Here is a 54,793-nt window from a genome sequence, read left to right on the forward strand (position 1 = left end):
CGGCTTGGCGGGCATCCTGTCGCTGTCCCAGTACGGAACCACCGCCATCGCCGGACAGTCGCAGACCAACCTCAATGTCATTGCTGCAGTGGTCATCGGCGGAACCAGCCTCTTCGGCGGTATCGGCACCATGTTCGGTACCGTCGTCGGACTCTTCATCCCGGCCGTGTTGCAGAACGGATTCGTCATCGTCGGAGTCCAGCCGTTCTGGCAGCAGGTCGCTGTCGGCGCAGTACTGATCGCCGCCGTGTACTTCGACCAGCGGCGACGCGACGCTGCCAGCCGAGGCCAATCACCGAACTCCCTCAAGAAACTCTGGTCGCGAAGTCCGTAACGCGGACCGGCCCTGATCTCCCTCTGCTCCAACCACTTACAAGAAAGTCGACCATGATCACATCACGCACCGCCGTCGTTGCACTGAGTGTCGCTTCGGTCTCCGCCATGTTCTTGGCGGGTTGTTCGTCCGACTCGGGAAGCGGTGGAGGCAACGGCAAGATCGCCTTCATCCAAGGCGTGAGCGGCGACGAGTTCTACATCAGCATGCAATGCGGAATCGAGGCCGCAGCCAAGGATGCCGGCGTCACCGTCGACACCCAGGGACCGGTCAAGTTCGACCCGACCCTGCAGAAGCCCATCGTGGATTCGGTTGTGGCATCGCGTCCCTCGGCGATCCTGATCGCGCCCACCGACGTTGCTGCGATGCAGGCACCACTGGCTGCTGCGGCGAAGGCCGGCATTAAGGTCGTGCTCGTCGACACCACTCTCGAAGACCCTTCGATCGCAGTGTCGTCCATCTCGTCCGACAACAAGGGCGGCGGTGCCGAGGCGTTCAACGCGATCGAGAGGCTCAGCCCGGCCGGCGGCAAGGTGCTGGTCATCTCGACCGATCCCGGTGTCTCCACAGCCGACGCCCGCGTTGCCGGATTCGAGGAAGCAGTAGCGGCCAACTCGGCGTTCGACTATCTCGGAGTGCAGTACAGCCACAACGACCCGGCCGAAGCTGCCCGTCTGGTCTCGGCCGCGCTGGCGAAGGACCCCGACATCACCGGCATCTTCGCCGCGAACACCTTCGCAGCCGAGGGCACCGCGACCGGAGTTCGACAGGCGGGCAAGCAGGATCAAGTCAAGATCGTCGGATTCGACGCCGGACCGGCACAGGTCAAGCAGCTCCGTGAGGGAACCGTGCAGGCTCTGATCGCGCAGCAGCCCGACACCATCGGCACCGACGGCGTGGAGCAGGCCATGGCCGCGATCGACAACAAGCCGGTCACCGCCGATATCTCCACCGGCTTCCACGTCATCACCGCCGACAACATCGACGGTGACGGTGCGCAGTATGTCTACAAGTCTTCCTGCTGACCTGTAGGTCCCTTCGAACTGCGGTGGTGCTCCTGGTGGCCGAACATGCCCGGGAGTGCCACCGCTCACCACCTCCGCCCTGCCCGAACCGAGGAACCGTCATGACCGAGCTTTGCCGCGCGACGTTGAAACACATACCTGCGACTGTCGCGAAGCCGGACTACGATCTGGATGAACTGCATTGTGGTGTCGTGCATTTCGGAGTCGGCGCGTTCCATCGCGCACATCAGGCGGTGTACTTCGATCGTCTGCTCGCGGCCGGGCATCTCGATTGGGCTCTGTGCGGGGTGGGAGTGATGCCGGGGGACAAGAAGATCGGGACCGTACTCGACGCCCAGGATTTTCTGTACACCGCCGTGACGGTGGACCCGGACGGTACCCGTGACGCACGGGTGGTCGGCTCGGTTGCAGACTTCGTGTATGCCCCCGATGACCCCATCGGGGTGATCGATCTGCTGAGTTCACCCGCCACCATGATCGTGTCGCTGACCATCACGGAGGCCGGCTACGGCGTCAGCGATGTGACCGGAGCATTCGAGCCCACCGATCCCGCCGTGCTCCGAGATCTTCGGGACCTGTCGGTGCCGTCGAGCGTGTTCGGATTCCTGACCGTTGCCCTCGCTTCACGCCGGTACCACGGGATTCCACCGTTCACCGTGATGTCGTGCGACAACATCGTCCACAACGGGGCGGTGACCCGAACGGCACTGACCGCTTTCGCCCGCCATCACGACGCCGACCTGGCGGAGTGGATCGACGCCACGGTGGCGTTCCCGAGTTCCATGGTCGATCGCATCACCCCCGCCACGACGGCTGCCGTCATCGACGATGTGCGTAAAGACTTCGGAATCGACGATGGCTGGCCGGTGCGGTCGGAATCGTTCTCGCAGTGGGTGGTCGAAGACACTTTCTCTTTCGGGCGACCACCGTTCGACGAAGTCGGAGTTCAACTCGTCGCCGATGTCACGCCCTACGAACACATGAAGCTGCGCCTGCTCAACGGGTCTCATCAGGCAATGAGCTACCTCGGCATCCTCGCTGGATACACCCACGTGCACGAGGTGATGGCGAGCCCTGACCTGCGCGAGTTCGTCGCGTCGTACATGCGGGCCGAGGCTGCCCCCACTCTGTCTCCGGTCCCGGGCATCGACATCGATGACTACATCGATCAACTGCTGCAACGCTTTTCCAGCCTCGCCGTCCGAGATACACTCGAGCGCCAGATCGTCGACGCATCCGCGCGTATCCCGAAATTCGTGCTGCCGGTCATTCGCGATCGGCTCGCCGCGGATCGGTCCGTCGATCACAGTGCGCTGATCCTCGCCGCGTGGTGCGGTGTCCACGAGCGCGGGGACATTCCGATGATCGACACCAGTGCCGAACGCCTGCAGCGTTTGTCCTGGGAGGACCACGACAACCCCGGTGCGTTCTTGGCCAATCCTGGAGTGTTCGGCGATCTGTCGACCAGTCCGCGCCTCCGCGGTGCATACCAAAAGGCCAAACGCTCGCTGCAGGACGGCGGTGCTCGCGGTGCGGTGCGTCGAGTACTCGAGCAATCCGTCGGAGTCGGTCAGGCCTTGTAGTAGACCACCTGGTGGCTCGTTGCCAGCAACATTCCGCCCTCGGTCCACAGTTCGGCTGTCTGATCGAAGTAGCCCTGGTGGAAGCGGCGGGCTCGTGCCGTCCCCAGTACGTAGCCGTCGGAGTGCGTGTCGAGATCCTCGGGCGTCGCGAAGAAGTGGGTAGTCAGCGAGATGGTGCCTGCCGGCACGTACCGACCGAGGCGCTGAAAGATTCTGGGGTAGAACACATCGCTGAGCGACGTCAGCGCCGCGAAGTCCAACGGACGAGACGGAGTGTCACGGATCCAGAGGGTCTCGGTCGAGTCCGATGAGTCCTGGTCGCTGAGAGCGCCTGCGACGAAGCGCATCTCGTAGTTCTGAGCCCAGGCGATAGCGTCGGGAAAACTGCCCAGCTTCGTGTCTGCTGGGGAGGGAACTGCAGGAGCTGTCGCCTCGATGTTGTCCCAGGTTTCACGACGGGTACCGAACACCGCTGTCGCGGTCGTCGCGACGGCACCGTTCTGCGTCAGTTCGAGGTACCAGTGCTGATTGCTTCGGTTGGTACGCACGGCGCGCGCCGCAATCGCGAACTCACCTTCGGCCACCGGGCCTGCGAAGTTGACCGTCAGCGAGACCGGCGATCCGAGGCATTCGGGATTTAGTTCGATCGCCCGGATGAACGTTGCGGCAGTGATGCCGCCGAACGGGCCGACCATGTTGTTGTACGGCGCGGACGTGTGCCCGGTGAAGGTGCCGTCGCCGACGGTCTCGAGCGCGATTGCTGCGTCGAACGGGTGCATTGTTCTCCTGTAGGTCTCGATCGGCGTTCGTGCCGATTCAAACTATCCGGCGTACTCCGCTCGTACGCATGGTGGCTCCCCTCATGGAATGATTCGCTGGCGACGTAGATCGGAGAATATGTCGGCGAACATTCTTTCGGTGTCGACGAAACGGTGAAAGCCCATTCGACGCGCTTTGGAACCATCCGCTACGACGTCGTAGTCCCAGGAGAACACGAAGTCTCCGAACGCCCAGGATGACACGGCTGAATACGGGATCTTCTGCAGCCCGTACTCGGCGACGATCGAATCCCACAGCGGCTCTTTGTCTGCCATGACGTCGGCGAGGGACATCGGGAGCGGGGTTGCCGTATCGAGGTCGAACAGACTCGCGATTCTGGGCCACATGTCGTTCCAGCGGAAGAGGTCCCCGTTGGTGATGTTGAACGCCTGGTTCGCGCAGGTCGGGGTGGTGGCCGCCCACACCGTCGCCTCTGCGAGCAATGACGCGTCCGTCATCTCCAGCAGCGAGTCGAAGGCACCGGGTTTGCCCGGAAACCGCATCGGTACGCCCAGCTTTGTGCACATGGTGGCGTAGACCCCAATCACGGTGGCCAGATTCATCGGGTTCCCCAGCGCGACACCGCACACCACGGATGGTCGGATTGCCGACCACGTCCATTGCTTGCCTGCTTGCCGCGACTCGAGGAACTGTTGCTGATCGACGTTGAACTCGGGCGGCATGTGCGGCGGGTCGGATTCGCGGGCAGGGGTTTTGAAGGGACCCAGGTGTGCGCCGTACACCTTGTATCCCTGCATCAGACTCACGTGTTCGAGGTCCGGTGAACTGTCCTCGATCGCCGTGACCACGTTGACGAGCATCTCCAGGTTGGGGGCCACGAGCTCGGCCCACGTCGGTCGTTCCTGATACGCGGCGTAGAAGATGTGCGTGACGTCCGTCAGATGGGAAAGTCGGCGTCGAGTCTCCTCGCCATCGAGTAGGTCCACCGCAATGTGCCGGACGCGTTCGCTGTCGACCCCTCCTCGGCGCGACAGCCCGATGATGTCCCAAACTCCACTTCGTTGCAGGTTGGCGACGAGATTTCCGCCGATCACTCCGTTGGCCCCTACGACTACTGCTCGCTGCATGCGCTGCTCCCTATTTGAATATCGCGATATTGCGATGTCTGGACCAGTAGACCACACATCGGGATATTGCGATATTGGAGTACGCTTCGATGGTGGCTGACGAACTGGACCCCGCCGAGCTTGCCGCAGTGTTCGGTGCGCTCAGCAACCCCGCGCGATTGGCGATCATGCGGTGGCTCAAAGATCCCAGCGACTTCCCTCCCCAACTCGAGCCCGCCGAGGACGTCGGGGTGTGCCTCAAGCACATTCAATCGAGAGCGGGCGTCTCCCAATCCACTGCCTCGCAGTACATGGCCGTCCTGCAACGCGCGCAACTGGTGACGAGCACCAAAGTTGGTCCCTGGGTGCACTACAAGCGCAATGCCGACTATCTTGCGCGACTGGCCGAGACGATCAAGACCGATCTGTGAAGTCCGTTTGCCCTCGGTCTCGGCGTGACCTACGTGTGTGAGGCGATATCAAGTTGATTATTCCGGACAGTGCGAGGCTGCCGCCTGGATACAGGAGGAGCCCGGGAGAGAAGATGACGGGTTCCGACGCGTCCTTGATCATGTACACGACACCGACCACGGTCAGTGTGAGTCCGAAGACGGTGAAAAGAGCGATCGTTCGGCGGCTCTGCCGGGACAAACGCGCCGAGATCAAGGCTGCAAATCCGGCAAACACGCAGAGGAAGATCGACGTGACGAACAACGGACCCGACTTCACCAGAGTGGCAGCAACGAACATGAATCCGCCGATGAACAGCAGAACCAGTTCCGGAACAGGCTGTCGCTGAGGAGTATCGACAATCACAGTGGTAGTCCCCTCGCAAGACGCACCGCGTGAGTGAGCGATGCTTTGTTGAACACTAGACCGTGCGCAGCCGCAGCATCGGCAGCACGTTCTCGTAGCGCGGCAGGGTCGGTCGCGCGGGCAATGGCCGCGAGATCGATGCGTTGCAAGAGCTTCTTCGTCACGGGCCGTTTGCTGTCCCAGAATGCCAGAGCGGCAATGAGATCGTTGGCTTCGGGCCCGGTCAGTAACGCGTGGGCGACGGCGCATGCGGCTGGGTCCTCGAACGGCAGGAGATAGGTGGCGTCGTCGAACACCGCAGGTTTTCCGTCGTAGGGGCCGACCATCCTGAACTGCGGAGCCTTGTGAAATCCGGAGATCGCGATCTTGTACGGCGCAAACGTGTACGGGCCGACGCCGAAGATGCAGAACCGGGCGCGGTTTCGGTAGATCGAGGACTTGCGTCCATCGAGTGCTGGGCCGTTGTCGGTCAGGTACTTCCACAGCTTCGGCGCGCTGTCCGCCAACTGCGCGGTGTCGTCACCGGTGTGCGATTGCGGCACGATCATCCACCGCGACACCATGCTGAGCTTCTCGCGATAGACATCGGTACATTTGAACAGGGGAAACAGGAAGTCCTTCTCGATGTCCACCGAAGCTCCGAGTTTGGTTCGCGGGCCGTCGTTTTCGGCCAGTTCCATCACTGCCGTCGCGTCGTGCTTGATGCCTTGACGCCACGTCAGTGGACTGGTGCCGTCGAACTGTTTGCTGCGCTCGTAGGCATCGACGTTCGCGACGAGTAACCCGTCGACCACTCCGATTCTGTTGGTGGGATGGAGTGAATCGATGCTCGGGTACATCTGCGCGGTGTGGTCGGTTGTGTCGGTTCCCAGCTCGACCACGAACCAACATGCGTCCACTCCGGCGTCGAACCATTTCTTGGCGTCGATGGGCCGCAGACTCGAACCGGTGATCGGAAGGCTGTGTCGAGCGCAGTGCAACAGGATGTTTCGCGCTACCTGGGTTTTGCAGATCATCGCGATGGTCACCGGTCGATCTGCGAACTCGGTGAGCAACTTGATCCAAATGAACTCTGCGATATCGAAATTGGAGCTTCCGGTGATCGCATCTATTCCGCGTGCGTTCTGTGTGTTCGCGCGAGCCGGTCTGTTGCTCGAACCCAGAACTGAGAGCTGGGAGTTGGTCACCCACGGTGGATTGCCGACGACGAGAGTCGGGCCTGGCGCCGACGTCCACGCGATGTCGCGTGCCAGGTCGAAATCGAAGATCGACGCGGTGATCACCCTGCCGAATATCGCTGCTGCTGCGGCATACTCGGGCTGCACCTCGATACCGACACGTTCTGCTTCAGGGTGCTGCTCGCTGAAAACCGAGAGGAAGTTCCCGACGCCGCAGGTGGGTTCGAGGACGCGGGTCCACTCACGTCGAGGCAAAGTGTCCACCAACGCGCGCGCCAACTCGATCGGAGTCTGAAAATCCCCGAACTCGTTGTTGGGCATCGGTGCCTCCGGCAGTGGTGCGGACAAGTGCCCTCCGTGGCCCAGGAGCATAGCCTGCAGAGCGACCCGGAGGCTCAGCGCCACACCACGGTTTCAGGCACTAAAGTGAACCGGGATGAGGTACTCGCGCGCTGCACTGCTGCTGTCCACTCTCGTGTTCGTCGGTGTTCTGATCTGGGTCGCCGTGACTGCTGGTGACGTTCTACCTGCGCACTTCACAGCCTCCGGACAGGTCGACCGCGTGGAGACCAAGTCCTCGTTCCTGCTCACCACGGGTGGCATCGGGCTTGTACTGATCGGGTTTTTCGCGAGTGTCGGCTGGTGGCTCCCGAGACTTCCGGCCCAGCTGGTGAATTTGCCGAGTCGTCGAATGCATGACTACTGGACTGCGTCTGAGAATAGGCCCGCGCTCAATCGCAAGATGGCCGAAGATCTCGACTGGATGGGTGCGGCAACCGCCCTGCTGCTCGCATGGATCGTCGGGGTGTCCGGTAGGACGGTGGGCCACTCGGTCAGCGCCTGGGTCCTGGCGGTACCGACAGCGCTCTATTTGCTGGCCATTCTGGGCTACACGGTGTTCATCATCAAAGGTGGCCGATACCGCGTTCCGAAGGACTGACTCAGGGGAGTGGTCGCGCCGCGTATCCCGCAGTGTTCACACCATTCGTGTGGAAATTGAGGGAGGGACGGCCCGCTTCATACCAAACCTTAGAGCGGTAAGGTTTAGTAAATCCATCGATGTCGGACGATCAGGATGCGGGAAGTTGGCCCGCGGTCGAATTCGAAAGTCGACCGTGGCAGGTGTCCGATGCCTACATCTCGCGTGCTCAGCGTCGGATGCATCAGGGGGACTTCTCTGCCGCCGTGCCGGCGCGTATCGCGGATGCGAAACTGACGTTGCCTGCGCAGTTGCTCGCGGAATCGGAAGATGCTCTCCGCGAAATTGTTCGTTCGACCAGTACGCCTCACTACAACTCGGCTCATCGGTCGGGCTCGCGTCGATGAGTTCGATTCTGTTGCGAACGGAGAGTGCGGCGTCATCGCGCATCGAAAGCTTGACGGCCGGTGCGCGGGCGCTCGCTCTCGCTGAATTGGTTTCGCCCACAACGAGAAATGCCTCGATCGTGTCGGGCAACGTCCGCGCAATGGAAGCCGCCCTCGAGGTGGGTTCTTCGATCGACGCATCGAGTGTCCTGGCCATGCATCATGCGCTGATGGAGCCCAACGGCGACCCGCAGCCGGGCAGGTGGCGTACCGAGCAGGTATGGATCGGGGGATCCGACATCGGCCCGCACCGCGCGGCTTTCGTACCGCCGCATCACGATCGGTTGCCGGACGCGCTCGACGATCTTTTCGAGTTCGCTGCTCGCTCGGACCTCCCTGTCATCCCTCACGTAGCTATCACCCATGCGCAGTTCGAGACGCTGCACCCGTTCAAGGACGGAAACGGTCGCGTCGGCCGAGCGATGATCCACGGAATGCTCCGTAGGGCCGAGGTGACCGAGCGAGTGACGGTTCCGCTGTCTACCGGATTGCTGACCGACACAGCCGGCTATTTCGAGAGCCTCGACGCCTATCGGAGGGGAGATGTGGACGCAATCGTTCGTAGTCTCACCGCGGCGACCTTTCATGCTGTGACCGGTGGGCGACGGTTGGTCGACGACCTAGCCGCCGCCAGGGCCGACTACGCCGAGCGCGTCGTCGCACGCAGCGACTCGGTCGTGTGGCCACTCCTCGACGCGCTGGTGGCGCAACCGGTGGTCAATAACGCATACGTACGCGGCACATTCGGAGTCAGCGAGATCGCGGCTCAGCGAGCGATCGACAAGCTGACCGAGGCGAGTGTTCTGCACCAGACGTCGAAGGGGAGACGAAACCGGATCTGGCAGGCAGACGACATTCTCGCTGCGCTCGACCACTTCGCCGACGGAATACGACGGGTGCGGTGAGTCGACGCGCAAGAGTCAGTGGGCTTCGACTCGCCTGGACCGCAACTTCTTGACCACGAACCAGCTGATCAATGCCACGACTATGCCGATGACGACGTACTGGAACACCGACGCGTAGTTCTCCACGTAATGCCAGTTCTCGCCGAGGAAGTAGCCGGCGAGGACGAAAATCGAGTTCCAGATCAAGCTGCCGAGGGTGGTGTAGATCAAGAATTGCAGAATGGGCATGCGGGACACACCCGCTGGGATCGAGATGCCCGAGCGGACCACCGGGATCATGCGGCCGAAGAAGACCGCCGACCGGCCGTGGCGAGTGAACCAGTCGTCGGCCTTGGTCAGATCCTCGGTACCGACGAACGGGATCTTTCCCACGATCGCGTACATCCGATCGCGCCCGAGCTTCAGACCGAGCCAGTACAGAACAAAAGCGCCGATGACCGAGCCGGCCGTCGTCCAGAACAGTGCGCTCAGCAGACTCATGCCGCCTTGGGATGCCGTGAACCCGGCGAGCGGCAGAATGATTTCGCTGGGTAGCGGCGGGAAGAAGTTCTCCGCTGCGACGGCGATCCCGGCACCGGGACCGCCGATGGCCTCCATCAAATTCACTGCCCAACCGGCGATCCCTCCGAGGTCGGTGTCGGCCGCGGCGAGGTAGGAGGGGGCACTCATGACGACCACTGTACGAAACCGGTCGCCCGGAAATCTCCTCACCAGGCATTATGTGCGCGAAATGAGACATATGGAACACTCGAACGTGTGAACCGAGTCTCCCGGATAGTGCCTGGTGTAGCCGTCACCACACTGTTGCTGAGTGCCTGCGGGTCCTCGGATTCGGCCGATCCAGCACCGAGCAGCCCGAGCAGTTCCACCGCTTCGGCGTCGACGTCGCAGAGTCCGAGCAACGCAACCGTCTACAACCTGCCGGGTAGCGGCGTGTTTCCCGAAGGCATCACGGTCGCCGACGACACGTTCTACGTGACGTCGACGTCCGACGGCTCGGTGTTCCGTGGAACCGTCGGATCCCCGAATGTCGAAGTGTTTCTCCCCGGCGGCGCAGACGGACGTACCGGTGCCGCGGGCATCGACACTGCGGACGACGACGATTTGATCGACCGTGCCCAGTACCTGGTGATCGCCGGCGGGGCCACCGGCAAGGTGTGGGTGTACGACAGGAACTCCGGTGGCTTGGCTGCCACCTTCACCAACGGCCTCGGTGCCGATGCAACGTTTCTCAACGACGTGGCGATCGCTGACAACGGGGATGCCTACGTCACCGATTCGCGCAGCCCGGTGCTTTACCGGATTCCGTTCGGGCAGATGACGGACGGCGTGCAAGACGGTCCGCTGGAGCCATTCGTGAACTTCGACGGCACCCCGTTCGTGTACGGGGAGGGCTTCAACGCCAACGGCATTGTCGAGAACGACAACGAGTCGGCGCTGATCGTCGTGCAATCCAGCACCGGGAACCTGTACCGCATCGACAAGGCGACCAAGGAAGTCGTTCAGGTCGACATGGGTGGCGCAACGCTGACCAACGGGGACGGGCTCGAAACCGACGACGACACACTGTATGTCGTGCGCAATCGCGACGGCCTCATCGCTGAAGTCGATCTCAACGACGATGGCCGTAGCGGCTCGGTGACCGGAGAGATCACCGACGCATCGTTCGCGTACCCGACAACCGTTGCAGCAGTTGATGATCGACTGCTGGTGGTGAACAGTCAATTCGACAAGCGCGGAGGAGCGCCCGTCGAACCCTTCACCGTCAGCTCCGTTCCCGAGTAGAGCGGCTTCGCCGCACGTGCACGAAAATTCGTAGCAGAGGTCGAAGTTCCGTGCACCACGACCACTTCGCGTACCGCGATCAACCGGCGAGGATGGCGTCTATCTGACCCATTGCCGATGCCATGCCCTCGTCCATACCCATCTCGACGAGTTCTTCGAGCTGCTTCAGGCTGTCGAACTGCGAGCGGATGGTCATACGCGTTGTGCCGCCGATGTCTTCGAGTGTCGCGGTGGCGTGGGTGATCGGCATGGTCGACGACGGATTACCGGAATCGTCTGCGAAACCGTCGTCGAAGGACAGTGTGTTCGGTGCGACGATGTCGGTGAAAAGCCACCAGCCGGCCGCCTTCTCACCGTCCGGTCCGCACATGTAGTATGACGCCTTCCCACCCGGAACGAAATCGTGGGAGACGAATGTCGCAGGCCATGTCGGCGGACCCCACCAACGCTCGAGCTGGCGTGGGTCCTCCCAAATCTGCCACACGCGTTCGATGTTCGCGTCGAACTCCGCGACCATGGTCATGGTCAAGTTCTCTGCATCCTTGTGTGAGCTGATGAATGGCATGATTCAGCCTTTCTCGTCCTCGGACAGAAGGTTGTCGATCCGGTCGACGCGGTGTCGCCAGATCTCCTCGTATGTGTCGAGCAGTGCGCGAGCTCTTGCGATGGTGTCCAGTCGAACTCGCACGATCTGCTCCCGCCCACGCTTCTGTTTGGTGATCACCGCAGCGCGTTCGAGAACTGCGACGTGCTTCTGCACAGCGGCGAAACTCATGGCGTAGTGAGCCGCCAGTTCCGATACCGACTGTTCACCGACAGTGACCTTCGCGACGATGTCGCGTCGCGTGGTGTCGGCGAACGCCTGAAACAGGCGATCGACATCGGAGTCAGTCATCTCATCTACAACCATTTGGTTGTAGGTTATGCCCGGTTGCGATCTTGGTCAAGGGGGCAGGCCGAACTTTCGGGCAACATGGAAAGCAGACGGCGATCGACGTCGTCCGAGAGGGGAGTCCACGTGTCGATTCGACCGGCCATGATCGGCGCACCATCTATCATTCTGGGTGCCCTCGTCGTGCTGGTTCTCGATATCCACACTGCGTGGCAGGCGCCGTCCCATCTGCGCCGAACGATCAGTGAATACGGACTGGGCGCGCAGCAGTGGGTGTTCTCGATCGGCGTCGTTCTGCTCGCGTTCGGATCGGCGCTCACCCTCGCGGCTGCACTCAGGTATCGGCTGACGCGACCGGCATCGGCCGCCTCGATTTTTCTCACACTGTGGACCGTGGGACTGGTTGCCGTTGTTGCTGTGCCGAAGCAAGATTGGTCGAACAATGCCTCGCTGAGCCTCGGCGGGACGATCCATCGACTCGGAGCGGCCGTTGCGTTCGTCAGCATCCCGGTCGCGGTGTTCGCGTTTTCGCGGCCCTGGCTTCATGACATTGTGTGGGCAGTACGAGCTCGTGTGACCACGGGATTGAGCGTGCTGTCGGTCGTGACTCTGACGCCCATCGTGTACGCGCTCGCCGTGGGAGTGACCGGCTCGCGTCCTTGGTATCGCGTCGTCACGCTCGGCTATGTAGAGCGGGTGCTTGTCGTCGCCGAGGTGATTGCGTTGATATCGCTGTCGCTGTGGGTGTTGGCTGCGGAACGGAGGAGCCTCGCCTCCCGGGAGGAACAGCAGTTAGAAGTTTCGCAACCTGCCTAGGGAACCGATCTGGCATACGTAGCGTCCAACCCTTCAGTGACAGTTTCTCGAGAGGTTGGTCGAATGCGGCTGGTGGGTGGGCGTCGACTTGCGACGGCCTGTGGTGTGGCGGTGTTGTTGGCAGGTTGTGCATCGTCGACGTCGGGGAATCCAGTCTCCAATGGAGACACTTCTGTGGAATCGACGACGGTGGTGCCGGACCAGGAGGAACCGTTCGATCCATGCACCATTCCGAAATCTGCAGTGACGGCAAGTGGGTTGGACGTGAGTACAGAGCGACCGGATTTCGCGGGAATCACGACTTATCCCGGTTGGAAGAACTGTGCGTGGGACGGCCCGACCGATACCCCGTGGTACTTCCTTATTGTCCAGTCATCGCTCAGTTCGCTGGATCAGTTTTTACAAAGTCCGCGGAACATAAATCAGGTTCCAGTCCAAGTGGGTCCACGCGCGGCCGTCAGGTACAACCTCTCGGAGGACGGCGAACCACCGGAAGGCTGCAGTATTGCGCTGGACGCAAGCGGCAACCTCATCATTTTTATCCTCCACAAAATCGGCTCGAAGGATTTGCAGGGTGACCCCTGCTCCGAAGTCGGCAAGCATGCAGAGGACTTTCAGTCCTACTTGCCGGGATGAGAGGCACGCTCCAGTGACTGATAAGACCCTAGGGTTGGCTGACAACCTTGCATACTGGCGATCCTTGCGGGATCAGGCGAGTATGGGCGAACTCCACGTTGAAGAAAATGTGGCGGCGGCATGCGATAAAGCTTGTTCGGACTATCTCGCGGAACTGGACAAGATGTTCGAGATGACGGTCGGGCTGTCGTCTCCCGAAGCGTTCGGCAACATGCCTTCAGCCCAGATGCTCGGAGCAAAGTTTCATCGCCTCGCTATTGGCGAACAAGGCTCCGCCCGCTTTGCGATCAAACAGCAGATCGAGATCATCAAGACGATGCGCGAGTTCTTTCAGCATTATTTCGCCAGTGTCGAGGCCACGGACACGGAGACTGCAGCGACTGTCGAAGCACTGACACCACCGGGATAGACGACGAATCCCGGCGACCCAGTTGCTCGGTCGTCGGGACTCGCAGATCGATCTGTGTTGCTAGCGTGCCAATTCCACCTCGTCCTCGTCGACGAACGGATCACCGTTCCGAGCAGCGTTGTATCGCTCGAGATCGAGGATTCCCTCGCGCTTGGCGACGATGGTCGGGACCAAAGCCTGACCGGTCACGTTGACTGCAGTGCGGCCCATATCGACGATCGGCTCCACCGCGAGCAGTAGGCCGACACCGGCGAGCGGCAACCCGAGGGTCGACAGGGTGAGCGTGAGCATCACCGTCGCCCCTGTCGTTCCTGCCGTTGCGGCAGAACCGATCACGGACACCACGACGATCAGCAGGTAGTCGGTGATGGTGAGATCGATGCCGTAGAACTGAGCGACGAAGAGTGCTGCGATCGCGGGATAGATTGCAGCGCAACCATCCATCTTGGTCGTCGCCCCGAGCGGTACTGCGAACGACGCGTACTCGCGCGGCACTCCGAGGTTGCGCTCTGTGACGCGCTCGGTGAGTGGCAGGGTTCCGATCGACGAACGCGACACGAAGCCCAACTGCGTGGCAGGCCACACCCCCGAATAGAAGTTGCGCACCGAAAGGCCATGGGCGCGAACGATCAACGGATACACCACGAAGAACACCACGGCAAGACCGACGTAGATGGATACGGTGAAGACACCGAGCGAACCGATTGCATCCCAGCCGTAGGTCGCCACCGCGTTACCGATGAGTGCGGCTGTACCGATCGGCGCAAGGCGAATGATCCACCACAGCACCTTCTGCACGATGGCCAACAGCGACGCGTTGAACTCGAGGAACGGCTCGGCTTTCTTGCCGACTTTGAGTGCCGCAATACCGATGGCAGCGGCAATGACCAGCAGCTGCAGAATGTTGAAGCTCAGCGAGGTGGTCGCGGCACCGCTCTCGGCAACAGTGGTTTTCGCGCCGAGTGCGAAGAAGTTGCTCGGTACCAGTCCGGTGAGGAACGACCACCACGACCCAACACTGGAAGGATCCTTTGCGGAATCCATCCCAGCACTGGTGCGCGATCCGGGCTGGGCGACCAACCCGATCACGATGCCGATGATGACGGCGATGAAAGCCGTGATGGCGAACCACCACAGCGTCTGAATAGCCAGGCGGGCTGCATTTGCAACTTCGCGCAGGTTGGCTATGGAGCTGACGATCGCCGTGAACACCAGCGGGATCACCGCTACGGTGAGCAGCTTGACGTAGCTCGAACCGATGGTCGAGAGGGTTCCGACCAACCAGTTCGGGTCGCCGCCTTCGGCGTCGGGCATCGAGCGGGCGATGAGTCCGAGGACGACACCGAGGACGAGTCCGGCAACGATCTGTGGACCGAATGCGGTTGCCCAGGTGGGGACACGGCGCGTTCGGATAGCGCTGGGCGCAGACATGAAAATGCCTTTCGAAAAGGAGAGGTGTCGTCAGGGATGGACGACAGAAGTGCTCGTCGGCCGATGGGCCGAGCGGAGGGGTTGCGGTCTAGAGAACCGTCAACAGGTAGCGCTGGCTTGCAGACGCAAGTCGACATAGCGTCGAGAGGTCAGCAGCGGATTCACTGGTCGAACGGTACTCCGCCGTCGAATTGCGCGGCGAGGCAGGGGCGGGCTCTGAGGGTTCACTGTGGAATCGATGTGGGTCCGCTGCGGCGACGCCTGCACGCCACAATGGTCGGCTAGTTTGAGGTTTCTTTCCGCTGACGAAACGAGATCATGAGTACCGAATCGAAGCCCCGAGGACTGATCGGACGGCTTGTTCGTGCCCTGTGCGCGGTGGTGGCCGCCTTGGTCGCCGTCGTTCTGGCATCAGCCGGTTGGGTCGCCTATTCGACGGCGGGGAAGGTGTACGACATCGACGATGCACCGGACGCGCCGGTGGCCATCGTCCTCGGTGCTCAGGTGCGCGACGGCAAACCGATGCGGTTTCTGGCCGGACGTCTCGACGCCGCCATTACGCTGATGGCGGCCGGGAAGATCAAGGCAATTCTGGTGTCCGGTGACGCAGATGGCAACTCCGGCAACGAGATTCAAGCGATGACCGGCTACCTGATAGAACACGGAATAGATCCTGCCGTGATCATCGGAGACGATCACGGCATCGATACCTACGACACCTGCGCCCGAGCCAAGGAGACGTTCGGCGTAGAACGCGGACTGATCATCAGCCAACGCCTGCACGTATCGAGAGCCGTGGCGTTGTGCGAGGACATGGGCCTCGACGTCGACGGAGTCACGGCCGAGTGCATCGACTGCAATACCCTTGCGGTGGTCCGTAACTACGCGCGAGAGTTGTTGGCGCGCCCCAAAGCGGTACTGGATCTGTGGTCCGGACGCGACCCCGTGGTGGTGTCCCCGCCCGTCGATACGCTCGCGAGCATCACCGAACGATGAGTGTGCCCGACGGCGATATCACCGTCCCGACCGTGGTGCGAGAGTTGGCGGGACCCGACGGTATCGAGCCCGTGTGGTCGAATGAACTGGGCGGGTTGACATTTCGCCTCGGCACCGCGCGCTACGTCAAGTGGATGCCGGCCGAAACCTCGGCCGATCCGGAAGACGAGCGGCGGCGTCTGGACTGGGTGATTCAATACAGCCCAGTGCCGAAAGTAATCGACACCGGTTCGGACGCTACTGGTTCCTGGATGGTGACAGAAGCTCTGCCTTGGGAGAACGCCGTATCCGATCGGTGGATGGGAGACCCGGCCAGCGCGGTCAGAGCGGCGGCGACTGGCCTTCGGGCGTTTCATGACACCGTCCCCGTCGAACAGTGCCCGTTCGATTGGTCGGTGGTCACTCGTATCGGCGATCGCGCCTTGCCGATCGATTCTCCTCCGATCGACAGGCTGGTCGTGTGCCATGGCGACGCCTGCATGCCGAACACGTTGATCGACGACAACGGAGCCTGGGCTGCGCACGTCGACATGGGCACGATGGGGGTCGCCGACCGTTGGGCGGACTTGGCACCCGCCATCTGGAGCATCGAGTACAACTACGGCCGCAGTTACTGCGACGAGTTCTTGACCGCATACGGCGTCGAACTCGATCGCGAACGGCTCGACTACTACCTGTGGCTGTGGGAGTCGACCTGAGCAGCGAATCGGATGGAGCTCGAAGCGCGGTTAGAGTGAGCTAGCCCGGTTCGACCACAGCGAGCCCCATTGCGCAGGAGAAGTGAACGCTTGAGCTGGATTCGCTTGAACGACGTTGCCAAGGGATACGACCAGAAGGTGATGTTGCGTGAGGTGTTCTTCCGCCTCGCCGACGGCGATCGCATCGGTCTGATCGGCCGCAACGGAACGGGCAAGACCACCCTGCTGCAGCTTCTTCTCGGACGGGAGACGCCCGATTCGGGAACCGTCGACGTCACCGAAGGCGCACGAATCGGCTACTTCTCCCAGTTCTCGGAACTCGACGGCGATCGCAGCATTCAAGCGGAACTCGAATCTCTCTTCGGCGCAGTCCACGCAATCGAGACCGAATTGGCCGAGGTCGAGGCGGCACTCGGCGGCGATCTCGACGAGAAACAGATGTACAAGCTGGTCGACCGCCAAGCCGAACTGCTCGACGCCATGGAGAACAGCGGCGGCTGGACCTATCACCAACAGATCGACACGGTGCTCTCCATGCTCGGCTTCAACGCTGAGCGGCGCGAACTGCCCGTCGATCGACTGTCCGGTGGCTGGCGCAACCGCGCGGCACTGGCCAAGATTCTCATCGAAGCGCCCGATGTTCTGCTCCTCGACGAGCCGACCAACTTCCTCGACGTTGCCGGTATCGCCTGGCTCGAACGCTGGTTGCGCGACTTCCGGGGTGCGCTACTCGTCGTCTCACATGACCGCGCGTTCCTCGAGCAGGTGGTCACCAGCATCGTCGAGATCGAGAACCATCATCTGCAGACATACGACGGCAGCTACTCCGAATACGTTCAGCAGAAACAGTTTCGGCTGAAGAACCTCGAGCGCGAATTCAGCAACGAACAACAGCTCCTGGCTTACGAGCAGGAGGCGATCAGCGATCGCAAGGAAGCCGTGAAGAACCCCAGCGGAGTGCTCAAGCGGCGACTGGCGAATATCAAGAAGAGCAAGAGCCCGCGTCCGGTCGACACGGTGGTCACCGCAATCTACGGCGGACTGCACGTGCACGACAACCTCGCGGAGATCTCCGGGATCTCCAAAAGCTATGGCGAGCAACGACTCTTCGAGAACATCTCGTTCACCGTGCACCGCGGTGATCGCATCGCCATCACCGGACCGAACGGATGCGGCAAGACGACCCTCGTCGACATCCTCGTCGGTGCCGAGCAGCCGGACAGCGGCAAGATCAAATGGAAGACCAAAGCGCCGTCGTTCATCTACTACAACCAGGTGCTGGCCGATCTCGATCTCGACGACACCGTCTCGCATTCTGTCAACGCGATGCCAGGCAGCCTCGCTTTGACGGCGACGAAGAAGGAGGTCCATCGCTTCCTGACGCTGCTGCAATTCTCCGAGCTGGATCTCAAATCGAAGATCGGTGTGCTGTCCGGTGGCCAGAAGGCACGAGTTGCCTTGGCGCAGTGCCTGTTGTTCGGCGCAGGGGTGATCGTGCTCGACGAGCCCACCAACCATCTCGATCTGCAGAGCACTCAGGTTCTCGAGCGTGCCCTGATGGCGTTCCCGGGCGCGGTGATCCTGGTGAGCCACGACAGATTCTTCGTCGAGAAGGTGGCATTTCGTCAGCTGTCGTTCGACGGCACGGGCGGCGTCACCGAAATTGCCGGTGTGCAGATGGCGTGACCAGAGTGGGCTACCCGTTGATCTTCGACGAGGACGTGCCCCACTCGGCGTCGCGCAACTCCTTCTTCTTGATTTTGCCGGTGGATGTCTTCGGCAACTCGACGATGAATTCGACGGAACGCGGAGCCTTGTAGGAAGCGATGGCAGATTTCACGTGCGCGACGAGGTCTGCCTCCGACGCCTGCGCGCCCGGTGCCAGGACCACGAATGCCTTGGGTCGCTCGCCCCACTTGTCGTCCGGCACACCGATCACCGCGACATCGGCGACGGCAGGGTGGCTGGCGAGGGCCTGCTCCACCTCGATCGTCGAGATGTTCTCACCGCCGGAGATGACGACGTCCTTGGCGCGATCGAGTAGCTGAACGTAGCCGTCGGGATGCATCACGCCGAGATCTCCCGAATGGAACCACCCGCCCGCGAACGCTTTCGTGGTGCCGGCGGTGTCGTTGTAGTACCCCTTCATGACGTTGTTGCCGCGCATGACGATCTCGCCCATTTCCACTCCGTCGGGTTCGACGTCGATCAATGCTCCACCGGGTCCGGCGGTTTCGCGCACCACGCGCAGTCGATCGGCGGTGAGCATGCCGACTCCTTGCCGAGCCAACCGTCGATCCTGTTCGTCGGCGTCCAGGTCGAGCCATTCCTGTTTCGGCTCACATACCGAATAGGGGCCGTAGGTTTCGGTGAGGCCGTAGACGTGGACGAGAGTTGCCCCCAAGGCCCGAATCTTGCCGATGATCGTCGGGCTCGGGGGAGCTCCGGCCGTGACGATGGTCAGCGGTCGATCCAGTGAATGTGCCTGCGCCGCAGTGGCAAGAGTCGTCAGTACCGTCGGGGCACCGGCGAGGTGGTCGACTCCATCGTCGATGGCCGACCAGATCGCGTCGCCGCGGACCCCGCGCAGGCAGACGTGCGTGCCCGACGCGGCCGTGATCGCCCACGTGGTGCACCATCCGTTGCAGTGGAACATCGGCAGCGTCCACAGGTAGCGAGTGGTGATGTCGAAGCCCTGGTGATGCAGTTCTCCCAGCGAGTTGAGGTAGGCACCGCGGTGGGTGTACATCACGCCCTTGGGCCGACCGGTGGTGCCCGAGGTGTAGTTGATCGTGATGGTCGAGGTCTCGTCATCGACCTCCCACTCCATCGCAACATCTGTGCCGCATTCGAGGAAGGCGTCGTACCGAGTGGTGTGCGGCAACGCTGCATACGTGCCGTCGGCGGCGGGTGTCTCGACGATCTCGCGGACCGAATCAAAGATCGGCTCCGTGCCGAGCCCGGCCAGCAGCTCCGAATCACCCACCAGTAGAACCGAACCGGAGTGATCGCAAATGTAGCGAACTTCGTCCGACGAGAGTCTGGTGTTGATCGCGACCAGAACCGCACCGGCCAGTGGCACCGCATAGTGCGCGAACAACAGCTCCGCCGAGTTGGACGCAATGTAGGCCACGCGATCTCCGTGGCCGACACCCGACGCGCGCAGTGCGTGCGCGAGCCGGGTGACAGCGGCGGCGAACTGCTCGTACGTGAACGTCCTCGGCCCATCCACCACGGCAGTCTTGTCCGGGTGGACCTCCGCGGCGCGTTCGAGGAAGCGAAGGGGAGTCAGCGGAGTATCGAGACCGGTCATGACAGTCAATGTAACCCGCGCTAGGAGGCCAAGTCGGTTGTATCGATGCGCTCGCGCCCACCGGTGATGTCCGCGCGTTCGGCGGCGGCGCGGCCGGCATACGACCCCGCCGCATTGTCGCTGTTGAACCTGATGGTTCTCGTCGACGGATGCCGGGCAGCGACTGCCCGGTCCACGGCTTCGGACCGTTTCGCCATGATGGGCACCAGCGCAGAGCCGTGTTGCCGAGTTGCTGCCGCAGTTGCGCGCTCGCGTGCCTCGGTCAGTCGTTCGCCGATTCGGTGGGCGTACGCGATCAAGAATGCGTTGCGGAAACTGCGGGTCCTCGCCGTCGGCGAATCGGCAACCTCGTCGAGTGCGCGCGCTGATTGGACGAGTAGCGAGGTGTAGAGGAGTTCGCACAGATCGAGATCGACGGGCAGTCCGATGACACTGGCGAGTAGGTACCGCTTCTTCCACAATGTCCTGGCACCGTTGGCATTGCACACGCAGTGCAGCAGAAGCAATTTGGCCTTCGAGTAGGGATTGCTCACCATGATGCGACGAGTGATGACATCGTCGGTCAAGTCGCGGGATCTGCTCGCGTCGAGAAGCGCGCTGTCGATGGCGTACCGCGTCATCAGATCCTGGGCCTTGGCCGAGAATGCCTCGGCCTCGGCCGGGAACTGCGTCGACTCCGCCTTGGCCAGGAGTCCCCTTATCCTGGCGAGCATCTTCGAGTCCGAGACCCGCCCGGTACCGGCCGCTGCTGACTGCACGGTCCATCGACTAGGAGGAGGCAGGAGCTTCTCGATGGGCAAAAGCCATGTCGAACAACCGAGTACGAGCAACAGTGTGTACCAGGATTGCGCGGACGATCGGCGGTTGGTGGCACGCCATCGCTGAATGCGCTCGGCTGTTGTGCCGCCTGCGGACTCGGCTCGCAGCTCGGACAGTTGGTCACGCCAAGCATCCGGAGCGAGGCTGTCGGCGGAGCTAACGCGCTGCGTGTGAGCCCAGGGCTTCCGCCATCACCACTGCGCCGTCGACTCCGGCGAACTGACGCGTGACGTGCACCAGTTCGGCCGGCTGCCAACCGTTCTCGAAAGCCGTGTCGAGAGCACTGTCGAGTATTCCAGTCGCTCGATTGTGCACCGAAACTGCTCTGTTGGTATCTTCCGCAGCGGCCAGGCGTTCCGCGATCAGCCGAGTCATGTCCTTGGTCGACGATCCCAACTGCGCGAAACCTATTCCGCTGTCGAGCAGTTCGTTCGGATCGGAACCCTCGCGCACATTCGTAGCGTGTGCGTATTTGAAAAAACCGTCCAGATCGATACGACTCATCGTCGTCCCCTCCACGTCCCCCGGTGTGACCCCCGAATTTTTCGGTGACTCGCAGAGTAGGGGAGGGGTCCGACAAGTTATTCGAACATGTCAGCGAGGAGAGAGCATCTGCAGCAGTTCCTCGACCGACGGCAGGCCGGGAATGGAGGGGAGGTTCGGAACGGGGTCAGCGGTGGGCGGTGCCGTCAAATCGATGCCGCCGAGACCCGCCATGACGTCGTCGGTCTGAGAGCTGCGCGATCCGTAGGTGTTCGACGCGACGACGAACTCGTCACCGATCGAGGCGGACGCGACGACGCTGGAGCCGTCGTCGGCCCATCCCCACTTGCTCCCCGTCACATCGGCCAGCTGTTGCGTACCCCAGTCCTGCACCGTGCCGTCGGCCGCCACCGGTGCCGCCGAGTTCATCCAGGCGAGAACCGGACTCGCGGGATCGGTTCGCTTCTTTGCGGCCAGGAACCGCACGGTGTCTGCGGTGCTGGTGTAGGAGTCGCCCCAGAACGAACCCCTCGACGTCGAAGTCAGTCCGAATTCACCGGCCGTCGAGGAGATGGCGCGAGGATATTTCGCGTCGAGCACGGAGGCCGCTCCGTCGTCACTGACCTGAATCATGCGGGCGGCGAGATCGCGGTCTCGCGCAGAACCATCGCCGAAGCGTACGACGTAATCGGCCATGTAGAGCTTGACCGTCGACAGTCCTGGGCGAGCGGAATTGTCCTCCGCGCTGCCGACATAGGTTCCCGTCGGCACGTGTTCGTAGGACAACGCGGTTCGGGACGGAACATCGGCGAGGTCGCTCGGTGTGGGCAAGGCATTGGCGGGTGCCGCGCATATCAGCGCCACCGCAATACCGACCATGGGGACAGAAGTCTTCGCGATGCGTCGCAGGGCCGACATCTCGGTCTCCTCGAAGTGTTGGCCCGCCGCTGCTCGGTGGCCGATGCCAACTTGTACCCCGATGGTCGACGCTTCAACCTCACGCCGCCTTCTTCCGCCTCGAGACCCTCGCCACACCTGAATGAATGCGGCTTTGTTGCAGTTGGAGTGACTGGCGGGCGCATTGATCCGCAGCGGGGGAAGGGGGGGTAAAGCGGGCGAGCTGTCAGGAACGGCGGAGCGTCAGCAACTTCTCTTTCGACCGGCGCAGTGGATTACGGCTCGTGCCCGCAGACCAGGTACTCGGCAACTCGATCGGATCCGTCAGGCGGCCGGCGTTGAAATCGTCGACCAGATGGCCGACGGTTTCCTGGGCGCAGGATTTGTTGGTGCCGATGAAGCCGGAAGGTCCTCGTTTGATCCACCCGGTGACGTAGCTGCCGACCGATGTTGGGCCGCCCACTTCTCGGAGTACGCGGCCACCGGCATTGGGGATGATGCCTGCGCGGTCGTCGAACGGCACCCCGGGCAGTGCCACACCGCGGTAACCGATCGAGGTGAGAACCAGCCCCGCGTCGATAATGTCCACGTCACCGGTCGGAACGCTGCGAATCATGTCGTCGCTGTCTGCGGTGAGGCCCATTCGGTCGAACTCGACACCAGTCACGCGATCGGTGCCCAGGATCCTGGTGGGGGAGAGCAGGTAGCGCAATGTGATTCGCTTGCGACCGTCGCTGTGTTCGGGGGATTCGTCGACGTGGCGAAGCAGTTGAAGCTTCTGCGCCACGGCATGGGAAAGATCGTTGGTCCCCGCGAGCCGGACCGTCACCGGATCGAGCGTGAGTTCGCTGCGGTCGATAGCCAGGTCTATATCAGGGACTGTCAGCAACCCGGCGAACTCGGGCACGGTGAATGCGGACTGCGCAACGCCGCGGCGACCGACAACGACCACTTCACGAACGGCGCTGCGGCGCAGTGCTTCCAACGCGTACGGCGCGATGTCGGTCTGGGCGAGCGCATCCGGATCCATCGTCAGGATGCGGGCGACGTCGAGTGCTACGTTGCCGTTACCGATGACGACGACACGCTCGGGCGACAGATCGAATGTGCGGTGAGCGTGATCGGGGTGGCCGTTGTACCAGGCGACGAAGTCCGTTGCCGAACTACGACCGGGTAGTTCGGCACCGGGGATTCCGAGCTCGCGATCCGATGATGCCCCGACTGCATAGATCACGGCGTGATGGGTGTCCATCAATTCGTCGTGGGTGACGTCCTTGCCGACCTCGACGCCGAGGTGGTACGTGAAACCCGTTTGCGCGGAGATCGTTTCGAACAGGAGCGAGACCTGTCGCGTCTTTACATGGTCGGGTGCGACGCCGAGCCGAGCAAGACCGTGCGGTTGCGGAAGCCGATCGTAGACATCGACTTTCACGCCCGGCTGCGTGAGCAGTTCGTCTGCGGCGTACATGGCAGAGGGGCCCGATCCGACGATCGCGACTCGAAGCGGCCGGCGATCCCTCGATACCGTCGCCGCCGGGGTGACCGGTGCCAGGATGGGTCGCGGAGGGCGCTCCTGCTTGTAGAAGTCCGCATTGATCGTCAGGAACGGAAGTTGAGCATCGGTCAGTTTCGCTTGCGGCACAATGGCGTCGACCGGGCAGGCCGAGACGCATGCGCCGCAGTCGACACACGATTGCGGGTCGATGTGAAGCATCTCCGCCGTCAGGAAATCAGGCTCGTCGGGAGTGGGGTGAATGCAATTGACGGGGCATGCGTAAACGCACGACGCGTCGCTGCAACATGATTGGGTGACGACGTGGGGCATGAGAATTCCTGACGGCGGGGAGTGAGAAGGCTATGCGGCGAACTGGCTCGAACTGCGGTCGGGTTCGCTGCGGAACCGCGACGCTTTGCCGTCGATTCCGCACAACTTCCACATCAACCGGGCAGCGCGGTTCATCATGCCGGTATCGGTGGCCAGCATGCGCACATCACCGAAGTAGTCCTGCAGCGCGTGCTGCGACTCCTCTGTGCCCCAGAACAGGTCCTTCTTGACCTGCTTCGGGATGTCGAACTTCGTCCAGAACTTCTTCGGCGGAATCACGATGACGTCGCACAGGATTCGCATCGTGATCGGGAAGGCCAGGGACAGCAGGAACCGTCCGACCTTGGACATCTTGGGGACTCGGCGACGCAGCAGTTGGTGCGCGAACGAGATGTGCCGGGCTTCCTCTGCAACGTGAATTGCCATGACGGACTGCATGATCGGATGAATTTCTTCACCGGACCGCAGGACCGACTTCTGGATGTGGTCGATGGGCTCCTCGCCCGCGAGCACGCCGACGAAGAACAACTCGGGCAGCAGCGTCGCGAACAGCGGGATGAACGGCGAGAGCATCTTCATGGGCCGACTCATGCCGGGGGCGTCGGAATCGACGCGGTTGACCATCTCCTGAAACATCAGGGTGTGATTGCACTCTTCGATGGATTCGTGGGTGCAGTAGCGCGCCTCGGCCGAGCCGTTGGGCAGCGAGAACACGTACTGCATCATGCCGCGAATCAGGATGTTCTCGAACTGCAGACCGACCTTCGCCACGTTGGCCTGACGCCACATGCCGATCTCGATCTGCTTCTCGAGCGGAAGTGCTCGGTACCACGCGTGGCCGCCGATCGGGTCCGTCTTCGACGGGAGTACCCAGCGGGGATCGTTTGCGGGCACCGCGAACTTCTCGGACTCCCAGTCGATGTCGACGTACGGATCGAAGTGCTTGTGCACAGAACCCTCGGACAGCAAGGTGAGGGTCTCGATGTACTGCTGTTCATCTGCGGCGTCGGTATCGACCGAAACGGCTCCGGAATCAGAACCCGCGACGGTGCCTGTCGTCAGTGTCATGGCTTCTCCAAACGAAGTGCGAACATAGAGTTAATGTAACCCCAGTTAACACGAAAGGGAAGCGTGTTGGGAAACTCACGTTCGGATGCCGTCTACTGATCGTCCGAACGCTCGTCGGATACTTCTGCCACCTCGTCGGTCTCGAACAGTTGCAGCTGGATCGCAGACGGATCGACCACAGGCGTGACCTGCTCGGGGGTGCGGCGCAGCACCTCGCGGAGCGCGGCTACGGCGCGGCCCCAGTTGACGGCTTCTCGATCCGCTTCGTCGACGTCGCAGTGCTCGTCGCCCAGATCCGCAGCAACGGCCATCCCACGCCACGACGCCTCCTGCTCGGCGCTGATGCGCAGATAGGAGACGACGACGTCGCGATCGGAGGCGCAACAGGTGAGAACTGTGTCCGGATCCAGGGGTTCTTCGGACCCGGCGACGAGTTCGACCAAGTCGAGCAGACCGTCCGGAAAGTCGTCCGCGTCGACCGGCGGCGGCGTCGGCTCTCCGAGTGCGCCGCCGAAATCCTCCGCGAACTTCTCGTCGACTTGCTCCCACACGTGGCTGAGCATCCGCACCGCCCACAGCAGGTGATCGGCGACGAACGGTGACCCGCTGACCCGTACCTGCGCCACGATGCAGTCCTGAACCAGGTGAAGCATCACGTCGGGTAGCTGAAGATTGAGATCGACCAGCAACTCGGCTGCGCGGGTTCGGCCGGACACGGCGTGGACCAGAGTCGAATTGATCTCGACGACTGGCTCGGTGGGCTTGACCGACACGTACGCGGTGCCGTTGACGAAACGCAGCGGGATGTCGCCGTCGGGGTCGTGATCGGGCGGAAAGCCGAACCATGGTTCGAGTGCACGATCGACGAGTTGCTGCAGGTGTTCCTTCCCTTTGGGCTGTACGCACAGTGGGACGACGGTCGGGTCGGTCTCGACGGCGGTGGCGTCGAAACTCGGGACGTCGTAGCGGCCGGTCGCCCGTGAGCCCAGGAAGGACGGATGGGGAAGACCCCAGATGTCGCGGAACACCGCGACGGTCTTCTTCGCCAGATCATCGGACCACGATCGGTTGCGATCCACGTGCGGTGCCGTCGGCTCGGAATCCACCGACATACGAAAACCCAATGCGGCCAGAGCTTCCCGCTGCTCGGCCGTGATGGCGCGGCTACTGTGCAGGTGCTCGTTCGCCGGAATCTCGCAGCGGACCATATCGAGATCCCACGCATAGAACTGCACGCACGCTGCGGTGTCCGGAACGCCGTCGGTGCTGTCGTATCGCGACTCGATGACCAGCGCATCACCGTCACGCATGGAGCAGACGTAATCGCCGAGTCTGCGCTGGAACTGCATCCAGGCAGCGTCGACGTCGAAGTCGAACTCGAGTGAATCGCTCATGTCGGCTCCTTACCCAGATCGCGCTGACGTAACGCACTGTCGGCCACGCTAGCGGCGACCACCGACAAGGTCTCGGTGTTCGCGAGGGCGGTCACGACGACGCCGGATCCGGGGCCGAACTGTAGAGCGGGTCGTCCTGCGAGTCCTCGTCGATCACACCGAACGGCTGGGCCTCGGCAACACCGTCCAACACCGCCGGACGCAACGCGTGCGGAACGGCGAGTACCTCCTCGATCCTGACGAGGATGCCCTGCTCGATGAGGGATCGAACACGATGGTCGATCAACTGCGCCGTACGCAGGTCCTCGCCTTCGAGATCGGCGTAGTCCTCGCCCTCGTTGTTGATCGGTAGCTCGTCGGTCATCGCCGCCAGGAGCGTCTGCACCGCGAACGTGTTGGCCAGCGACCGTGACACATCCGGGTCGCCGGCATCTCCGGAGAGTTGCACTCGAACATGTTCGGCAACCAACTCGTGCACGGTCTCGGCTTCGCGGCCGGCCAGCGAATGGGCACTGTCTCCCGGCCTGGCGGTGTCACCGTCGATGCGAATCAGTTCGGTGGCAATGGCCGTCGACCAGTAGTCGACCGCGGCACCCACACCGGGCTGGGTTGGATCGAGCAGGGCCGAACCGACGGCGCGCTGCAGGTCGGCGTCCTCGCCCACGGCCAGTCCGTCGGCCACTCGCGCGACGATCTCGTCGAGGGCTGGTAGAAGCGGCAGCGCCGAAATCGCGGCGAGTTCCTGGGCCAGGGAAACGTCGGGCAGGTCGATGTCGTCGGCGTCGAGCATGTCGGGCTCGTCGCCCTCGAGGAAGTCCGAGAGGTCTTCCATGCAGTGCGCGTAATCCTCGGGGCTGCCGTCCCACAGGTCGGTCTCGTCCAGGAATGTCAGGAACTGCAATGACGTGAGAACGAGATTGACTGCCGTGTCCTCCGCGGTCTCGGACTCTTCCTGCAGAATGCGTTCGGCCGCATCGACCAGCAGGTGGGCATCGGCGGGAAGCCAGGCACTCGGGGAGAAGCCGGGGCGCGCACCGGAGAGTTGAGTCAGCGTCGACGATACGAGCCGCGCGATGGCCTCCGACTGTTCCGACATCTCGCTCTCGTCCAGCCACTCGACGAACCCGTCGATCAGGTCGGCAATTCGTTCGGTGTCGACACCGGTCGGGGCCGGTCGGGATTGCTGGTGACGCCGTTGCCGGGCCTTGGTCTTTTCTGCACGTTTCTGTCCGCGGTTGGCAGGCCGCTTCGATCCCATGCGTGTCAGCTTATCTGCTGGCATGTCCGGTTTCGACGAACTGTGCCCCCAGCCGAGAGGGGACGTGACGAAATCAGGTGTCGCAGCCGATCCCGTCCTTGTCGCGGTCTAGCTTCAGGCTGTACCCAGGCTCGCCTGCGTAGATCGGTGCTGCACCAGCGGCTCGCACAGCGTCGCAGTTTGCATACGAAACCACGGGAGGCACGTCGACCAACGGCGCGGGAGCGGTGTAGACGGGTTCGGGTATGTACACGGGCTCGGGTGTGTAGACGGGCTCGGGGACGTATACGGGTTCGGGCTCTGGCAGCGGGATGTACTCCGATGTCGTAGGCACCGCGACGACAGCGGCGACGGACTCGGTCGTGGGTGCCGCGGTGGTCGTCGTGGTCGGTGCAGGGGTGGTTGTCGACGGCGGCACGGTGGTCGTCGTGACGGTCGGCAAGGCGGGCACGGCAGCGACCGGGGCCACGGCAGGGGCCTCGGGTTCGGTGGTGGTGGTCAGTCCCATGAAGATCAGGGCCGGGAGGACGGCGATGGCCGGTACTGCCCAGGGCTTGCGGCCCCGCTCGGGTGACGAGCGCAGATACGCGACGCCGGCCCCGACCAGCAACGCGCCGACCAGTACCGCACCGAACTCGAGCGAGACCAGGGCTCCGATCAAAAAGATGGCACCGAAAATGATTGCGACCCAAGCAAATAACTTCCCGAACAGGGGGCGGCGAGGCGTGTGTGGCTCAAGTGCCGGGCGCTGAAAGGGTGGCGGGTAGGCGCTGGTCATGTCGAGGGTCCGTTCGGGTCGCGAGAGGTGTCGATGTCGCGGCCGAGATGTCACCCGCGAGACCGGAAGCAACCGTCTCGTTCTATTCGAACCGGTCGGTCGCATTTCCGTTCACCATGTCGCACCGACCGGGTTCGTCGTTACATCCCGTAGTAGAATGCCAACCGCCCGATCAGTAGTGCTCGCGGAAGCTGCCGATTGCTGTGATGGAGTTGCCGTCCGGATCGGAGACCGTCGACAGGCGGACTCCCTTGTTGGCGTCGGCGATGTCACTGAAATTCACGCCGCGTGTACGAGCGGTATCGACGAACAGTTCGAGATCGGCGACGGCAACGTTGAACATCGACGAGCCTGCCCGCTGGGGGTCGACGGTCACCTGGACCCACGCACCGGGAGCCACCTGCCACTCCACCAGTCCGGGCATCGGATTGTTGTCGGCCCGGCGATCGAACAACCGCTCGTACCAATCTCGCGCCGTGTCGATATCTCGTACCGCAACCACAGCAAAAACGTGCTCGAACATTCCGTTCTCCTTCGCGTAGTTCGACTTCGCAGATACTGACCCGCGTCGACTGCTCGAGTCATCGCGCAGAACTTGTCGGTGTCTCGAGTAGGGTCGTCACCAGTCCCGATACGGGCCTTGGAAACGAGCAGGCAGGGGACCCCAACGGTGCTGACGCTCCACCGCGCCGAACGCGCAGGAACGCTGGCGGCTGCACTCGCCGATGTCCTCTCCGTGCCATTGGACGACCCGTTCGCGCCCGAAATCGTGTCGGTCCCGGCGAAGGGCGTCGAGCGATGGCTCATCCAGCGGCTGTCCAGCACACTCGGCACGTCGTACGGCGACGGCATCGCAGCGAACATCGACTTTCCGAGCCCGGCGCGGTTGGTCTCGGGCGCTGTAGCTGCCGTCGATGACATCGATCCCGACGACGATCCGTGGGCGTCGGGCAGGGTGGTCTGGACCGCGCTGGAGGTGATCGACGAGTGCCGCACCGAACCCTGGGCGACGGTGCTGTTCAAACACCTCGGTGCCGGTTCCGAGGACCATCGTGCGGGACGTCGCTGGTCGACGGCATCGCATGTGGCAGAACTGTTTCGCACCTACGGTTCTCAGCGGCCCCAGATGCTGCGCGACTGGTTCGACGGGCGGTTCACCGACGGCCACGGCGGCGAACTGGACGACGACCTGCTGTGGCAGCCACGAGTGTGGGCCATGATGCGCGAGCGGATCGGCAGCCCGAGCCCCGCCGAACGGCTGCCGCACGCATGCGAACGACTGCGGGACGCACCGGAATCGGTCGACCTACCGAGTCGATTGTCGGTGTTCGGTCCGACGCGACTGACAACCGATCAACTCGAAATACTGGACGCGCTGTCGCACGCTCGCGACGTGCACATCTGGGTTCCGCATCCCAGCCCGGCGATGTGGAACACCCTCGCCGAGCTCCCCGCGGTGACGCGCCGACGAGACGACACGACGGCCCTGGCCGTAGAGCACCCACTGTTGTCCAGTCTGTCGCGAGACGTGCGCGAACTGCAGGCAACTGTCGCGTCGGTGGTGACGCACACCGTGCACCACGAGGGCCCCGCAGTTGCGGAGACCCTGCTCGGCCGGATCCAGTCGGATATCACCGCCGACGCGTTTCCTCCCTTCGAATCCAGCGGCGCCGAAACGTGCATCGACGGAACGGTGCAGATTCACGCGTGTCACGGCCCTGCCCGGCAGGTCGAAGTTCTGCGCGAATCGTTGCTGCATCTGTTCACCGACGACCCGACACTCGAACCACGGGACGTACTGGTGATGTGCCCCGACGTCGACACCTACGCCCCGCTGATCCGCGCGAACTTCGGGCAGGCGGCGCTCGTGCATCCAGGACACCGCCTGCGCGTGCGCCTCGCCGACCGAGCCTTGCGCCGCACCAACCCCGTGCTCGATGTCATCGCCACCGTGCTGGACTTCTCGGAGGGCCGGGTGACAGCGAGCGAGCTGCTGGACTTTGCCGCGAGTGGCCCGGTGCGCGAGAAATTCTCCTTCACCGACGATGATCTCGAGCGGCTGCGCGAGTGGGTGACGACCTCCGGCGCCCGTTGGGGGCTCACAGTTCGGCAGCGAGAAGCATTCGGCTTGAACAACTTCCGGCAGAACACCTTCAAGTCGGCCCTCGATCGCATCCTCCTTGGGGTGGCCGCGGATGAGACCCGGAACGAATTCCTCGACCTCGCACTGCCTCTCGACGATGTCGACAGCAACGACATCACCCTTGCCGGTCGTCTCGCCGAGCTCGTCGATCGACTCGCCTCGGTGCTCCGAGCACTCGCGGGCCCGGCATCGGTGGTCGAATGGTCGCGGCAACTGGGACGCGCGCTCGACCTGCTCGCCGACGTGCCCACCGCCGACGAATGGCAACTGGCACAGGCGCATCGAGAAATAGCCGACGCCACCGAACACGGCGGTGCGGCCGGGCTTCGGCTCGCGGACGTGCGCGCCATGCTGGCAGGCAGACTGGCAGGCCGACCCACCCGCGCGAACTTCCGTACCGGCGAGCTGACCGTGTGCACCATGGTCCCGATGCGTTCGGTACCGCACCGAGTGGTGATACTCCTCGGACTCGACGACGAGGTGTTCCCCCGCGTGGGCAGCATCGACGGTGATGACATCCTCGCCCGCGACCCGGCCATCGGCGAGCGTGACATTCGCAGCGAGGACAGGCAACTGCTTCTCGACGCGGTGATGTCCGCCGAGGAGAAACTACTGCTCTTCTACACCGGAGCAGACCCCGTCGACGGATCGGCCAAGCCGCCCGCGATCCCACTGCGCGAGCTCATGGACGTGCTCGAGGTGACCGCGGGCGGAAGCGTCGAACATCGGCATCCGCTGCAGCCGTTCGATCCTCACAACTTCGAGGCCGAGCATCCGTTCAGTTTCGACTCCGTTGCCCTGGCGGGAGCGGTGGCGGTGCAGCGGTCACCCAGCCCGGTGCCGACGTTCCTGCCCGACGCGTTGCCGCCCGCACCACGGGGTGACGTCGAACTCGCCGAACTGATCGCCTTCGTAGAGAATCCGGTGCAGGCATTTCTGCGCCAACGGCTCGGCTTCCGAGTTCCGGAACTCGAGGATGATCTGGCCGACAGCCTGGACATCGAGCTGGACCCGTTGTCGCGGTGGAACATCGGCGACCGGATGCTCGCCGCGGTGCTCGCAGGCGGAGACATCGGAGAGTTCGCCGACGCCGAGTGGCGGCGTGGCACCCTGCCACCGTTCCATCAGGGCCGACGTGAGATGACCGACATCCGGCAGATCGTCGGGATCATCGCCGACGCAGCTGGGCCATTCCACGAGGGTCCGGCCGAGACCACAGACGTTGCAGTCGATCTCGGCGACGGACGACGCCTGACCGGTACCGTCACCGGAATTCACGGCCGCACGCTTGCGCGCTCGTCCTACTCACGTCTCGCGGCCAAGCATCGCCTGGCGGCGTGGGTGCGCCTCCTGGCGGTTGCGTCATCCGAGAGAGGGGAATGGACCGCCGTCACCATCGGGCGGGCGAGCGGCCTGCGCCCGCCTCGTAGATCTCGATTGACCGCCCCGCGTGATCCCGTCGCGGTCCTGAAGGAGTTGGTCGAACTGCGCGATCGAGGATTGGCAGCACCGCTGCCCATGTCGACCGGCACCGCGTCGGCCTACGCGGAGAAGCGGTTCGCCGGAGGATCCATCGAGGACGCATACGACTCGGCCACCTGGGCGTGGCGCGGTGACTTCGGCGACGGAACCGATCGATCACTGCGGTACGTCCACGGCCCCGCCCTGTCGTTCCAGACCCTCCTTGCTGCGACCCCGCTGGCCGACGAGACCGAGCCGTCGAACGAGAAGAGCCGCTTCGGAATTCTCGCTCGAAAGCTGTGGGACCCGTTGCTGACCGCCGAGAACATGGGGAACGCATGACCGCCGCCCGCGGCTTCGATCTACTCGGTTCGATGCCGACCGGAACGACCGTGCTCGAAGCCAGCGCTGGGACCGGTAAGACGTATGCAATCGTCGGGTTGGCCGCGCGCTACATCGCCGAGGGAATCGCCGAGATTTCCGACCTGCTTCTGGTGACCTTCAGTCGGGCTGCAACCCAGGAACTGCGAGACCGCACCCGCAGCAGGTTCGCGTCCATCGCACGCGACCTGGCAGACCCGCACGCCGCCCGAGCAGCCCGAGATCCACTGGTGGCCTTCCTCGCCGCGGTCGACGACGCCGAAGTGGACCGGCGTCGGAAAAGGTTGCGAAAAGCGTTGTCGGACTTCGACGCCGGCACCATCGTCACTACCCACAGTTTCTGTCAACGAATGCTCGACGGTCTCGGCATAGCGGGCGAGCGCGAACCGGAATCGACGTTCGTCGAATCGGTCTCGGATCTCCTCGAACAGGTCGTGGACGATCTCTATCTGCAGATGTTCAGCGGCGATGACGAGGCACCGGCATTCAGCAGACGGGAAGCGCAACAGTTGGCGTTGTCCGCCGTGGGCGACCAGCAGTCGATTCTGTACCCAGACACCGAGGACATGGACGACGGTAACCGTGAGCCCGCATTGCGGGTGCAATTCGCCATGCAAGCGCGGCAGGAGATCGAACGTCGCAAGCGCCTGCTCGGGGTGCGTGACTACAACGATCTGCTCGGCCTGCTGCATTCGGTGCTGTCCGACCCCGTGCACGGTGAGGCCGCATGCGCCCGCGTGCGAGACCGATTCCGCGTCGTGTTGATCGACGAGTTCCAGGACACCGACCCGATGCAGTGGGACATTCTGCGGCGGGCCTTTCACGGATTCACCACGCTCATCCTCGTCGGTGATCCGAAACAGGCCATCTACGCGTTCCGTGGAGCCGAGGTTCTGAGCTATCTCGACGCAGTGCAGTCCGCAGACAATCTGTACGAGCTGACCGCCAACTGGCGCAGTGATTCCGGGCTGCTCGATGCCCTGCACCATCTCTACGGCGGCGCAGCTCTCGGTCACGACGACATCGTGGTCCACCGAGTCGAGGCTCGAAACCCCCTCTCGCGCATGGTCGGACATCCTCCACTGCGGCTGCGTTATCTCGGTCGATCCGGAGCAGGGCCGTTGCGGCAAGGCTTCCCGGCAGTCGATCGACTTCGATCCAGAGTTGCGGCAGACGTTGCGGCGGACATCGTCGAGCTGCTGTCCGGACACGCGGTGATCGACCGCCCGGACGGGCCCCGGGTGATCGAACCGCGGGATATTGCGGTGTTGACTCGAACGACGAAGCAGGTGGCGTTGATTCGGGACGCACTCGACGCCGTGGGCGTGCCGTCCGTCGTATCGAGTAGTACCAGCGTGTTCGGCACCGAGAGTGCCCGACATTGGTTGTGGCTGCTGCAGGCGATCGAACAACCTCATCGCACCGATCGAGTCCGGCTCGCCGCCCTCACCCCGCTACTCGGCTGGACTGCCGCTCAGCTCGATTCCGGGGCCGAGGAGGCCTTGTCCCAGGTCAGCAGCCGACTACGTGAGTACTCGACTCTGTTCGACGAGGCCGGATTCGCGGCAGTGTTCGAGCGGGTGTCGGCCCAATCCGGGCTCGATGCGCGGCTTCTCGCGGTGGAAGCAGGCGAACGCACGATGACCGACCTGCGGCACATCGCCCAATTGCTCAATCGCGCAGCGGTGTCCGAGTCCTACGGAATCACCGCACTCACCCGCTGGCTGACCGACCGCATCAAGGAACCGGCAGCGGGCGGACCAACCGACCGCAGCCGCCGACTCGACAGTGATTCCGCCGCAGTGCAGATCATGACGACTCACGGCAGCAAGGGTCTCGAGTTTCCGGTCGTCTACCTCCCGTACGCCTGGGACACGTTGTACTTCAGCAAGCCGTCGACGCTGTTGCTGCACGAGAACGGCGAGCGAATTCGGGACGTCGGTGGACCGTCGGGTGCGGGTTACGCGGCCAGGAAGATTCTCAGCGACCGAGAGGAGGCAGGCGAGGAACTGCGGTTGCTCTACGTGGGGCTGACCCGCGCCGAGAGTCAGATCGTGCTGTGGTGGGCACCGGGGCGAAATACCGCCACGTCCTCTCTGCACCGCATGCTGTTCGGTCGTATCCCCGCGATTGCGCAGCCGGAACCGTCGTTCAAGGTGCTCGACGATGCGACCACCGCAAACCGACTCCAATCCTGGGTGGGCTCGGCAGCCGCCCTCATCTCGATCGAACCGGTGGGACCCAGCGCGCCGTCCACCGCGCACTGGAACCGGCCCGAGCAGGCGCACCTCGACGTGGCCGCCGCACGATTCGATCGAACTCTGGACCTGCTGTGGCGTCGAACGTCGTACTCCGCGTTGACAGCTCACGCCCACGACGGCGCTCCTGTCCAGCCGGAGATGGGAGTGACCAGCGAGGCCGAGCATCCCGAGAAGACGGACGAGCCTGCCGAGCCCCCGGTAGGCAGCGAAGGCTTCGGCGAACAGCCGGACGGAATTGCGTCACCGATGAACGGCATGCCTGCCGGTGCGGCATTCGGAACGCTCGTCCACGAGGCGCTCGAACACGTGGACACCTCCGCTCCCGATCTGCTGGCCGAACTCGAGCAGCGTTGCGCCGCGGCGGTCGCGTCGCGGATGGCCGAGGTCGACCCGGTGGCGCTGGCCGCGGCCCTTCTCCCGGTGATGCAGACCCCTCTGGGCTTCGGGACACTGGCCGACGTAGCGCCGGCCGACCACCTCGCAGAGTTGGACTTCGAGTTGCCCTTGGCCGGCGGAGACGATCCGGTGACGGCGACCGTCACCCTGAAATCCGTAGCGCGCCTGCTGCGAGACCACCTTCCCATGACGGACGTGCTTGCGCCCTATGCAGACCTGCTCGACGGTATCGAGGCGACACCGCTGCGCGGTTTTCTCACCGGCAGTATCGACTCGGTTCTGCGGGTGCCCGGACCGCGCTACGTCGTGGTGGACTACAAGACCAATCGGCTCGCCCGAGGGGATCTGACCACCGAGAACTTCACGCGCGAGAAGATGGCCGCGGAGATGATGCGCTCGCACTATCCGCTGCAGGCAATTCTGTATGCCGTTGCGCTGCATCGATATCTGCGATGGCGTCAACCGGATTACGACCCGCAGGTGCACCTCGGTGGTGTTCGATACCTGTTCGTGCGGGGCATGGTGGGCCCGCAGACCCCCGCCGGGTGTGGGGTGTTCGACTGGGATCCGCCCGCAGCTCTGGTAGTCGAGCTTTCGGATCTGCTGGCAGGAAGGGCAAGTCGATGACGGGCGTCTCGATTGCGCTGCGCGGCAGCGGGATTCTGCGGACGTTCAATGATGCGGGTGTGCTGTCGGCATCCGACGTGCACGTGGCGCTGCGCCTCGGTGCGCTGGCGGGGGAGTCCTCGGAGCACGTGCTGTTGGCGGCTGCACTGACGGTGCGCGCGGTGCGATCCGGTTCGGTGTGCCTGGATCTGCAACGACTGCGCGACATCACGGTCGACGAGGATTCGGATATCGACCCGAGCGCACTGCCGTGGCCCGAGCTCGTCGAGGTTCTCGGAGCCCTCCGAGTCAGTCCGCTCGTGGTCGGCAGCCCCAGCGGACCGTTGAAGCCACTGAAGCTGGTCGACACCGACCAGGGTGAGCTGCTGTACCTGGATCGGTATCATCTGCAGGAGAGCATGATTCGCGACGTTCTGGCCGAGCGATCGCAGTCCCATCCGCCGGCAGATCCAGCCCATATCGGCGACGCCCTGGCCGCCCTGTTCATCGACGAATCGGGTGCACCGACGGCCGCTCCCGATCGGCAGCGAATAGCAGCAGCGCTGGCGGCAACGCAGTGGACCACGGTCATCGCCGGCGGGCCGGGAACCGGAAAAACCCACACGGTGGCGAGAATCCTGGCGCTGCTGGTCCGCCAACACGGCAGTGACCTGCGCATCGGTCTGGCCGCGCCCACCGGCAAAGCCGCCGCTCGATTGCAGGAGTCGGTATCGGAGCAAGCCGTACTCCTCGGCCTCCCGACGGACCTGAAAGCGATGACGCTGCACCGACTTCTGGGATGGAAGCCCGGTAGTAAGACGCGATTTCGACACGATGCCGAGAATCGATTGCCGTACGACGTCATCGTCGTGGACGAAACCTCGATGGTGTCGTTGACGATGATGTGCCGATTGCTCGAGGCCGCACGTCCCGAGTCTCGGTTGATTCTCGTCGGCGACCCGGATCAGTTGACGTCGGTCGATGCGGGCGCGGTTTTGGCAGATCTGGTGGCCCGCCCGGTCACCGGCACCGAGAACCCGGTGTTGGCGGACCTGGTCGATGCCGATTTTTCAGCCGCCGAGGATCCCGCTGAAGCCACCCTGAGCGCGTTCGAGCGGGACCGATTGCGCGGGGGCGTCGTTCGGCTCAGTCGTGGCAGACGGTTCGGCGGCGCGATAGCCCGCTTGGCCGTAGCAGTTCGAGACGGGCGCGCCGACGATGTGATGGCGATCCTCGAGTCCGGAGCGGACCAGATCTCTTTCCAGGGTCCCGACGACGTGGATGCGCTGCGCTCCGACGTGATCGACACTGCAGCAGAGGTCACTGCCGCCGCGGTCCGGGGCGACGCCGACGAAGCGCTGCTGGGGCTCGAGAAGCACCGCTTGCTGTGCGCGCACCGCGAGGGTCGTTGGGGAGTCTCGCGGTGGGACCGGCAGGCAATGGAGTGGGTCGGAGAGGGAACCGGAATGTTTCTCGATCCCTCGCTCTGGTACCCCGGTCAGCCGTTGTTGGTAACGGCGAACGATCACGAGGCGCGGATCTACAACGGAGACACCGGAGTTGTGGTGTCGGGAGATAACGGAACCCCGATGGCGGCCTTCGCCCGAGGGCGCGGACACGTGTTGATCCACCCGAACGTGCTCTCCTCGATACGCACCGTGTACGCGATGACCATCCACCGCAGCCAGGGCAGTCAGTACGACACCGTCTCGGTCCTGCTACCGGCCGAGGCATCGACACTGCTGACCAGAGAACTGCTGTACACAGCGATCACCCGGGCACGATCACATGTGCGGGTGATCGGTACCGAGGAGGCCATCCGTGCCGGCGTCGAGCGTCAGGTGCTCCGGGCGAGCGGCCTGCGGCGAACAATCCTGTGAACTACTGCAGCCGGTCAGCGGCACGCGTGCCGGTCCGCTTTCGTCGCGGCGTCGATGCTGTGGGCGACAAGAAGCCAGGTGCGGGCCAGGTTTTTCCACACTTCGGACGAGTTTTCGCGACCTGCGTCGGCGGCCGGGCGAGCTCGCACGGCGGCCGCTCTGTGCAGAGACAAAGCGCGGGCTTTCAAGGCGTCGATATCGCCGGCGGCACACACCGATCGAACGGTGTGCACGTCGACTTTTCGGCCGATCATCTGGCACAGCGTCTGAAGTGACCTCAGCTCGGCGGGAACGTCGTCCGGTGTTTCCGACGGCTCCTCGGCTCGTTCCGTCACCGGTCGACCGACCGAACCTCGCTGCAGGTCGACCGGCCCCGACGAGGCACCGTCCGCCGCTACGCTCCAGGCACTCAGGAACGACGGATGCGGAACGTTCCAGATCTCGCGGAATGCGCGCGTGATCATCTCCGCGACGAGCGCACCGTCTGCGCGGGTGTCGGTTCGCGTGAGATCGATGATCGACCCGTCTGCTACCGGCTTGCCTCGGTCCAGCCAGCCGAAGTCGAGCAACTGCACATCCATGGCCGTCGGATCGGGAGCGTGCGGGTACAGGAGCGAGGGAAGCGCCGCTACCGACACCAGGGCGTCGCCGTCCGTGGCGGCCACGTCGATGTACGGCCGCAAACCACGCTCGCCGGGACTGGCCTGGGCGGCGGTGACCGTGATGTAGTCCCTCTCGGGGAGGGATCGAAGACGGGCGTGCAGATTCTCGGTGAACGTTGCCCATGCGAGCGCGGTGGTGGAGTCGAAATGGCCGTTCTGCAATGCGTTCACGATGCGAACCCTCTTCTCGGACGAGAACTGATGCCTGTGTCCTAAACCGTAGCGAGGGGGTCCGACAAGAACTCCGGCGTCAGTACACGTCGCGCAGGTAGCGCTTGGTTTGCTTGAGGTCGTTGACGTAGTCCTCGGCGGCGTCGGGGGAGCGGCCACCGTGTTCGGCGACGATCTCGTGCAGTGCTTCGTCGACACCCTTGGCCATACGGGCCGCATCACCGCAGACGTAGAGGTGCGCACCTGCCTCTAGCCATCCGTACAGCTGTTCACCCGCCTCACGCATGCGGTGCTGTACGTAGATCTTCTGAGGCTGATCGCGGGAGAAAGCCAGATCGAGTCGAGTCAGTAGACCGTCGCGCTCGAACTCGTCGAGTTCGTCTCGGTAGAGAAAGTCGCTCGCTCGATGCTGGTCCCCGGAGAACAGCCAGTTCTCGCCCGACGCGCCGCGCGCGCGACGCTCGTGCAGGAATGCACGGAACGGTGCCACTCCGGTTCCCGGCCCGATCATGATGATCGGGGTGTCGTCGGACGGGAGGCGGAAGGACTTGTTGGCCGACAAGAACACCCCTGCCTCGTGTGCGTCGCCGACCCGATCGGCCAGATACGTCGAGCAGACGCCACCGCGGTCACGCTCGGCCGAGCGGTATCTGACCGTGGACACAGTCAGGTGCACGGTGCCTTCGTGCGCGATCGGTGACGACGAAATCGAGTAGACGCGATGCTGCAGAGGACGCAGCAAGCCGAGGAATTCGGCCGGATCGAGTACGCGCGACCGATCGAGATCGAGAACGTCCACCACGTCGCGGCCCCACGTCCAGGCATCGAACGATGCGCGGTCACCGTTCTGCAGGACGTGATCGAGTTCGGCGTCACCGGCATGTTCGGCCACGGCCTCGATCAAGTCCATCGACGGAATACCGATTTCGTAGTCCGTGGTCAACGCGTGAGCAAGCGTGATCTCACCGGACTTCGTGTGCACCGCGGTATCGGCCGGCACTCCGAGCCGTTCGATGACGGCCGAGACCAGCGCCGCGTCGTTGACGGGTTTGACGCCGAATCCGTCACCGGCTTCGTAGGAGATGCCGCTATCGCCCAGCGCGATCTCGAAGTGTCGAACTTCCTTTGCCGAGGTCGGACCGGACAGGCGCCGGTTGCTCAGAACCTTCGCGCGGTAGGGGTTCTTTCGATTCCACGGTGAGCGCTTCGATGCGGTCTTGGTGGCGCCGAGATCGCCGGTTCGAGCGTCGATGTCCTGTACCTGCCTTGTAGTTGTCGTCACGATGTGTCGAGCGAAGGGTCCCTGTGTCCAAACACTAATCGTGCGCTGTCACTCGCGGTGCAGGACCTCGATGCCGTCGACGGAATAGACCCGGTCGTATCCACTCGACAGCGCGCGGTCGATCGCCTGACGGTCGCCACTCTCGTCCGTCGGCCAACCCGCAGGCCGCTGCCGGTTGACGACGATCCAGTCGGGGACCGTCGAGTCGGTTGCGCGCTGCGGAAAGACCGACACGTCATGGTCGGCGACGAGTTGGGCCACGAGATTGTTCGACGCCGCAACGCGATCACCGGCCGGAATCCACCCCGAGATGTCACGGGCCGTTGCGGCCTGCGGGTCGATCGTCCACTCCTGCGCGTGCACCAGACGGGCCATGGGCAGGAACGGAAGTGCGATCACCGCGAATGCCGCCACGAACGCGACGATCAGCTTGCGGCCGCGGTCGGTGAGTTGACCATGCCGGTGACTACGCACCAACGCGTCGAGCAGCGCGACGAACACGATGACCATCAGGACCGCGTTGTAGTGATAGATCGGCTTCCAGAAGTTGGTGTTGTCGCTCAGAAAGCGCCATGCGACCGTCGGCACGGCTACCAGGAGCAGTGGGGACCGTAGGGCGAAGAACCCGGTGACCGCGAGCAGCAGGAAGGCGGTGGCAGCGCGGGAATCGCCGGCAACCAGGCCGTGCGCGGTGTCCGCAATGCCTTCGCCGAGCGGCGGTAGCTTCGAGCCTTGGTCGTACGAATTGTCGGTGCTGAGCGCCGGGACTATCACCTTGACGGCGAGAACCACCCAGGTCAGGCCCCAGACAGCGGTCAGTATTCCCAGAATTCGTGTTCGCCCGCTCGTCCACAAGGCCACCAGTGCGCCGATGACGACGACGGTCAGGCCCATGTCCTCTTTGACGAACACCAGCGGCAATGCCCAGGCCAAGGCCGGCAGCCAACGCTGACGAACCAGTGCGACCATCGACATCGCCAACAGCGGCATCGCGAACGCCACCTCGTGAAAGTCGAAGTTCAGTGCCGCCTGCACGCCCCAGGACAGTCCGAACGCCGCAGCGATCACGACGGCGACGACGGTTCCGAACTTCTGCACCGCCAGTCGGCTCAAGGGGATCACCGCGAGCGCAAACAACACGGCCTGCGCAATCAGCAACGTCTCGGCGTGTGGGAACAGGCGATAGACAGGGCTTAGCAGCGCGGTGATGGGCGAGAAGTGGTCGCCGAGCGTGTTGTAACCGGTGCCCAGCAGGTCGGAGGTCGGCGCGCGAAACTGCGAGTACGACGCGATCTGCTGGACGAAAATCCCGAGATCGAATCCGGATGTGCGGAGCTGGCGATGGCCGAGGACCGACATCACCGCGTACAGCGGTGCCAGCACGGCGAACGAGACGGCCGGAACCAACGTCTCGGCACTGCGGAATCGTGCGCGCCGGTCTGTTCGGTCGGTCCCTCTGTCGTCGGTCGATTCGTCGACAATGTCGGCATCGGTGACGACCGTGGATTTCTCGGTAGTGGTCACGAGAAGTCATTCCTACCGGATCGACGTGAGATGTTCCTGAGAACCGCAGGTCAGCGCTTGCGCTTCTTTGCAGGCTTGCGTCGTGGCGGCTGCGAGGTGAGGTGGTAGTACAGCGCGTCCTCCGAGTCCTCGACCACCACGTCGATGTAGTCGCCCACCTCGAGGTAATCGTTGACGGCAATACGGTCGGTCGAGCCGATGACAGCCTTGACCGAACGAGCGGGGACGAGACCCCGACGGCCGTCGGGACCGACCGCGAGCGCGTACCGAGGCCCGGTGCGGGTGACCCGGGCGCGAATGAAATCCGGATCTTTCGGGATCGGGTCGGCGGCGAGCACGCTGCCGTCCTTCGATGCGGCCGTCAACGAATCGAGTTGCGCGGCGAGATCGTCGGCCATCGCGTCCACCTGGTCGAGGAGGTGGGCCATGTGCGCGGCGTAATCGGTGTGCTTCTTGGTCGGCTTCAGTGCTTCACCGGGCTTGTACATGTCCTCGTGCGTCAGCTCGCCCCAGGCGTCCTGCAGGCGCGTCTTGACCTGAACTTCCACCTTCACGTCGAGATCACCCTGATGCGTGGCCACTCGAACGACCAGCACGGCGTGATACGCGCGGTAGCCGCTGGGTTTGGGAAAGGCGACATAGTCGGTCGGTGGCTGCGCGAACCGGACGGAGCATTTCGGGTCGTTACACGCGCGCTCGAGCGCCGCGACGAACGTGAGCTGGTCGCGTGGGGTCTTGCACAGCACCTTGATGCCGACGAGATCGGGAAGCGCCTCGGCCACGGCATCGACGTCGGTGGGCTCGGTGATGCGGCCCTCGGAGAGATAGCGGCGCAGTTTGTCGGCCGATCTGCCGGGGTCCTTGATGCGTGCGGTCTGCGCGTTCAGTCGGTCTCGATCGACGTCCTCGAGAATTTCGTCGGCGATGGTTTCGAGGAAGTTCTGTGCGGTGACGAGAGCGGCTTCCCACGCCCGACGGCGATGCAGGTACAGCTCCTCGACCAAGTCGTCGATGCTCGTTGCCGATGTCACGTTGCCGAGGTTAACGCAGAAGCGTGGGCAATCACCGTCGATGGCGCGCGTTCGAGCTGTGCCGCGTTCGTGTCCGGTTTACGCTCTACCGCATGACCGTGGCTCCCGAACAGACGGACGACTTCGTCGCGCAGTTCGACCCGTTCCGTCGCGAGCTGTTGGCGCACTGTTATCGCATGACCGGGTCGATCCACGATGCGGAAGATCTGCTGCAGGAAACGTACATTCGCGCGTGGCGGGGCTACTCCAAATACGAGGGCCGCTCGTCCCTGCGCACCTGGCTGTACCGAATTGCGACCAACACCTGTCTCACTGCGTTGGAGGGTCGTGCCAAGCGTCCGCTGCCGACCGGCTTGGGTGCACAGAGTTCCGGTCCCACCGACGAACTGGTGCAGAACAACGAGATACCGTGGCTCGAGCCCATCGCCGATTCCGAGCTGGCGGACTCGAGTGACCCGGCCTCGATCGTCGTGGCAAAGGAATCGGTGCGCCTTGCCTTCGTCGCTTCTCTGCAACATCTGTCGTCCCGACAGCGCGCGGTTCTGCTGATGCGCGAGGTGTTGCAGTGGAAGGCGTCGGAGGTGGCCGAGGTTCTCGCCACGACGACGACGGCAGTGAACAGCCTGCTGCAGCGAGCGAGGGAACGGCTCGACGAGATCGCGCCGGAACTCGACAGCGTCGAGCCCATGGAGTCGGCCGAATTGCAGGAGCTGCTCAGTCAGTACGTGGAGTGCTTCGAGCGATACGACATCGACCGGTTGGTCACGCTGTTCACCTCGGACGCGGTCTGGGAGATGCCGCCGTTCGTCGGTTGGTACCGGGGGGCCGAGACGATCGGCTCCCTCATCCGAAACAACTGCCCGGCGAACGGGGCAGGCGACATGCGGATGGTGCCGACCTCGGCCAACGGTCAACCCGCGTACGGGCTGTACATGCTCGGTGAGGACGGCGTACATCGGCCGTTCCAGCTGCACGTCCTCGATGTGGATGCCACAGGCGTCGGGCATGTGGCCTGCTTCTTCGATCTGTCCCTCTTCGACCGATTCGGCCTGCCCGACCGCCTCTGAACACCGGCCGATCAGCCCTGTGGGACGGCCGAAGGGTCCATCCACATCACTTCCCAGACGTGGTTGTCGAGGTCCCGGAATGCCCTGCCGTACATGAAGCCGTGATCCTGTGGCTCCATCCACTTGGTTCCACCAGCCGCGATCGCTGCGTCGGTGAGCGAGTCGACTTCGTCGCGACTGTCGGCCGAGATACACATCAGGACCTCGCGAGCCGAACCTGTGTCGCAGATCGAATCCGAGATGAAGTCCTCGAATCGAGACGTGGCCAGAAACATCACCGTGGCTTGGTCGCTGACGACCATGGAGGCACAGTTCTCGTCACTGAACACGTCGTTGAACTCGAATCCGAGTCCCTCGAAGAATGCGCGGGTGGCAACGACATCGCGGACGGGCATATTGGCGAACAGCAAACGGGACATGTGAAGTACCTATTCTGCGAGAACCTGCTGCGTCGAACCGTCGAACAACGGTCTTGCTTCTACTGACAGCTGTCGGGCCGCAAACTCACCGGACACAGGTGCCGACACGACGCGACCCCGCCGAGCGAATGCTCGACGGGGTCGCGGACTGCGAAGCTGAGGGGGCGTTATCGGCTGATCTGCGCGAGGCGAGACAGCATGCGCGAGAACACGTGACCGTCGTTCCCGAGATCGGCGTACGGATCGGCTACCTGGTCCGACGCGGCTGCGTCGGGTGTGGCCGCAGCGAGCGTGCGTGCCAAGTCGGTGCGACGCTCGATGGCGTCGAGGATGTTGGCGTCCAGCGTTGAAATTTCGTCGAAGAGTCGGTCGACGTCGGCCGTCGCGATATCGGCGTTGTCGGTGCCAATAGCGAGTGAATCGATCTGAACAGTCACATCGTCTCCTTGTGTTCGCGTCCTGAGGTGTGAGTCGTTCGGTCGGCCGGAACCGTTACAGGTCGACTCGAGTAAAAACGATGTTTCGTCCTCCTGACCAAGATGCCCACTCGACGGGCCTGGGCCAACCTCTTGGAGGTGTGATGCTGCATACAGTGCGGTCGGTTCACTACCTGCGGTTCACCTGCTGGACCGGCTCGTAGGGTTGTGCCCGCGTCGATGCGGGTAGTCGTCGACGCGAACCACGTCGACTTTCGAGGAGTGAACAATGCGTTACGACTACCTGATCATCGGCGGAGGAATGGTGGCCGACAGTGCAGCCCGTGGGATCCGCGAGCGAGACACCACGGGATCCATCGCGATCCTCGGCGCGGACTCCGACGAGCCGTATTCGAGGCCGGCGCTGTCGAAGAAGCTGTGGACGGACAAAGACTTCGGCCGAGATCAGGTCTCGCTCGATACTGCTGCCGATACCGGTGCCGAGGTACACACCGGAACTCGCGTCGCGTCGGTGAATCGATCGGACTCGTCGGTGACGACGCAGGCCGGGGATCGCCACGAGTACGGGACGCTGCTCCTGGCGACGGGGGCAACACCGACCGGAATCGAACTCGCTTCCAGCCCACGGGTGGTGTATTTCCGCACGTTCGCCGATTACCGAGCGCTGCGCGAGCTGACGAAGACCGCCGATCACATTGCCGTGGTCGGCGGCGGATACATCGGCACCGAGATCGCCGCGGCCTTGTCCGGGCAAGGTGTGAAGGTCACCTTGGTGACGTCGGACGCCGTACTCGGCGGGCACATGTTTCCGCCGAGCCTGGCTGCCGCCTTCGACAAAGGATTCGCCGGTCACGGAGTGACCGTCCGCCGGGGTGCGAAGGTCGTTTCCGGTGCAGAGGCGTCTGCGCGCGTACAACTGCAACTCGACGACGGTTCGGCGGTGGAGGCGGACGGCGTGGCGTTCGGTCTCGGTGTTCGCCCCAGCAGCGAATTGGCCGAGGCCGCCGGACTGACTGTGGACGACGGCATCGTCGTCGACGAGTTCCTGCGAACCGAGGACGTTCGCGTCTACGCGGCCGGTGACGTGGCAAGCTATCCCGACGCGATCCTCGGGCGACGACGCATCGAGCACGTGGACAACGCCACTGAGATGGGCAAGGCTGCGGGCCGCAACATGGCCGGTGCCGCGGAGCCCTACTCGTACACTCCGTACTTCTATTCCGACGTCTACGACGACGGCTATCAGGCGATCGGCACGCTCTCCTCATCGCTGCACACCGTCGAGGACTGGAAGTCCGTCGGCAAAGAGGGCGTCGTGTACTACCTGGACGACGATGCCGTCGTGCGGGGTGTGCTGATGTGGAACGTCTGGGAGGGTCTGGACGTGGCGCGCACCCTGCTGGCCGAGAAGGAGCCGCAGACCGAGCAATCGCTACGTGGGGCGATCTGACTTTCTGGAACACTCGAATGCGAGCGATCCATCGACGACACCGGCGATGCAGCGTGACCGAGGAGAGACGATGTCCGAGTTCGATGACAGTGGATCAGCCGAACAGCGTGCCCGATTCGACGACGAGGTTCACAGTCGCTGCGCCGACTGCCGGATGCCCGGTCGTTCGGAGCCACTTTCCGACGCGGCCGCTGTCGCCATCGCGGCCGGTCGGGTGGACGAGGCCACCAGAGCGGCGCTCGTCGCACGATGGCATGCCGGACGCTCGTTGCCGTCCATCGGTGGGTTCGGCGCGCTGCGAAACCTGGTGGACGAGCGTGACCGATGGCTTGCGAAGGACACGACGAGCAAGCCCGGATCGGCTCTTGTGTACAAACTTCGAGTTGCGGAGTTGACCAAGCGCATCAACCATCAGCGCACCACCGTGGTGATGTCCAACCGGCACTACGCCACCGGGGTGCGTGCGGCGCGCAAGGAGCGGCGCGAAGGTGTGCACCTCGATCTGGATCAGCGCGACGCAGTCTTCGACGCATTGACCAGGACGCCAGCGCCGCAGAAGTTCGGTCCCCTCGCCGAGCGGGGTTTGTCACTGGTGGACGCGGCCACCGACCGGGTGAGCACGCTGGCGCGCAAGACCCCGGTGTCCGACAGGATCGAGTGGGCGACCGGAAAAATGGATCAGTTCGTGGATCGCAAGGACGACCGCTTCGCCGACCGCTACGACACCCTGCTGTTCCTGGCCGGCTCTTCGTTCGACCGGATTCGTAGGTCGCCCGCATGGCAGTCGACGTACTTCGAGATCCAGCGCAATCAGCTCGACCTGTTCGTCGAGCTCACCGATATCTCTGTCGATGCCACGTCGCTGCGCACGGTGGCGACCGAGCTCGACCGCATCGGCGAGACGATGGTCGACGAGGAGACTGCCGCGCAGGTCGAATCTCGCCGTGGCGCATTGGAAGTGGTGTGGAGGCAGTCGACCGGTCGGGTGGCTGCCTTGGTCCGCCTTGCGAACCTGGTCGAGTCGTCCGAGACCGAGGCACGCACTTCCGACGCCATGGCCCGCGCCCACAGTCTCGACGATCGAATCGACGACCTCGTCGGGCGCTCGGGTAGCCGCGAGATGTCTGCTCAGAACACGCATTTCGTGGGTGATCAAGTGCGGACGCAGTGGCGCGAATGAGTGCCCCATAGGACGCAGTGGCGCGATCGGGTGCCGGTCCAGGCACACAATCGCGCCACCGGTGTCAGGCGATGATCGCGAACAGAATTCCCGCGACGGCGAAGCTGACCACGGACAGGATCGTTTCGAGGACGGTCCATGTTTGCAGGGTCTGTTTGACGGTCAGGTTGAAGAACTTCGCGATGATCCAGAATCCGCCGTCGTTGACGTGGCTGGCGATGATCGAGCCCGCTGCGATCGACATTGCGATCAGTGCGATGGCCGGAGCCGAGTAGTCCTGTGCTGCCACGAGGGGGCCGACGATTCCGCCGGTCGTCACGATGGCCACGGTGGCCGAGCCCTGTGCCACCCGCAGTGCGCAGCTGATGATGTAGGCCAGGACGATGATCGGCAGGCCTGCGGCTGCCATGGTGTCGGCCAGTGCGGTGCCGATGCCCGTGGCGGAGATGACCTTTCCGAAAAATGCGCCTGCGCCTACGACGAGCAGCAACATGCCGACGGGGCGCAGTGACTCTCCGGTGAGCTTACTCAGCTCCTGGACGGTGGATCCGCGGCGAATGCCCAGCACGTAGAACGCAATCAGTACTGCGATGAGCAGCGCGACGGCGGGTGTGCCGAAGAACGTGAGCACTTCGAGGAGGTTGCCGGGATCGAGCAGAATGCTGCCGAATGTGGCACCGAGGATCAGGACCAGCGGAACGGCAATGATCGCTCCGATCGTTCCGACCGACGGTGGCGTCGTGACGATCGGGCGTTTGGTGGCAACCGAACCGGTGCCACCATCCTGGGTGGTGCTCGCGTCGTCTGCGTCGTTGATGAAGTCGTCGGGTACGTCGACGATGATCCGCTTGCCGATCCAGTTGCCCCACACCAGGCCTGCGGCAATGAATCCTGGAATGCCGCAGACGAATCCGAACAGGATGAGCCAGCCCAGGTTCACCTCGAGCAATCCGCCGAGGGCGACCGGCCCGGGATGCGGCGGCAGGAAGGCGTGCGTCATGGACAACCCTGCCAGCATCGGCAGTGCAAAGAGCACCAACGACTTTCCGCCTTGGCGGGCAGCCACGTAGACCAGCGGTGCCAACACGAAGATTCCGATGTCGAAGAACACCGGAATGCCGAAGATCAATCCGAGCAGCCCCATTGCTATGGGTGCTCCGCGTTCTCCGAAGACGCCAAGAAGCTTCGCGGTCAGTGCTTGTGCACCGCCGGACTTTTCGAGGATTGCACCGAGTACCGTTCCCAGTCCGATGATGACGGCGATGTGTCCCAGGATGCCGCCGAACCCGGTCTCGAGCAACGACTCGTTGCTCTTGATTGCGGTGCCGACTATCTGGTTGACCGGCAAACCGGCGGCCAGAGCCAAGCCGAGTCCGACGATGAGAAGCGCGATGAACGGCTCGAGCTTGACCTTGATGATGACCACGAGCAATACGGCGATTGCTATGCCGCACAGCACTAGTAGGCCTGGAGTGGAGGTTCTGAGCCAGTCGACAACAGAATTCATGACGAGCCTTCCTTGATGTCTGCACTGATGGCCGCCACGAACGTCTGCGCTCGTGCGGTGATGTCGTCCCACTGGGCAGCGGCAACCGATGCCGGTGGAACCACGTCGGTGCCTGCCGTCACTGCTACGGCACCGAACGCGAGGAATTGAGCGGCGTTGCCCGCGTTGACGCCGCCGGACGGAACGAGTTTCGCGTCGGGGAACGGTCCCAGCAGATCTTTGAAATACGCAGGCCCGACGGTTCGTGCCGGAAATATCTTGACGGCGTCCGCCCCGAGATCGAGCGCGGTCATCACTTCGGAAGGGGTGAGCGCACCCATCATCAGTGGGATCCCCGCGTCTGTGACGACGGCGGCAACGTCGGGACGCAGCCCAGGGGTGACGACGAAACGTGCACCTGCGTCGATCGCCGACCGCGCTTGATCGGCGGTCAGGACCGTGCCGGCCCCGACTACGGCACCCGCGTCCGATGCCGCGCGGATGAGGTCGAGGACGCCGGGCGTGGTGAAGGTCAATTCGAGTGCGCGAATTCCGCCGCGGGCGAGCGCATTTGCCAATGCAGCAGGATCGCAGATGTGCGGGGCGCGGACCACCGACAGTGCGCGGTCCTCGAGAATCGTGGTCAGTGCGCTCATGATGTCTGCTTTCCGGTGGGATCCATTCGCAAGGCGTGACCTGCCAGAGAATGAGTGGGGAGATGATCGTCGATGGCGAACGCGCCGTTGACCATGACGTGGCTGATGCCCTTGGCCTGTTGCTTCGGGTTCTCGAACGTGGCGGTATCACGCACGGTGGCCGGGTCGAACAGAACGAGATCGGCCGCGTGGCCTTCGGCGATGGTGCCGCGTGCACGCAGTCGTAGGCGGGCCGCGGGGCGACCGGTGAGGTGATTGATGCACTCTTCGAGCGAGAGCAACTGCTCGTCCCGGACGTAGTGACCCAGGTAGCGAGGGAAGGTGCCCCAAGCGCGTGGGTGCGGCTTCTCGCCGACCAGAATCGCGTCGCTACCGCCCATATGGTGTGGGTGCGCCATGATCTCGCGCACGTTCTCCTCGTGTCCGACGTGTTGCAGGATGGTGGTGGCCATCGCATCGCGGCGAAGGAAGTCGAAGAACACGTCCACCGGTGACCGATCCTCGTCTGCTGCGATCTCGGACATCGTGCGACCGACGTATCGATCCAATTCGGGATTCGCCACCCCGCTGAGCTGGATGGTTTCCCACTCGACGGTGACACCGTGGCAGCCGTCGGATCCGTTCACGTCGACATCCTGTGCGATGCGGCGACGCGCGTCCGGATCGTCCAATCGTTCCAGCGCGCGGTCCGGGCCACCCGACATCGCCCAACTGGGCAGCAGCGCAGACAGTGTGGTGGCTCCGGGCAGATAGGGATACGTGTCGAGGGTGACGTCGCATCCGTCCGCGATCGCAGAATCGACGCGGTCGAGGAACTCACGTGCCCGGCCCCGATTGACGCCGAAGTTCATGGTCGCGTGAGTCAGATGCAGCGCACATCCCGTTTCCCGTGAGAGATCGAGCATCTCCTGGTATGCGTCGAGCGCGCCGGCACCGTACGACCGAGTGTGCGGTGCGTAGAACCCACCGAAGTCGGCGACGACCTCGCACAGTGCACGCAATTCGCTTGTGTCCGCGTACATTCCGGGCGTGTACGTCAAACCGCTCGACATTCCGACGGCACCCTCCTGCAATCCCTGTGCCAACAACTCCTGCATGTGTGCGATCTCGGACAGCGTCGCGGGCCGCTGATCGGCACCCACCGCGAGGTAACGCAGTGTTCCCTGGGGAACGAGATAGGCGGCGTTCGGGGTGATCCCCTGGTCGAGTCGAGTGAGGTACTCCGAGACCGAACGCCACGAGAAGTCGAGGTCGACGGGATTGCCGTTCCACCCTGCGATCTGACGCCGCACCACGTCGAGCGTCGCGTCGTCGATCGGGGCGTAGGCAATGCCGTCCTGTCCGATGACTTCGGTGGTGACGCCCTGACTGATCTTCGGAAAGTGGTCGGGGTCGGTCAGTAGCCGCAGGTCCGAGTGGGCGTGCATATCGATGAAGCCGGGGGACAGAACCTGACCCGGTGTGGCGTCGACGATTCTGTCGGCACCGGTGACGGCACCGGGTTCGGTGATCGACGCGATGATCCCGTCGTGAACGAGAACGTCACGACGCAGTCGCGGTGATCCGGTGCCGTCGATGACGTCGGCACCGCGAAAGAGTATATCGAGCATACGTTTTCGGCTTTCTAGAAGAATGTGTGCACGAGATCGACCACGACGGGATCGTCGCCGTCCGCATCGTTCACCACGGGAATCAGACGCCACTTGTCGAAGGCGGTGCATGGGTGAGACAGGCCCAACCTGACCACCGATCCCACCGGCAGTGCCGCGGCGTCCTCGCCCGGTAGGCGAAGGAACGCATGCTGATCGTTCAGTGCTGTGATTTCGGCGTCGGAGTTCAGCCGCTCGTCTCCCCGAACATACTGGGGGACAGGAAGTCCCTCGTCGAACGGAAAGTCGCGCTTACCCGCGTCGAGCAATGCGAGACCCGGTTCGGGTCGGGAGACCGTGCGAGCCCATCCGTGCATCGCCGAGATCAGGGGTACGTCGGTTCGGGCCGGGGTGAGCGGTGAGATCTGCGCGTAGAAGCCGTCGTCGTGCACCACGTAGGCACCCGAGCGCAGCACCACATCCGTGCGCACGCCTTCTTCGGTGGTGAGGGACAGCAACCGTTCGACGACGAGGTCCTGGTAGGCGCTGCCGCCTGCGGTCACGATCGCATGTTCGCCGTAGAGGCCTTCGGCGTCCAGCGATCGATGCAGGTCTGCGACGGCGTCGAGATAGTTCCGAACTACTTCGAGGCCCCCCTCGGAGCGGTCGTGGCTCAATGCACCTTCGTAACCACCGACCCCAGCCAGGGTGAGCCGTGAAGACGAGGCGATCACACGGGCTACCGCAGTCGCTTCGTCGATCGTGCGCGCGCCGGTTCGGCCGTGCGGGCCACCGAGCTCGACGACGACCGCAATGGGGCGCTCTCCCCGTGCGGATAGAATGCGGTCCATCTCGTGCACGGTCGCGACACTGTCAGCCCAGCAATAGAATTCGAAAGTGGGATGCGAATCGAGCTCGGCCGCAACCCATGTCAGCGCTACGGGATCGATCTCGGCATTGGCGAGCACGATCCGTTCCACCCCGAACGAGCGCGCCACCTGAACCTGCCACCCGGTTGCGAGAGTGATGGCCCAGCTTCCCGCGTCGAGTTGTTGCTTCCACAATTGCGGGGCCATCGACGTCTTGCCGTGGGGTGCAAGCAGTACGCCGGCCTGCGCCGTCCAGTCGGCCATGACCGAGATGTTCGACGCGATGCGCTGCCGATCGAGGGTGAGCACCGGCGTCGTGAATTCCGACAGTCGCGGCGACGTGGCGAGGAAGTCTTGGACGGTCTGTCCCCATGATCTCGGCGGCAGTGCTTTGTGCTCGGGCCCGAGCATTCGTTGCCCGAGCGCCTCAACGGCACCGATGTCGATCACGTTCGTCTCCTTCATGTCGGGAAGTAGAGCGCGTTGCGCTATGTGCAACGTTGGTTGCGCAATGTGTCTATGATTTGTAGTCTGCAACGAAAGGCAACGTTGCCGCAAGAGTTCGAGGAGAACGGCGTGAAACCACCACGTGCAGTGTGTGTAGGCGAAGGCCTCGTCGTTCTGGTCGCGGAGCCCGGCCCGTTGGATAGATCGGAGACGTTCCACCGCGCGGCCGGAGGTGCTGAAGCCAACGTGGCCAGGGTGTTCGGTCAACTGGGAGTCGACGCCGCGTGGATCTCCCGAGTGGGCGACGACGGATTCGGCCGGTACCTCGTCGACCAGCTGGTCGCTGCAGGTGTCGACACCTCCGGTGTGACGATCGACGACGAGCGACCCACGGGCATGTATGTGAAGGAACGCGGCTCCGGTTCCGGCGTGCGTCACGATTTGGCGCACGGAGACAGTGCGATGACGTACTTTCGGGCCGGGTCGGCTGCGAGTGCGCTGTCGCCGACAGATGTCGACGGGAATGCTGCGGACCTGGTTGCACGTGCAGATCTGATCCACTTCACGGGAATCACCGTGGCAATTTCGGATACCGCGGCCGAGCTGACGCGATGCTTGACCGATCGCCCCACGGTAATCAGTTTCGATCTGAACTATCGGCCCGCACTGTGGAAGTCGCGAGTGGACGCGGCTCCAGCCTTACTGGGCGAGCAGGTGGGAAGGAGCGATGTGGTGTTCATGGGTGCCGACGAAGCTGCGCTCGTGTTCGGGACCTCGGATCCCGCCGAGCTGCGCGAGATGTTCCCGCAGCCGCAGCACCTGGTGGTCAAGAACGACGCGCATACCGTGACTGCGTTCGACGGAACCGCTCGAGTCGACGTTCCGGCGCTGCGGCTCGACGTTGTCGAAAAGATCGGTGCAGGAGATGCATTCGCAGGCGGCTATCTGACGGGACTGCTGTCGCACCGGAGTGCCGTCGCGCGTGTTCGGTTCGGGCATCTGTGCGCGGCTGGAGCGCTGACCGGGCACGGTGACATCGCCTCCGTTCTGCCTTTGGACATGCTGACCGAGTTGGCGGAACTCTCCGACGAGAAATGGGCGACGCTCGACTACATGGCCGCGTCTGTGCGTCACTCGGAGGTGCAATGAGTCAAAGTCTCTCGCGGGCGCTGACGATCCTCGGCATGCTCGGTGACGGCTCGCGATCACTCGACGAGTTGGCGGCGGTTCTCCAGGTGCACAAGACGACGGTGCTGCGGCTGCTTCGGACGATGGAGAGCGACAGGTTCGTACAACACGATGCCGACCACCGCTATCAGCTCGGCTCACGACTGTTCGAGCTCGCGAACCACGCGCTCGAACAGCGAGACGTACGCAGCATTGCCCGGCCGCACCTGGCCGAGCTCAACTCCAGCACGGGCCAAACGGTGCACCTGGCCACCTACGAGGCAGGCGAAGCCATCTACATCGACAAGCTCGACGCCACTCAGAGTGTGCGGATGTATTCGCGAGTGGGAAAGCCGGCGCCGTTGCACTGCACTGCAGTGGGGAAGGTTCTGGTTTCCGCACGTCCACAGGTCGAGCGGGAACGAATTGCGCACCGCATCACGTACACGGCGTTCACGGAGCGGACGATCACGTCGGCCGAGGGCTACCTGCGTGAATTGGACCTGGTACTCGAGCAAGGATTTGCCGAGGATCGCGAGGAGCACGAGTCGTTCGTCAACTGCATCGGATGCGCAATCCGCAACGGAACCGGGGATGTAGTCGCTGCGGTGTCCATGTCGGTGCCGGACATGTTGCTCGATCACCAGCAGGTTCTGGAAACACTTCCCGAGGTGCAGCGGACCGCCGCTGCCATCTCCGAAGATTTGGGTTGGCGGCTGCGGAAGGCCCCGACACCCGAAGCACAACCAACAGTTCGATGAAAGGAACGCCATGAGTGAAAAGATCGAAATCCGTACCGCCGGAGCGCCGGCGCCCGCCCATACCTTCTCCCAGGGAGTCAGGAAGGGCCCGTTCGTGCAGGTTTCCGGCCAGGGACCGGTCGATCCATCCACGAGCGAGTACCTGTTCCCCGGTGACGTCGCCGCACAGACCACTCGAACCCTCGAGAATGTCAAAGCCATCGTGGAAGCGAGCGGTGCCACATTCGACGATGTCGTCATGCTGCGTGTGTATCTGACCAAGCGTGAGGACTTCTCGATCATGAACGACGCCTACGGAGAGTTCGTATCCGCGAACACGTCCGGCGACGTGCTGCCGAGCCGCACCACAGTGTTCACGGGACTGCCCAGGGAAGAGATGTTGGTCGAGATCGACGCCGTCGCGATCGTCTGATCGTCACCCCGAGGGAGATGTTCACACGAAAATTACATCTGACCAGGCGATTTGCGTAAGCGTTGGTCTTCGCGTAACTTTTGTCGAGTCAGAGCGACACGGACACCGACCCGGTCTTCACAAACCGGGACAACGAGGTTGTACGGAGTATGCACTGAACAACCCAGGCAAGGCTAGTAGTTATCAGCCATGTCTGGGGTTCGAGCGTGTAAGCCCCGAAGTTGCTGTGCGAACAGTAGCGACGGTGTGTGCGTGTTCTTTGAGAACTCAACAGTGTGTCGATGAATGTCAGTGCCGAAATTATTTGTTTTGGTGAATGCATTCGATGTATCAGCTGCCCGCTTGTGGTGGTTGTTGTCGGGTGTTGTTTTGAATGCTAGTTGAGTTTTTCTGCTAGTGATTTGACTTGATGTCTTTGACTGATTCACGGTCCTTCGGGATTGTTGTTTCGCAGGTCTTTTACGG

At 63.3% G+C, this 54,793-nt stretch carries 50 protein-coding genes and 1 pseudogene (1 of these 51 only partly in view); 23 read left to right on the forward strand and 28 right to left on the reverse strand.

Features of this window, described 5'->3' with window-relative positions; translation table 11 throughout:
- From ACNEOT_RS23460 to ACNEOT_RS23470, 3 genes are all read left to right on the forward strand, one after another.
- On the forward strand, positions 1–334 hold the final stretch of the coding sequence (locus ACNEOT_RS23460) for an ABC transporter permease (protein WP_415977056.1). It extends 764 nt beyond the left edge of the window; the window shows 334 of its 1,098 coding nt (coding positions 765–1,098); the start codon falls outside the window, past its left edge; it ends in the stop codon at positions 332–334.
- 53 nt (positions 335–387) lie between these two features.
- Positions 388–1,359, forward strand: a complete 972-nt coding sequence (locus ACNEOT_RS23465) for an ABC transporter substrate-binding protein (protein WP_415977057.1) — start codon at positions 388–390, stop codon at positions 1,357–1,359.
- Between the two features lie 101 nt (positions 1,360–1,460).
- On the forward strand, positions 1,461–2,942 hold the full coding sequence (locus tag ACNEOT_RS23470) for a mannitol dehydrogenase family protein (RefSeq protein WP_415977058.1): 1,482 nt from the start codon (positions 1,461–1,463) through the stop codon (positions 2,940–2,942).
- Here ACNEOT_RS23470 and ACNEOT_RS23475 read toward each other — a convergent pair.
- Positions 2,930–3,721: an acyl-CoA thioesterase gene (locus ACNEOT_RS23475; protein ID WP_415977060.1), complete on the reverse strand. Its 792-nt coding sequence runs from the start codon at positions 3,719–3,721 to the stop codon at positions 2,930–2,932. The two genes, ACNEOT_RS23470 and ACNEOT_RS23475, sit on opposite strands and share 13 nt — an antisense overlap.
- Positions 3,722–3,802: 81 nt before the next feature.
- Entirely contained in the window at positions 3,803–4,849 is a 1,047-nt protein-coding gene (locus ACNEOT_RS23480; protein WP_415977061.1) for an SDR family oxidoreductase, read from the reverse strand.
- Between the two features lie 89 nt (positions 4,850–4,938).
- Between ACNEOT_RS23480 and ACNEOT_RS23485 the strand changes: the two genes are divergently transcribed.
- The gene (locus ACNEOT_RS23485; protein ID WP_415977063.1) at positions 4,939–5,259 is read left to right on the forward strand and encodes an ArsR/SmtB family transcription factor; all 321 of its coding nucleotides are present in this window, start codon (positions 4,939–4,941) and stop codon (positions 5,257–5,259) included.
- Here the strand turns inward: ACNEOT_RS23485 and ACNEOT_RS23490 are convergent.
- Positions 5,243–5,644, reverse strand: coding sequence for a hypothetical protein (locus ACNEOT_RS23490; RefSeq protein WP_415977064.1), 402 nt, complete (start codon positions 5,642–5,644; stop codon positions 5,243–5,245). The genes ACNEOT_RS23485 and ACNEOT_RS23490 overlap by 17 nt on opposite strands.
- Positions 5,641–7,170: an SAM-dependent methyltransferase gene (locus tag ACNEOT_RS23495; protein ID WP_415977065.1), complete on the reverse strand. Its 1,530-nt coding sequence runs from the start codon at positions 7,168–7,170 to the stop codon at positions 5,641–5,643. Before ACNEOT_RS23495 ends, ACNEOT_RS23490 begins: the two co-directional genes overlap by 4 nt.
- 88 nt (positions 7,171–7,258) lie before the next feature.
- Here ACNEOT_RS23495 and ACNEOT_RS23500 point away from each other — a divergent pair, with 88 nt between their 5' ends.
- The 3 genes from ACNEOT_RS23500 (at position 7,259) to ACNEOT_RS23510 (ending at position 9,092) form a co-directional block, all read left to right on the forward strand.
- Entirely contained in the window at positions 7,259–7,762 is a 504-nt protein-coding gene (locus tag ACNEOT_RS23500) for a hypothetical protein (protein WP_415977066.1), read from the forward strand.
- Positions 7,763–7,881: 119 nt separating this feature from the next.
- Entirely contained in the window at positions 7,882–8,148 is a 267-nt protein-coding gene (locus ACNEOT_RS23505; protein WP_415977067.1) for a hypothetical protein, read from the forward strand.
- Positions 8,145–9,092: a Fic family protein gene (locus ACNEOT_RS23510; protein ID WP_415977069.1), complete on the forward strand. Its 948-nt coding sequence runs from the start codon at positions 8,145–8,147 to the stop codon at positions 9,090–9,092. Before ACNEOT_RS23505 ends, ACNEOT_RS23510 begins: the two co-directional genes overlap by 4 nt.
- Before the next feature lie 15 nt (positions 9,093–9,107).
- Here ACNEOT_RS23510 and ACNEOT_RS23515 read toward each other — a convergent pair whose 3' ends face one another.
- Positions 9,108–9,761: a DedA family protein gene (locus ACNEOT_RS23515; RefSeq protein WP_415977070.1), complete on the reverse strand. Its 654-nt coding sequence runs from the start codon at positions 9,759–9,761 to the stop codon at positions 9,108–9,110.
- A gap of 87 nt (positions 9,762–9,848) precedes the next feature.
- On the opposite strand from ACNEOT_RS23515, the gene ACNEOT_RS23520 reads away from it, so the two are divergent.
- Positions 9,849–10,877 carry a superoxide dismutase gene (locus ACNEOT_RS23520; protein ID WP_415977072.1) on the forward strand — a complete coding sequence of 343 codons (1,029 nt, stop codon included), beginning with the start codon at positions 9,849–9,851 and terminating at the stop codon, positions 10,875–10,877.
- A gap of 79 nt (positions 10,878–10,956) precedes the next feature.
- Here the strand turns inward: ACNEOT_RS23520 and ACNEOT_RS23525 are convergent, their stop codons facing one another.
- Together ACNEOT_RS23525 and ACNEOT_RS23530 are read right to left on the reverse strand one after the other, a co-directional pair.
- Positions 10,957–11,442, reverse strand: coding sequence for an SRPBCC family protein (locus ACNEOT_RS23525; RefSeq protein ID WP_415977073.1), 486 nt, complete (start codon positions 11,440–11,442; stop codon positions 10,957–10,959).
- Between the two features lie 3 nt (positions 11,443–11,445).
- The gene (locus tag ACNEOT_RS23530) at positions 11,446–11,772 is read right to left on the reverse strand and encodes an ArsR/SmtB family transcription factor (protein WP_415977075.1); all 327 of its coding nucleotides are present in this window, start codon (positions 11,770–11,772) and stop codon (positions 11,446–11,448) included.
- A 123-nt stretch (positions 11,773–11,895) separates the two neighbouring features.
- On the opposite strand from ACNEOT_RS23530, the gene ACNEOT_RS23535 reads away from it, so the two are divergent.
- The 3 genes from ACNEOT_RS23535 to ACNEOT_RS23545 all read left to right on the forward strand — a co-directional run bounded on the left by ACNEOT_RS23535 (position 11,896) and on the right by ACNEOT_RS23545 (position 13,630).
- Positions 11,896–12,585 carry a DUF998 domain-containing protein gene (locus ACNEOT_RS23535; RefSeq protein WP_415977076.1) on the forward strand — a complete coding sequence of 230 codons (690 nt, stop codon included), beginning with the start codon at positions 11,896–11,898 and terminating at the stop codon, positions 12,583–12,585.
- 63 nt (positions 12,586–12,648) lie between these two features.
- Positions 12,649–13,221 (forward strand): DUF3558 domain-containing protein, encoded by a 573-nt coding sequence (locus ACNEOT_RS23540; protein ID WP_415977081.1) that lies wholly within the window; start codon positions 12,649–12,651, stop codon positions 13,219–13,221.
- Positions 13,222–13,234: 13 nt separating this feature from the next.
- Positions 13,235–13,630 (forward strand): hypothetical protein, encoded by a 396-nt coding sequence (locus ACNEOT_RS23545; RefSeq protein ID WP_415977082.1) that lies wholly within the window; start codon positions 13,235–13,237, stop codon positions 13,628–13,630.
- A 60-nt stretch (positions 13,631–13,690) separates the two neighbouring features.
- Here ACNEOT_RS23545 and ACNEOT_RS23550 read toward each other — a convergent pair whose 3' ends face one another.
- The gene (locus tag ACNEOT_RS23550; protein ID WP_415977083.1) at positions 13,691–15,061 is read right to left on the reverse strand and encodes a dicarboxylate/amino acid:cation symporter; all 1,371 of its coding nucleotides are present in this window, start codon (positions 15,059–15,061) and stop codon (positions 13,691–13,693) included.
- A 318-nt stretch (positions 15,062–15,379) separates the two neighbouring features.
- On the opposite strand from ACNEOT_RS23550, the gene ACNEOT_RS23555 reads away from it, so the two are divergent.
- From ACNEOT_RS23555 to ACNEOT_RS23565, 3 genes are all read left to right on the forward strand, one after another.
- Positions 15,380–16,057 (forward strand): SanA/YdcF family protein, encoded by a 678-nt coding sequence (locus tag ACNEOT_RS23555; RefSeq protein WP_415977084.1) that lies wholly within the window; start codon positions 15,380–15,382, stop codon positions 16,055–16,057.
- Positions 16,054–16,755, forward strand: coding sequence for a phosphotransferase (locus ACNEOT_RS23560; RefSeq protein ID WP_415977086.1), 702 nt, complete (start codon positions 16,054–16,056; stop codon positions 16,753–16,755). Before ACNEOT_RS23555 ends, ACNEOT_RS23560 begins: the two co-directional genes overlap by 4 nt.
- 90 nt (positions 16,756–16,845) lie before the next feature.
- The gene (locus ACNEOT_RS23565) at positions 16,846–18,441 is read left to right on the forward strand and encodes an ABC-F family ATP-binding cassette domain-containing protein (RefSeq protein WP_415977087.1); all 1,596 of its coding nucleotides are present in this window, start codon (positions 16,846–16,848) and stop codon (positions 18,439–18,441) included.
- A gap of 10 nt (positions 18,442–18,451) precedes the next feature.
- Here the strand turns inward: ACNEOT_RS23565 and ACNEOT_RS23570 are convergent, their stop codons facing one another.
- From ACNEOT_RS23570 to ACNEOT_RS23615, 10 genes are all read right to left on the reverse strand, one after another.
- Positions 18,452–20,068 carry an AMP-binding protein gene (locus ACNEOT_RS23570; RefSeq protein ID WP_415977088.1) on the reverse strand — a complete coding sequence of 539 codons (1,617 nt, stop codon included), beginning with the start codon at positions 20,066–20,068 and terminating at the stop codon, positions 18,452–18,454.
- A 20-nt stretch (positions 20,069–20,088) separates the two neighbouring features.
- Positions 20,089–20,826: a DUF2786 domain-containing protein gene (locus ACNEOT_RS23575; RefSeq protein WP_415977089.1), complete on the reverse strand. Its 738-nt coding sequence runs from the start codon at positions 20,824–20,826 to the stop codon at positions 20,089–20,091.
- Positions 20,827–21,043: 217 nt separating this feature from the next.
- The gene (locus ACNEOT_RS23580) at positions 21,044–21,391 is read right to left on the reverse strand and encodes a hypothetical protein (protein WP_415977091.1); all 348 of its coding nucleotides are present in this window, start codon (positions 21,389–21,391) and stop codon (positions 21,044–21,046) included.
- A 90-nt stretch (positions 21,392–21,481) separates the two neighbouring features.
- A complete protein-coding gene (locus tag ACNEOT_RS23585; RefSeq protein ID WP_415977092.1) occupies positions 21,482–22,288 on the reverse strand; it encodes a hypothetical protein in 807 nt (268 codons plus the stop codon).
- A gap of 205 nt (positions 22,289–22,493) precedes the next feature.
- Positions 22,494–24,092 carry an FAD-dependent oxidoreductase gene (locus ACNEOT_RS23590; protein WP_415977093.1) on the reverse strand — a complete coding sequence of 533 codons (1,599 nt, stop codon included), beginning with the start codon at positions 24,090–24,092 and terminating at the stop codon, positions 22,494–22,496.
- Between the two features lie 30 nt (positions 24,093–24,122).
- On the reverse strand, positions 24,123–25,160 hold the full coding sequence (locus tag ACNEOT_RS23595) for an AurF N-oxygenase family protein (protein WP_415977094.1): 1,038 nt from the start codon (positions 25,158–25,160) through the stop codon (positions 24,123–24,125).
- Positions 25,161–25,252: 92 nt separating this feature from the next.
- Positions 25,253–26,554 carry a T3SS (YopN, CesT) and YbjN peptide-binding chaperone 1 gene (locus ACNEOT_RS23600; protein ID WP_415977095.1) on the reverse strand — a complete coding sequence of 434 codons (1,302 nt, stop codon included), beginning with the start codon at positions 26,552–26,554 and terminating at the stop codon, positions 25,253–25,255.
- A 91-nt stretch (positions 26,555–26,645) separates the two neighbouring features.
- Positions 26,646–27,812, reverse strand: a complete 1,167-nt coding sequence (locus ACNEOT_RS23605) for a hypothetical protein (protein ID WP_415977096.1) — start codon at positions 27,810–27,812, stop codon at positions 26,646–26,648.
- A 73-nt stretch (positions 27,813–27,885) separates the two neighbouring features.
- Positions 27,886–28,473: an excalibur calcium-binding domain-containing protein gene (locus ACNEOT_RS23610; protein WP_415977097.1), complete on the reverse strand. Its 588-nt coding sequence runs from the start codon at positions 28,471–28,473 to the stop codon at positions 27,886–27,888.
- Positions 28,474–28,762: 289 nt separating this feature from the next.
- Positions 28,763–29,113 (reverse strand): VOC family protein, encoded by a 351-nt coding sequence (locus ACNEOT_RS23615; protein WP_415977098.1) that lies wholly within the window; start codon positions 29,111–29,113, stop codon positions 28,763–28,765.
- Positions 29,114–29,260: 147 nt separating this feature from the next.
- On the opposite strand from ACNEOT_RS23615, the gene recC reads away from it, so the two are divergent.
- The 3 genes from recC to recD are packed head-to-tail and all read left to right on the forward strand — an operon-like array spanning position 29,261 to position 37,718.
- On the forward strand, positions 29,261–32,536 hold the full coding sequence (gene recC / locus ACNEOT_RS23620) for an exodeoxyribonuclease V subunit gamma (RefSeq protein ID WP_415977099.1): 3,276 nt from the start codon (positions 29,261–29,263) through the stop codon (positions 32,534–32,536).
- A complete protein-coding gene (locus tag ACNEOT_RS23625; protein ID WP_415977100.1) occupies positions 32,533–35,859 on the forward strand; it encodes a UvrD-helicase domain-containing protein in 3,327 nt (1,108 codons plus the stop codon). The genes recC and ACNEOT_RS23625 overlap by 4 nt, the downstream gene beginning before the upstream one ends.
- On the forward strand, positions 35,856–37,718 hold the full coding sequence (recD, locus tag ACNEOT_RS23630) for an exodeoxyribonuclease V subunit alpha (RefSeq protein WP_415977102.1): 1,863 nt from the start codon (positions 35,856–35,858) through the stop codon (positions 37,716–37,718). The genes ACNEOT_RS23625 and recD overlap by 4 nt, the downstream gene beginning before the upstream one ends.
- 14 nt (positions 37,719–37,732) lie before the next feature.
- Here recD and ACNEOT_RS23635 read toward each other — a convergent pair whose 3' ends face one another.
- The 4 genes and pseudogenes from ACNEOT_RS23635 to ACNEOT_RS23650 all read right to left on the reverse strand — a co-directional run bounded on the left by ACNEOT_RS23635 (position 37,733) and on the right by ACNEOT_RS23650 (position 42,388).
- Complete coding sequence (locus ACNEOT_RS23635; protein WP_415977103.1) at positions 37,733–38,551, reverse strand: TY-Chap domain-containing protein; 819 nt, start codon at positions 38,549–38,551, stop codon at positions 37,733–37,735.
- A gap of 79 nt (positions 38,552–38,630) precedes the next feature.
- A pseudogene (locus ACNEOT_RS23640) lies at positions 38,631–39,773 on the reverse strand (sulfite reductase subunit alpha); the annotation flags it as partial.
- 108 nt (positions 39,774–39,881) lie between these two features.
- Positions 39,882–41,357 (reverse strand): DUF2079 domain-containing protein, encoded by a 1,476-nt coding sequence (locus ACNEOT_RS23645; RefSeq protein ID WP_415977105.1) that lies wholly within the window; start codon positions 41,355–41,357, stop codon positions 39,882–39,884.
- Between the two features lie 50 nt (positions 41,358–41,407).
- Positions 41,408–42,388, reverse strand: coding sequence for a GTP pyrophosphokinase (locus tag ACNEOT_RS23650; protein ID WP_415977106.1), 981 nt, complete (start codon positions 42,386–42,388; stop codon positions 41,408–41,410).
- Positions 42,389–42,480: 92 nt separating this feature from the next.
- Here ACNEOT_RS23650 and ACNEOT_RS23655 point away from each other — a divergent pair, with 92 nt between their 5' ends.
- Complete coding sequence (locus ACNEOT_RS23655; protein ID WP_415977107.1) at positions 42,481–43,455, forward strand: sigma-70 family RNA polymerase sigma factor; 975 nt, start codon at positions 42,481–42,483, stop codon at positions 43,453–43,455.
- A gap of 11 nt (positions 43,456–43,466) precedes the next feature.
- On the opposite strand, the gene ACNEOT_RS23660 is transcribed toward ACNEOT_RS23655, so the two are convergent.
- The gene (locus ACNEOT_RS23660) at positions 43,467–43,874 is read right to left on the reverse strand and encodes a VOC family protein (RefSeq protein WP_415977108.1); all 408 of its coding nucleotides are present in this window, start codon (positions 43,872–43,874) and stop codon (positions 43,467–43,469) included.
- Between the two features lie 167 nt (positions 43,875–44,041).
- On the reverse strand, positions 44,042–44,311 hold the full coding sequence (locus tag ACNEOT_RS23665; protein ID WP_415977109.1) for a chorismate mutase: 270 nt from the start codon (positions 44,309–44,311) through the stop codon (positions 44,042–44,044).
- Between the two features lie 268 nt (positions 44,312–44,579).
- On the opposite strand from ACNEOT_RS23665, the gene ACNEOT_RS23670 reads away from it, so the two are divergent.
- Positions 44,580–45,761, forward strand: coding sequence for an NAD(P)/FAD-dependent oxidoreductase (locus ACNEOT_RS23670; protein WP_415977111.1), 1,182 nt, complete (start codon positions 44,580–44,582; stop codon positions 45,759–45,761).
- Between the two features lie 70 nt (positions 45,762–45,831).
- Positions 45,832–46,941: a hypothetical protein gene (locus ACNEOT_RS23675; RefSeq protein WP_415977112.1), complete on the forward strand. Its 1,110-nt coding sequence runs from the start codon at positions 45,832–45,834 to the stop codon at positions 46,939–46,941.
- A 64-nt stretch (positions 46,942–47,005) separates the two neighbouring features.
- On the opposite strand, the gene ACNEOT_RS23680 is transcribed toward ACNEOT_RS23675, so the two are convergent.
- Genes ACNEOT_RS23680 through ACNEOT_RS23695 form a run of 4 tightly spaced genes read right to left on the reverse strand, consistent with a single transcriptional unit; the run spans position 47,006 to position 52,006 of the window.
- Positions 47,006–48,448: a GntP family permease gene (locus tag ACNEOT_RS23680; protein ID WP_415977113.1), complete on the reverse strand. Its 1,443-nt coding sequence runs from the start codon at positions 48,446–48,448 to the stop codon at positions 47,006–47,008.
- Positions 48,445–49,083 carry a bifunctional 4-hydroxy-2-oxoglutarate aldolase/2-dehydro-3-deoxy-phosphogluconate aldolase gene (locus ACNEOT_RS23685; RefSeq protein WP_415977114.1) on the reverse strand — a complete coding sequence of 213 codons (639 nt, stop codon included), beginning with the start codon at positions 49,081–49,083 and terminating at the stop codon, positions 48,445–48,447. Before ACNEOT_RS23685 ends, ACNEOT_RS23680 begins: the two co-directional genes overlap by 4 nt.
- A complete protein-coding gene (locus ACNEOT_RS23690; RefSeq protein WP_415977115.1) occupies positions 49,080–50,693 on the reverse strand; it encodes an N-acyl-D-amino-acid deacylase family protein in 1,614 nt (537 codons plus the stop codon). Before ACNEOT_RS23690 ends, ACNEOT_RS23685 begins: the two co-directional genes overlap by 4 nt.
- A 14-nt stretch (positions 50,694–50,707) precedes the next feature.
- Positions 50,708–52,006 carry an amino acid deaminase gene (locus tag ACNEOT_RS23695; RefSeq protein ID WP_415977116.1) on the reverse strand — a complete coding sequence of 433 codons (1,299 nt, stop codon included), beginning with the start codon at positions 52,004–52,006 and terminating at the stop codon, positions 50,708–50,710.
- A gap of 111 nt (positions 52,007–52,117) precedes the next feature.
- Here ACNEOT_RS23695 and ACNEOT_RS23700 point away from each other — a divergent pair, with 111 nt between their 5' ends.
- The 3 genes from ACNEOT_RS23700 to ACNEOT_RS23710 are packed head-to-tail and all read left to right on the forward strand — an operon-like array spanning position 52,118 to position 54,328.
- On the forward strand, positions 52,118–53,137 hold the full coding sequence (locus tag ACNEOT_RS23700) for a sugar kinase (protein WP_415977117.1): 1,020 nt from the start codon (positions 52,118–52,120) through the stop codon (positions 53,135–53,137).
- Positions 53,134–53,916, forward strand: coding sequence for an IclR family transcriptional regulator (locus tag ACNEOT_RS23705; RefSeq protein ID WP_415977119.1), 783 nt, complete (start codon positions 53,134–53,136; stop codon positions 53,914–53,916). The genes ACNEOT_RS23700 and ACNEOT_RS23705 overlap by 4 nt, the downstream gene beginning before the upstream one ends.
- Positions 53,917–53,926: 10 nt before the next feature.
- Positions 53,927–54,328 carry a RidA family protein gene (locus ACNEOT_RS23710; RefSeq protein WP_415977120.1) on the forward strand — a complete coding sequence of 134 codons (402 nt, stop codon included), beginning with the start codon at positions 53,927–53,929 and terminating at the stop codon, positions 54,326–54,328.
- Positions 54,329–54,793 lie beyond the last annotated feature (465 nt).

This window comes from Rhodococcus sp. 077-4, assembly GCF_047782425.1.
GTDB lineage: Bacteria > Actinomycetota > Actinomycetes > Mycobacteriales > Mycobacteriaceae > Rhodococcoides.

Coding starts and splice junctions, on each gene's coding strand:
- recD (WP_415977102.1), top strand. CDS start 35,856: ATGACGGGCGTCTCGATTGCGCTGCGCGGCAGCGGGATTCTGCGGACG.
- ACNEOT_RS23615 (WP_415977098.1), bottom strand. CDS start 29,113: ATGTTCGAGCACGTTTTTGCTGTGGTTGCGGTACGAGATATCGACACG.
- ACNEOT_RS23510 (WP_415977069.1), top strand. CDS start 8,145: ATGAGTTCGATTCTGTTGCGAACGGAGAGTGCGGCGTCATCGCGCATC.
- ACNEOT_RS23505 (WP_415977067.1), top strand. CDS start 7,882: ATGTCGGACGATCAGGATGCGGGAAGTTGGCCCGCGGTCGAATTCGAA.
- ACNEOT_RS23600 (WP_415977095.1), bottom strand. CDS start 26,554: ATGAGCGATTCACTCGAGTTCGACTTCGACGTCGACGCTGCCTGGATG.
- ACNEOT_RS23560 (WP_415977086.1), top strand. CDS start 16,054: ATGAGTGTGCCCGACGGCGATATCACCGTCCCGACCGTGGTGCGAGAG.
- ACNEOT_RS23660 (WP_415977108.1), bottom strand. CDS start 43,874: ATGTCCCGTTTGCTGTTCGCCAATATGCCCGTCCGCGATGTCGTTGCC.
- ACNEOT_RS23580 (WP_415977091.1), bottom strand. CDS start 21,391: ATGAGTCGTATCGATCTGGACGGTTTTTTCAAATACGCACACGCTACG.
- ACNEOT_RS23625 (WP_415977100.1), top strand. CDS start 32,533: ATGACCGCCGCCCGCGGCTTCGATCTACTCGGTTCGATGCCGACCGGA.
- ACNEOT_RS23555 (WP_415977084.1), top strand. CDS start 15,380: ATGAGTACCGAATCGAAGCCCCGAGGACTGATCGGACGGCTTGTTCGT.
- ACNEOT_RS23585 (WP_415977092.1), bottom strand. CDS start 22,288: ATGTCGGCCCTGCGACGCATCGCGAAGACTTCTGTCCCCATGGTCGGT.
- ACNEOT_RS23655 (WP_415977107.1), top strand. CDS start 42,481: ATGACCGTGGCTCCCGAACAGACGGACGACTTCGTCGCGCAGTTCGAC.
- ACNEOT_RS23590 (WP_415977093.1), bottom strand. CDS start 24,092: ATGCCCCACGTCGTCACCCAATCATGTTGCAGCGACGCGTCGTGCGTT.
- ACNEOT_RS23675 (WP_415977112.1), top strand. CDS start 45,832: ATGTCCGAGTTCGATGACAGTGGATCAGCCGAACAGCGTGCCCGATTC.
- ACNEOT_RS23690 (WP_415977115.1), bottom strand. CDS start 50,693: ATGCTCGATATACTCTTTCGCGGTGCCGACGTCATCGACGGCACCGGA.
- ACNEOT_RS23540 (WP_415977081.1), top strand. CDS start 12,649: ATGCGGCTGGTGGGTGGGCGTCGACTTGCGACGGCCTGTGGTGTGGCG.
- ACNEOT_RS23530 (WP_415977075.1), bottom strand. CDS start 11,772: ATGACTGACTCCGATGTCGATCGCCTGTTTCAGGCGTTCGCCGACACC.
- ACNEOT_RS23470 (WP_415977058.1), top strand. CDS start 1,461: ATGACCGAGCTTTGCCGCGCGACGTTGAAACACATACCTGCGACTGTC.
- ACNEOT_RS23605 (WP_415977096.1), bottom strand. CDS start 27,812: ATGGGATCGAAGCGGCCTGCCAACCGCGGACAGAAACGTGCAGAAAAG.
- ACNEOT_RS23525 (WP_415977073.1), bottom strand. CDS start 11,442: ATGCCATTCATCAGCTCACACAAGGATGCAGAGAACTTGACCATGACC.
- ACNEOT_RS23570 (WP_415977088.1), bottom strand. CDS start 20,068: ATGACCGGTCTCGATACTCCGCTGACTCCCCTTCGCTTCCTCGAACGC.
- ACNEOT_RS23480 (WP_415977061.1), bottom strand. CDS start 4,849: ATGCAGCGAGCAGTAGTCGTAGGGGCCAACGGAGTGATCGGCGGAAAT.
- ACNEOT_RS23515 (WP_415977070.1), bottom strand. CDS start 9,761: ATGAGTGCCCCCTCCTACCTCGCCGCGGCCGACACCGACCTCGGAGGG.
- ACNEOT_RS23710 (WP_415977120.1), top strand. CDS start 53,927: ATGAGTGAAAAGATCGAAATCCGTACCGCCGGAGCGCCGGCGCCCGCC.
- ACNEOT_RS23705 (WP_415977119.1), top strand. CDS start 53,134: ATGAGTCAAAGTCTCTCGCGGGCGCTGACGATCCTCGGCATGCTCGGT.
- ACNEOT_RS23685 (WP_415977114.1), bottom strand. CDS start 49,083: ATGAGCGCACTGACCACGATTCTCGAGGACCGCGCACTGTCGGTGGTC.
- ACNEOT_RS23475 (WP_415977060.1), bottom strand. CDS start 3,721: ATGCACCCGTTCGACGCAGCAATCGCGCTCGAGACCGTCGGCGACGGC.
- ACNEOT_RS23485 (WP_415977063.1), top strand. CDS start 4,939: ATGGTGGCTGACGAACTGGACCCCGCCGAGCTTGCCGCAGTGTTCGGT.
- ACNEOT_RS23465 (WP_415977057.1), top strand. CDS start 388: ATGATCACATCACGCACCGCCGTCGTTGCACTGAGTGTCGCTTCGGTC.
- ACNEOT_RS23695 (WP_415977116.1), bottom strand. CDS start 52,006: ATGAAGGAGACGAACGTGATCGACATCGGTGCCGTTGAGGCGCTCGGG.
- ACNEOT_RS23595 (WP_415977094.1), bottom strand. CDS start 25,160: ATGACACTGACGACAGGCACCGTCGCGGGTTCTGATTCCGGAGCCGTT.
- ACNEOT_RS23680 (WP_415977113.1), bottom strand. CDS start 48,448: ATGAATTCTGTTGTCGACTGGCTCAGAACCTCCACTCCAGGCCTACTA.
- ACNEOT_RS23670 (WP_415977111.1), top strand. CDS start 44,580: ATGCGTTACGACTACCTGATCATCGGCGGAGGAATGGTGGCCGACAGT.
- ACNEOT_RS23550 (WP_415977083.1), bottom strand. CDS start 15,061: ATGTCTGCGCCCAGCGCTATCCGAACGCGCCGTGTCCCCACCTGGGCA.
- ACNEOT_RS23500 (WP_415977066.1), top strand. CDS start 7,259: ATGAGGTACTCGCGCGCTGCACTGCTGCTGTCCACTCTCGTGTTCGTC.